This is a genomic window from Streptomyces tibetensis, from assembly GCF_007655005.1.
In the GTDB taxonomy this organism is placed as follows: Bacteria; Actinomycetota; Actinomycetes; order Streptomycetales; family Streptomycetaceae; genus Streptomyces; species Streptomyces tibetensis.
The window spans coordinates 512,927-570,597 of sequence record NZ_SZVW01000001.1; the positions used below are offsets into that span (position 1 = coordinate 512,927).

General features: G+C 72.3%; 48 protein-coding genes (2 of these 48 running past the window's edge). 13 read left to right on the top strand and 35 right to left on the bottom strand.

Annotated features, from left to right (window positions below; genetic code table 11):
• The 7 genes from FDO69_RS02160 to FDO69_RS02190 all read right to left on the bottom strand — a co-directional run.
• On the bottom strand, window positions 1-1,167 hold the 5' portion of the coding sequence (locus FDO69_RS02160) for a GMC family oxidoreductase N-terminal domain-containing protein (RefSeq protein ID WP_104777841.1). It extends 621 nt beyond the left edge of the window; 1,167 of the gene's 1,788 nt are visible here — the first part of the coding sequence; its start codon is at window positions 1,165-1,167; its stop codon lies off the left edge, out of view.
• 106 nt (window positions 1,168-1,273) lie between these two features.
• On the bottom strand, window positions 1,274-2,911 hold the full coding sequence (locus FDO69_RS02165; protein ID WP_104777842.1) for a succinic semialdehyde dehydrogenase: 1,638 nt from the start codon (window positions 2,909-2,911) through the stop codon (window positions 1,274-1,276).
• Between the two features lie 137 nt (window positions 2,912-3,048).
• Window positions 3,049-4,815 carry a serine/threonine-protein kinase gene (locus FDO69_RS02170; protein ID WP_104777843.1) on the bottom strand — a complete coding sequence of 589 codons (1,767 nt, stop codon included), beginning with the start codon at window positions 4,813-4,815 and terminating at the stop codon, window positions 3,049-3,051.
• Window positions 4,816-4,999: 184 nt separating this feature from the next.
• Window positions 5,000-6,172: a serine/threonine-protein kinase gene (locus FDO69_RS02175; protein ID WP_104777928.1), complete on the bottom strand. Its 1,173-nt coding sequence runs from the start codon at window positions 6,170-6,172 to the stop codon at window positions 5,000-5,002.
• 69 nt (window positions 6,173-6,241) lie between these two features.
• Window positions 6,242-7,966 carry a serine/threonine-protein kinase gene (locus FDO69_RS02180; RefSeq protein ID WP_104777844.1) on the bottom strand — a complete coding sequence of 575 codons (1,725 nt, stop codon included), beginning with the start codon at window positions 7,964-7,966 and terminating at the stop codon, window positions 6,242-6,244.
• Between the two features lie 167 nt (window positions 7,967-8,133).
• On the bottom strand, window positions 8,134-10,647 hold the full coding sequence (locus FDO69_RS02185) for a protein kinase (protein WP_104777845.1): 2,514 nt from the start codon (window positions 10,645-10,647) through the stop codon (window positions 8,134-8,136).
• 153 nt (window positions 10,648-10,800) lie between these two features.
• Window positions 10,801-12,867: a serine/threonine-protein kinase gene (locus tag FDO69_RS02190; protein ID WP_104777846.1), complete on the bottom strand. Its 2,067-nt coding sequence runs from the start codon at window positions 12,865-12,867 to the stop codon at window positions 10,801-10,803.
• A 171-nt stretch (window positions 12,868-13,038) separates the two neighbouring features.
• Between FDO69_RS02190 and FDO69_RS02195 the strand changes: the two genes are divergently transcribed.
• Window positions 13,039-14,082 (top strand): serine hydrolase domain-containing protein, encoded by a 1,044-nt coding sequence (locus tag FDO69_RS02195; RefSeq protein ID WP_104777847.1) that lies wholly within the window; start codon window positions 13,039-13,041, stop codon window positions 14,080-14,082.
• Between the two features lie 357 nt (window positions 14,083-14,439).
• Here FDO69_RS02195 and FDO69_RS02200 read toward each other — a convergent pair whose 3' ends face one another.
• Entirely contained in the window at window positions 14,440-16,146 is a 1,707-nt protein-coding gene (locus tag FDO69_RS02200; protein WP_104777848.1) for a glycerol-3-phosphate dehydrogenase/oxidase, read from the bottom strand.
• A 269-nt stretch (window positions 16,147-16,415) separates the two neighbouring features.
• On the opposite strand from FDO69_RS02200, the gene FDO69_RS02205 reads away from it, so the two are divergent.
• Entirely contained in the window at window positions 16,416-17,624 is a 1,209-nt protein-coding gene (locus FDO69_RS02205) for a nucleotide sugar dehydrogenase (protein WP_104777849.1), read from the top strand.
• Between the two features lie 850 nt (window positions 17,625-18,474).
• Here FDO69_RS02205 and FDO69_RS02210 read toward each other — a convergent pair.
• From FDO69_RS02210 to FDO69_RS02225, 4 genes are all read right to left on the bottom strand, one after another.
• On the bottom strand, window positions 18,475-19,599 hold the full coding sequence (locus FDO69_RS02210) for a GuaB3 family IMP dehydrogenase-related protein (RefSeq protein WP_104777850.1): 1,125 nt from the start codon (window positions 19,597-19,599) through the stop codon (window positions 18,475-18,477).
• Between the two features lie 105 nt (window positions 19,600-19,704).
• A complete protein-coding gene (gene guaB, locus FDO69_RS02215; protein WP_104777851.1) occupies window positions 19,705-21,210 on the bottom strand; it encodes an IMP dehydrogenase in 1,506 nt (501 codons plus the stop codon).
• 152 nt (window positions 21,211-21,362) lie between these two features.
• Window positions 21,363-21,950, bottom strand: coding sequence for a sigma-70 family RNA polymerase sigma factor (locus tag FDO69_RS02220; protein WP_033311556.1), 588 nt, complete (start codon window positions 21,948-21,950; stop codon window positions 21,363-21,365).
• 484 nt (window positions 21,951-22,434) lie between these two features.
• The gene (locus FDO69_RS02225) at window positions 22,435-23,046 is read right to left on the bottom strand and encodes a response regulator transcription factor (protein WP_003948568.1); all 612 of its coding nucleotides are present in this window, start codon (window positions 23,044-23,046) and stop codon (window positions 22,435-22,437) included.
• Window positions 23,047-23,426: 380 nt separating this feature from the next.
• Between FDO69_RS02225 and FDO69_RS02230 the strand changes: the two genes are divergently transcribed.
• Entirely contained in the window at window positions 23,427-23,756 is a 330-nt protein-coding gene (locus FDO69_RS02230) for a WhiB family transcriptional regulator (RefSeq protein ID WP_104777852.1), read from the top strand.
• Between the two features lie 60 nt (window positions 23,757-23,816).
• On the opposite strand, the gene FDO69_RS02235 is transcribed toward FDO69_RS02230, so the two are convergent.
• Window positions 23,817-24,716, bottom strand: coding sequence for a LysR family transcriptional regulator (locus FDO69_RS02235; protein ID WP_104777853.1), 900 nt, complete (start codon window positions 24,714-24,716; stop codon window positions 23,817-23,819).
• An 80-nt stretch (window positions 24,717-24,796) separates the two neighbouring features.
• Here FDO69_RS02235 and FDO69_RS02240 point away from each other — a divergent pair, with 80 nt between their 5' ends.
• The 3 genes from FDO69_RS02240 (at window position 24,797) to FDO69_RS02250 (ending at window position 27,126) form a co-directional block, all read left to right on the top strand.
• Window positions 24,797-25,465 (top strand): MOSC domain-containing protein, encoded by a 669-nt coding sequence (locus FDO69_RS02240; RefSeq protein ID WP_104777854.1) that lies wholly within the window; start codon window positions 24,797-24,799, stop codon window positions 25,463-25,465.
• Window positions 25,466-25,559: 94 nt separating this feature from the next.
• Window positions 25,560-26,333, top strand: a complete 774-nt coding sequence (locus FDO69_RS02245; RefSeq protein WP_104777855.1) for an SDR family NAD(P)-dependent oxidoreductase — start codon at window positions 25,560-25,562, stop codon at window positions 26,331-26,333.
• Window positions 26,334-26,418: 85 nt separating this feature from the next.
• A complete protein-coding gene (locus tag FDO69_RS02250; protein ID WP_104777856.1) occupies window positions 26,419-27,126 on the top strand; it encodes an ester cyclase in 708 nt (235 codons plus the stop codon).
• A 72-nt stretch (window positions 27,127-27,198) separates the two neighbouring features.
• Here the strand turns inward: FDO69_RS02250 and groL are convergent, their stop codons facing one another.
• The 4 genes from groL to FDO69_RS02270 form a co-directional block, all read right to left on the bottom strand.
• On the bottom strand, window positions 27,199-28,824 hold the full coding sequence (gene groL, locus FDO69_RS02255) for a chaperonin GroEL (protein ID WP_104777857.1): 1,626 nt from the start codon (window positions 28,822-28,824) through the stop codon (window positions 27,199-27,201).
• 114 nt (window positions 28,825-28,938) lie between these two features.
• Window positions 28,939-29,247 carry a co-chaperone GroES gene (groES, locus tag FDO69_RS02260; RefSeq protein WP_003974211.1) on the bottom strand — a complete coding sequence of 103 codons (309 nt, stop codon included), beginning with the start codon at window positions 29,245-29,247 and terminating at the stop codon, window positions 28,939-28,941.
• 169 nt (window positions 29,248-29,416) lie between these two features.
• Complete coding sequence (locus tag FDO69_RS02265; RefSeq protein ID WP_104777858.1) at window positions 29,417-30,166, bottom strand: polysaccharide deacetylase family protein; 750 nt, start codon at window positions 30,164-30,166, stop codon at window positions 29,417-29,419.
• A complete protein-coding gene (locus tag FDO69_RS02270) occupies window positions 30,163-31,098 on the bottom strand; it encodes a polysaccharide deacetylase family protein (RefSeq protein WP_104777859.1) in 936 nt (311 codons plus the stop codon). The genes FDO69_RS02265 and FDO69_RS02270 overlap by 4 nt, the downstream gene beginning before the upstream one ends.
• Window positions 31,099-31,497: 399 nt before the next feature.
• On the opposite strand from FDO69_RS02270, the gene FDO69_RS02275 reads away from it, so the two are divergent.
• The gene (locus tag FDO69_RS02275) at window positions 31,498-32,667 is read left to right on the top strand and encodes a THUMP-like domain-containing protein (protein ID WP_104777860.1); all 1,170 of its coding nucleotides are present in this window, start codon (window positions 31,498-31,500) and stop codon (window positions 32,665-32,667) included.
• Between the two features lie 139 nt (window positions 32,668-32,806).
• Here the strand turns inward: FDO69_RS02275 and FDO69_RS02280 are convergent, their stop codons facing one another.
• The 4 genes from FDO69_RS02280 to FDO69_RS02295 form a co-directional block, all read right to left on the bottom strand.
• Window positions 32,807-34,060: an RNA polymerase sigma factor gene (locus FDO69_RS02280; protein WP_104777861.1), complete on the bottom strand. Its 1,254-nt coding sequence runs from the start codon at window positions 34,058-34,060 to the stop codon at window positions 32,807-32,809.
• 194 nt (window positions 34,061-34,254) lie between these two features.
• A complete protein-coding gene (locus FDO69_RS02285; protein ID WP_104777862.1) occupies window positions 34,255-34,611 on the bottom strand; it encodes a YciI family protein in 357 nt (118 codons plus the stop codon).
• A gap of 128 nt (window positions 34,612-34,739) precedes the next feature.
• Window positions 34,740-35,789, bottom strand: coding sequence for an LCP family protein (locus tag FDO69_RS02290; RefSeq protein ID WP_170320821.1), 1,050 nt, complete (start codon window positions 35,787-35,789; stop codon window positions 34,740-34,742).
• A gap of 264 nt (window positions 35,790-36,053) precedes the next feature.
• Window positions 36,054-37,118 (bottom strand): LacI family DNA-binding transcriptional regulator, encoded by a 1,065-nt coding sequence (locus FDO69_RS02295; protein ID WP_104777930.1) that lies wholly within the window; start codon window positions 37,116-37,118, stop codon window positions 36,054-36,056.
• 137 nt (window positions 37,119-37,255) lie between these two features.
• Between FDO69_RS02295 and FDO69_RS02300 the strand changes: the two genes are divergently transcribed.
• On the top strand, window positions 37,256-39,577 hold the full coding sequence (locus FDO69_RS02300; RefSeq protein ID WP_104777863.1) for a beta-xylosidase/alpha-l-arabinosidase: 2,322 nt from the start codon (window positions 37,256-37,258) through the stop codon (window positions 39,575-39,577).
• Between the two features lie 9 nt (window positions 39,578-39,586).
• On the opposite strand, the gene FDO69_RS02305 is transcribed toward FDO69_RS02300, so the two are convergent.
• Genes FDO69_RS02305 through tsaB form a run of 4 tightly spaced genes read right to left on the bottom strand, consistent with a single transcriptional unit; the run spans window position 39,587 to window position 42,078 of the window.
• Complete coding sequence (locus tag FDO69_RS02305; RefSeq protein WP_104777864.1) at window positions 39,587-39,844, bottom strand: hypothetical protein; 258 nt, start codon at window positions 39,842-39,844, stop codon at window positions 39,587-39,589.
• Window positions 39,841-40,929: a tRNA (adenosine(37)-N6)-threonylcarbamoyltransferase complex transferase subunit TsaD gene (gene tsaD / locus FDO69_RS02310; RefSeq protein WP_104777865.1), complete on the bottom strand. Its 1,089-nt coding sequence runs from the start codon at window positions 40,927-40,929 to the stop codon at window positions 39,841-39,843. The genes FDO69_RS02305 and tsaD overlap by 4 nt, the downstream gene beginning before the upstream one ends.
• Entirely contained in the window at window positions 40,922-41,428 is a 507-nt protein-coding gene (gene rimI / locus FDO69_RS02315; protein ID WP_167526504.1) for a ribosomal protein S18-alanine N-acetyltransferase, read from the bottom strand. The genes tsaD and rimI overlap by 8 nt, the downstream gene beginning before the upstream one ends.
• A complete protein-coding gene (gene tsaB / locus FDO69_RS02320; protein WP_104777866.1) occupies window positions 41,425-42,078 on the bottom strand; it encodes a tRNA (adenosine(37)-N6)-threonylcarbamoyltransferase complex dimerization subunit type 1 TsaB in 654 nt (217 codons plus the stop codon). Before tsaB ends, rimI begins: the two co-directional genes overlap by 4 nt.
• A gap of 111 nt (window positions 42,079-42,189) precedes the next feature.
• Here tsaB and FDO69_RS02325 point away from each other — a divergent pair, with 111 nt between their 5' ends.
• Window positions 42,190-42,756 (top strand): hypothetical protein, encoded by a 567-nt coding sequence (locus FDO69_RS02325; RefSeq protein ID WP_104777867.1) that lies wholly within the window; start codon window positions 42,190-42,192, stop codon window positions 42,754-42,756.
• Between the two features lie 86 nt (window positions 42,757-42,842).
• Here FDO69_RS02325 and FDO69_RS41045 read toward each other — a convergent pair whose 3' ends face one another.
• From FDO69_RS41045 to FDO69_RS02345, 5 genes are all read right to left on the bottom strand, one after another.
• On the bottom strand, window positions 42,843-43,010 hold the full coding sequence (locus FDO69_RS41045) for a hypothetical protein (protein ID WP_167526505.1): 168 nt from the start codon (window positions 43,008-43,010) through the stop codon (window positions 42,843-42,845).
• 143 nt (window positions 43,011-43,153) lie between these two features.
• Window positions 43,154-43,672 carry a tRNA (adenosine(37)-N6)-threonylcarbamoyltransferase complex ATPase subunit type 1 TsaE gene (tsaE, locus tag FDO69_RS02330; protein ID WP_104777868.1) on the bottom strand — a complete coding sequence of 173 codons (519 nt, stop codon included), beginning with the start codon at window positions 43,670-43,672 and terminating at the stop codon, window positions 43,154-43,156.
• A complete protein-coding gene (locus tag FDO69_RS02335) occupies window positions 43,641-44,900 on the bottom strand; it encodes an alpha/beta fold hydrolase (RefSeq protein ID WP_104777869.1) in 1,260 nt (419 codons plus the stop codon). The genes tsaE and FDO69_RS02335 overlap by 32 nt, the downstream gene beginning before the upstream one ends.
• Window positions 44,901-45,008: 108 nt before the next feature.
• Entirely contained in the window at window positions 45,009-46,175 is a 1,167-nt protein-coding gene (gene alr, locus FDO69_RS02340) for an alanine racemase (protein ID WP_104777870.1), read from the bottom strand.
• Window positions 46,176-46,846: 671 nt separating this feature from the next.
• On the bottom strand, window positions 46,847-48,277 hold the full coding sequence (locus FDO69_RS02345) for an NAD(P)H-hydrate dehydratase (protein WP_104777871.1): 1,431 nt from the start codon (window positions 48,275-48,277) through the stop codon (window positions 46,847-46,849).
• A 184-nt stretch (window positions 48,278-48,461) separates the two neighbouring features.
• On the opposite strand from FDO69_RS02345, the gene FDO69_RS02350 reads away from it, so the two are divergent.
• Window positions 48,462-49,619 (top strand): right-handed parallel beta-helix repeat-containing protein, encoded by a 1,158-nt coding sequence (locus FDO69_RS02350; protein ID WP_104777872.1) that lies wholly within the window; start codon window positions 48,462-48,464, stop codon window positions 49,617-49,619.
• Window positions 49,620-50,029: 410 nt separating this feature from the next.
• Here FDO69_RS02350 and FDO69_RS02360 read toward each other — a convergent pair whose 3' ends face one another.
• Complete coding sequence (locus FDO69_RS02360) at window positions 50,030-50,401, bottom strand: holo-ACP synthase (RefSeq protein WP_104777873.1); 372 nt, start codon at window positions 50,399-50,401, stop codon at window positions 50,030-50,032.
• A gap of 157 nt (window positions 50,402-50,558) precedes the next feature.
• Here FDO69_RS02360 and FDO69_RS02365 point away from each other — a divergent pair, with 157 nt between their 5' ends.
• Complete coding sequence (locus FDO69_RS02365) at window positions 50,559-50,918, top strand: hypothetical protein (protein WP_138430027.1); 360 nt, start codon at window positions 50,559-50,561, stop codon at window positions 50,916-50,918.
• An 87-nt stretch (window positions 50,919-51,005) separates the two neighbouring features.
• Here FDO69_RS02365 and glmS read toward each other — a convergent pair whose 3' ends face one another.
• The 3 genes from glmS to FDO69_RS02380 form a co-directional block, all read right to left on the bottom strand.
• Entirely contained in the window at window positions 51,006-52,853 is a 1,848-nt protein-coding gene (gene glmS / locus FDO69_RS02370) for a glutamine--fructose-6-phosphate transaminase (isomerizing) (RefSeq protein ID WP_104777875.1), read from the bottom strand.
• Window positions 52,854-53,035: 182 nt separating this feature from the next.
• Window positions 53,036-53,851 carry an ABC transporter permease gene (locus tag FDO69_RS02375; protein ID WP_104777876.1) on the bottom strand — a complete coding sequence of 272 codons (816 nt, stop codon included), beginning with the start codon at window positions 53,849-53,851 and terminating at the stop codon, window positions 53,036-53,038.
• The gene (locus FDO69_RS02380; protein ID WP_234387814.1) at window positions 53,848-54,996 is read right to left on the bottom strand and encodes an ATP-binding cassette domain-containing protein; all 1,149 of its coding nucleotides are present in this window, start codon (window positions 54,994-54,996) and stop codon (window positions 53,848-53,850) included. The genes FDO69_RS02375 and FDO69_RS02380 overlap by 4 nt, the downstream gene beginning before the upstream one ends.
• Before the next feature lie 210 nt (window positions 54,997-55,206).
• Between FDO69_RS02380 and coaA the strand changes: the two genes are divergently transcribed.
• Together coaA and FDO69_RS02390 are read left to right on the top strand one after the other, a co-directional pair.
• Window positions 55,207-56,175, top strand: coding sequence for a type I pantothenate kinase (coaA, locus tag FDO69_RS02385; protein ID WP_167526506.1), 969 nt, complete (start codon window positions 55,207-55,209; stop codon window positions 56,173-56,175).
• A 32-nt stretch (window positions 56,176-56,207) separates the two neighbouring features.
• Entirely contained in the window at window positions 56,208-57,137 is a 930-nt protein-coding gene (locus tag FDO69_RS02390) for a DUF389 domain-containing protein (RefSeq protein WP_104777932.1), read from the top strand.
• A gap of 105 nt (window positions 57,138-57,242) precedes the next feature.
• On the opposite strand, the gene glmM is transcribed toward FDO69_RS02390, so the two are convergent.
• Window positions 57,243-57,671, bottom strand: the 3' portion of a protein-coding gene (gene glmM, locus FDO69_RS02395; protein WP_104777878.1) for a phosphoglucosamine mutase. 930 nt of this gene lie beyond the right edge of the window; the window shows 429 of its 1,359 coding nt (coding positions 931-1,359); its start codon lies beyond the right edge, outside the window; it ends in the stop codon at window positions 57,243-57,245.

Genomic DNA, 57,671 nt, shown 5'->3' on the forward strand with positions numbered 1-57,671 from the left:
GGCGAGGAAGCCCAGGACCCGTGACGGGCCGGAGTCCGTCCCGGCGTAGGGGACCTGCAGGATGGACAGGCCGCCCATCGCGTTGGAGCCCTTGCCGTAGCGGACCGGCTCGATGTGGGTGTCGGCGTCGGGGTGGATCGAGGACGTGATGGCCACACCCCGCGTGAAGTCGGCCTTCGGCGCGCCGTGCGCCTTGCGGTAGCGCCGGTCGTCGGTCTGGGCGCCGACCAGTGCCTCGGAGTTGGTGCGGGTCAGCTCGCCCAGCCGCTCCGAGAGGTACGGCAGTTGGCCGCCCGCCCTCATGCGGTGCAGCAGGGTCTGGGTGCCGTAGGTGCCGGCGGCGAGGACGACCCGGCGGGCCGTGAAGGTGCGGCCCTTCTTCCTGCCGCGGTCGTCGGTGGGCAGGGTGGCCACCGCGTAGCCGCCGCGCGAGTCATCGGTGACCGAGACGACCGTCGTCATGGGGTGGACGACCGCGCCGGCCTTCTCGGCGAGATGCAGGTAGTTCTCGTTGAGGGTGTTCTTCGCCCCGTGCCGGCAGCCGGTCATGCACTCGCCGCACTCGGCGCAGGCTCTTCGAGCCGGTCCCGCCCCGCCGAAGTACGGGTCGGGCACCTCCTGGCCCGGCCGCGCCTTCACCGTGCCGTCGGCGTCCTGGCCGTCGCCGAAGAAGACACCGACCGGCGCCATGTGGAAGGTGCCGCCCACGCCCATCCGCTCGGCCGCCGCCTTCAGATGCACGTCGGACGGGGTCATGGTCGGGTTGAGCCGTACGCCGAGCATGCGCCGGGCCTGGTCGTAGTACGGCGCCAGCTCGTCCTGCCAGTCGGTGATGTCACGCCACTGGGGGTCCTCGAAGAACGGCTTCGGCGGGACGTACAGGGTGTTGGCGTAGTTGAGCGAGCCGCCGCCGACACCCGCGCCGGCCAGCACCATGACGTTGCCCAGCAGATGGATGCGCTGGATGCCGTACATGCCGAGTTTCGGGGCCCAGAGGTAGTTCTTCAGGTCCCAGGAGTTCCTGGGCAGGCTCTCACGGGTGAAGCGGCGGCCGGCCTCCAGGACGCCTACGCGGTAGCCCTTCTCCGTGAGGCGCAGGGCGGTCACGGAGCCGCCGAAGCCGGAACCCACGACGATGACGTCGTAGTCGTAAGCGTCCTCGGGCACGTGCCATCTCCTCTTCGAGTGTCCGTGCGGGCCGTGTGTGGTGGGGCGCGCCCGCGCGGCGGAGCCGCACATCGATACGGCCCCGCGCCCCTTGAAAGAAGGGCGTCTACCGGAACCTGAACGCCTTCATCAGGCGCAGGCTCCTGCTCATGAACTGGGCGTACTTCTCGTCGTCCATGCCCAGGGACGGGGCCATGGGAAGCACCCGCTGGTGGGCGACCGTCTGGGCCTCGGTGTACTTGAGGATGCCCTCGGAGCCGTGGCGGCGGCCGAGGCCCGAGTCCTTCATCCCGCCCATGGGCGACTGCACGCTGCCGTACGCGGGTGCGTAGCCCTCGTTGATGTTGACCGTGCCGGTGCGCAGACGGGCGGCGACCTCCTGGCCGCGGCGGCCGTTCTTCGTCCAGACCGAGGCGTTCAGGCCGTAGGCGGTGGCATTGGCGCGCTCGATGACCTCGTCCTCGTCGGTGAAGCGGTAGACCGACACCACCGGCCCGAACGTCTCCTCGCCGCAGACGGACATGTCCGTGACGACCCCGTCGAGGATCGTCGGCTCGAAGAAGTACGGGCCGATGTCGGGGCGGGCCACACCGCCCGCGACGACCTTCGCGCCCTTGGCCACGGCCTCCTCCACGTGCCGCGTCACCGTCTCCAGCTGGCGCTCGCCGACCAGGGAGCCCATGTCGGCGCCGTACGCCAGGGACGTGCCGAGGCGCATCGCCTTCGTCCGGGCGGCGAAGCGCTCCAGGAAGGCGTCCGCGATCGACGCGTGGACGTAGAGCCGCTCGATGGAGATGCAGAGCTGGCCGGCGGAGGAGAAGCAGGCACGGACGGCGCCGGCGGCGGCCTTCTCGATGTCGGCGTCCTCCAGGACCAGCATGGGGTTCTTGCCGCCGAGTTCGAGGGAGACGCCGATCAGCCGGGTGGCGGCGCCCTGGGCGACCTCGCGGCCGGTGCGGGTGGAGCCGGTGAAGGAGACGTAGTCGGCGTGCCGGACGATCTCGGGGCCGACGACGGGGCCGTCACCGAGGACGACCTGGAAGACATCGGCGGGCAGACCGGCCTCGATGAGCAGGTCACGGGCCCACAGCGCGGTGAGGCAGGTCTCCGTGTCCGGCTTCATGACGACCGCGTTGCCCGCGGCGAAGGCCGGGAGCGCGTCGCCGACCGACAGTTCCAGCGGGTAGTTCCAGGGGGCGATCTGGCCGACGACACCGCGTGGGTGGCGCAGCTCGGTGACCTTGGTGAGGGTCGGCATGGCGCCGGCGTGCCGCTTGGGGCGGAGGTAGGCGGGGGCCTTGCGGCCGTAGTGCCGGGCGGCGACCGCGACGGCCTGGACCTCCTCGTGGGCGTGCAGGCGGGCCTTGCCGGTCTCCAGCTGGATCAGGTCGAGCACCTCGGCCTGGCGCTCCAGCACCAGGTCGTGGAAGCGGAGCAGGACGGCGGCGCGCTGCCGTACGGGGGTCTGCGCCCACACGGCCTGGGCGGCGCGGGCCAGCTCGAAGGCCGTCGCCACGTCCTCGGGCGTCGACTCGGGCAGGTCGGCCAGCTTCTCGCCGGTGAGCGGCGTGTGGTTGGCGGTCCGGCCGGAGCCGAGCACCCCCTTCGTGAGCTGGGCGACCAGCTCGGGCGTGACCACGTCCGCGGCGGTGCGGGCGCCCTCCGGGGCGGGGGCGAGGGGGTTCGTACCGGCCTGTGCCGTGCCGGTCTCTGCCGTCTTCTCGGCGGCCTGCGCGTCCGTCATGAGGCGCAGGGTATGCCGCTCCGCAGGCTTTGGGTACCCGTCGGTAATACGGCTTCACCGACTGCACACACGACGCCAGTGACTGCTGGCAACAAACGCGCTGATCAGGACGTTGTGCGGTGCCGGGTGTGGGTGATTCAGCCTTTTACGATCCCGAGCCGCTCCCGGGCCTCCTCGAACACCGAGATGCCCTCCTTCTCCTCCGGTGTGCCCCTGGGCATGTCGACACGCAGCTCGTACATGCGGTCGTCGTCGGTCCGGACGACCGCCCGCATGAGCCGCCTGGAGGTCTCGCCCCGACGGTAGGCGGTGTCGGCGAGGGCGGCTTCGTGCCCCTGGACGCTGGTGCGGGCGTACCGGGTTTCTCCCCCGGTGTCGTGCGCTCTGGCCTGCTCCATCGGCGCGGCCGGGGCCTTGTCCCAGGCGATCAGGCGGACCTCGATCGTGCCGGTCCGCGTGTCGCCGTAGAGAGTCGTGCGGGGCTGGTCGGCCGCGTTGCCGGTCCGGCCGAGGGGGCGGTAGTGGCCGGGGAGGTGGAGGACGGCTGCCATGTCCGGCTCGGCATGCGGGGTCCAGGCGTCGGTCACGTCGGCGGCCTGTCCGGCGCTCTCCGCGCTGCTGGTGTCGGCGAGTTGGGTGACGGCCCCTATGCCACCGGCGAGCAATGCGGAGAGCAGGGCGAGGGGGCCGGGGCGGAGGAGGCTCTGGCGCTTGGGGGGCAGCGGTTCTTCCTGCGCCCGGGGGTGGAGGTGCTGCTGCGCGAGGGGTATGGCGTCGTGCTGCTGCGCGGCGTCCGGTCCGGTGCCCGCGGTCTCGTCCGCCCCCGTCACCACCCCCGCGGGCACGGCGCCGGAATCCGCAGCAGGCACCGGGGCGAGCGGGCCGGAGCCTGCGGCAGGCACCGGGGTCGGCGGGGCGGCACGCACCGGCGCGGGCTGTCGTACGGCCCGGTCGGCGGGGTGCACCGTGTGCTCTGCCGCCCGGGGTGTTTCGGTCCGTGCCGGTCCGGCCACCGCCTCCAGTTCCTTCGCGACCTCCTCCGCGTCCGGCCGCCGTTCGGGGTCCGGCACCAGCAGCCGGGCGATCAGCGGCCCGAGGGGCCCGGCCCGCGTCGGTTCGGGCGGTTCGGCGGCGAGGACCGCGGCGAGCGTGGCCTCCGGCGTGGTCCGCAGGAACGGGGACGAGCCCTCCACGGCCGCGTACAGCAGCGCGCCCAGGGACCACAGGTCGGAGGCGGGCCCCGCCATCCGGTCCGACATCCGCTCGGGCGCGACGAACTCCGGCGAGCCTGCGAACTCCCCGCTCCCCGTGCGGGGATCCTCGCCCTGCCCGTGGCCGATACCGAAGTCGGTGACGACGACGCGCCGGTCCGAACCGAGCAGTACGTTGGCGGGCTTCACGTCCCGGTGCACGATGCCGACGGAGTGCGCCGCGCGCAGGGCACCGAGGACGGCGAGGCCGATCCGGGCGGCTTCGGGCACGTCGACCGGGCCGCGCCGGAGTCTGTCGCGCAGGGACTCGCCGTGGACCAGCTCCATGACGATCCACGGCATTCCGTCGAGCGCCTCGGCCGCGTCGAGCTCGTCGGGGCCGACCGGGCCCGGGCGTTCGTCGCGCTGCTCCGGCTCGACGACCACGTCGTGGATGGTGACGGCGGCGGGATGGCCGACGCGGGCGGCGGCCCGGGCCTCGCGGTGGAGCCGGTGGGCTGCCCGCCGGTGGCTCTCGTCCTCCGGCCCGCCCGGCAACCGGGGTTGTCTGACGGCTACTTCACGCTGCGCGAGTTCGTCGAGGGCCCGCCAGACGGTGCCCGTGCCGCCGGTACCGATGCGCTCGATCAGCCGGTACCGCCCGCCGACCGTCCGGCCCCGGGCGTCGTCGGTCCCGCCCCCGTCGTTGCTCATGCCCCATCAGTACCCCGCGGGACGCTTTCTTGTCGACGCGGGTCGTTTCCGGGGGTGTTGGGCGGGTGGGATCAGGTCTTTCCGATGTCCGGGTGCGCGATCGCCGCGCGCGCCACCTCACGTCCCCGGCCGGTACTCCGGGGCGGGTTCTTCTCCAGCCAGGGGGCGGTACGAGCCCCGGCGGTCACGGGGTGGGCGCGGACGTGCTCGGGGAGGCCTGCCGGGTCACCGGGGTCTTCGGCGTGGGCGGTGCGGTACTCGTCGGCGTGGGGCCGACGCCCCCGTCGCTCCCGTCCCTGAGCAGCGCCGCCGCGGACACCCCGGCTCCCGCCATCGCCGCGACCAGCAGCGCCGCGATGAGGGCGCGCCGCGCGGGCTGCCGGAGGAAGGGTTCCTCCGGCCGGTGCGGACCAGTCGGGTTCACCGGCGGTCCGGGCGGTTGCCGGACGGCGGGATCCTGCGGTCGTTTCCGTGGTGCTGCCCCCACCGTCGGCGCGTACCCGGGCGGCGGCATCGGCGGCATACGGCCCGTGTCACGGAAGGCCCGGAGCATCCGTTCCGCCCGGCCCGCGTCCAGCCGCCGGTCCGGATCACGCTCCAGCAGACCGCGTACGACGGGCAGGAGCGGTCCGGCCTGGGCGGGCGGCTGGATGTCGCCCACGACGACGGCGTGCAGGACGCCGCCCAGCGAGTCACGGTGGAACGGCGACTCCCCGCTGAGGGCCGCGCACAGCAGCGCGCCCAGCGACCACAGGTCGGACTCGGGCCCGGTCCTGACCCCGGACATCCGCTCCGGCGCGGTGTACTCGGGCGAGCCGACGAAGGCTCCGTTCTCGGTGAGCGTGGGGGTGCCCGCGACCTGGGCGATGCCGAAGTCGGTGAGGACGACGCGGTCGGTGCCGGTCTCCAGCAGCACGTTGTCCGGCTTGAGGTCCCGGTGCAGCACCCCGGCCGCGTGCGCGGCGCCCAGCGCGCCGAGCAGGGCGATGCCGATGCGGGCCGCTTCGGCGGCGTCGACCGGGCCCTGGTGGGCGAGCCGGTCGGCGAGCGAGCCGCCCTCGATGAACTCCATGACGATGTAGGGGCGTTCGCCGTCCTCGACGACATCGTGGACGACGATGATGTGCGGGTGGCTCAGCTGGGCGACGGCCCGGGCCTCGCGCAGCGTGCGGTCCCGCTGCCGGCGCGCCTGCGCCGCGGAGAGCGTCTCGTCGTAGGGGAGCTCCTTGACGGCCACGCTCCGGCCGAGGAGCTGGTCGGTCGCCCGCCAGACCACTCCCATGCCGCCACGACCGAGCCTTGCCTCCAGGCGATAACGCCCCGCGACCACACGGAAGTCGGCTCCCTCGGTCCCCATGCGCCCCATCATGCCGCAGACGGCGACGACGCCCACCAAATCCGGTCGCCGCCCGGCACCGCGGTGTGCCTACCGGGGCTGTTGCCACCCTTGCAGTACCCACTTGAACTGCTTGCTCGTCGTCGCCCAGTCCTTCTCCGGTGAGGAGATGTAGATCGCGTACTCGACGCCGTCCCGCGAGAAGTACGTCTCCTCGACGGCGTGGCGCGGCCCGGCGACGTAGGGGGGATCCTTGGCCAGCGCCGTCCAGGTGTACTCCCACAGCGAGCCCCTGCGGTCCCGGTAGGTGTTGTCCTCCATGGTCACCCGCTTGTAGTTCACCAGCCTCTGGACCTGCTGCTCGAGGTCCTCCTGGTGGGACCGGGCGTCGGCGAAGTCCGGTGACGGGTCGATGGCGATGCGGACGAAGTGCCGGCCGCCGTCCGGCGAGTAGTCGATCTGCTTGAGCTCGCCCTGCGGGCCGAAGGGCTTGCGCTTCCAGCCCTTGGGCAGGTAGAGGCTGAATCCCACGGGATCCTCGTAGCGAATCCAGCTGTCCGGAACCGATCCGCCGGTCGCCCGCGTGCTCGTGGACGTCGTCGAGCCGGACCCGTCGCTCTGCGACGGTCCGTTCCACTGCTGGAGCACCACGGCCGTGCCCCCGCCGATGATGGCCGCGAGCGCGACCACCAGGGCCAGGGTGCGCAGCCGGCGGCGCCTGCCCGAACCGGTCGGCTGCGGGCCCCCCGCAGCCGGGCCGACCACGCTGGGGCCGTAGGGCGGAGTGCCCGCCGTGGACGTTCCGGTGGCCGGGTGGCCGGCCAGGGGCGGGAGCGGCGTCCCGGTGTGCGACCCCGAGCCGGTGCCGAGCCGGCCGGTGCCGGAGGTTCCGGTGGCCGTACCGCTGGTGGCCGTCCCCGTGTCCGTTCCGCTGTGGTGGTCGCGGTACGGCGTCGTCCCCGCGTACTGCGTCGGCACGTACGCCTGCGCCCCGTTCGGCCGCCGGCCCTCCGCCGCCTCGGCGAGCATCTGTTCGGCCTCGGACACGTCGGGCCGGGTGGCCGGATCCTTGCGCAGCAGGGCGGTGATGACGGGGGCGAGCGGTCCGGCGTGCCGGAGCTCGGCGGCCTCTTCCTCGACCACGGCCTGCATGGTGGTGAGCGGTGTGGTGCGGCGGAACGGCGACCGGCCCTCCACGGCCGTGTAGAGCGTCGCGCCGAGTGCCCAGAGGTCGGAGGAGGGGCCGGGGTCGTGGCCGCGCACCCGCTCGGGCGCCAGGTAGTCGACCGAGCCGACGACCTCTCCGGTGCGGGTGATGGTCGTGTCGCCTTCGATCTGGGCGATGCCGAAGTCCGTGAGCAGCACGCGCCGGTCGCTGCCGAGCAGGACGTTGCCCGGCTTGATGTCGCGGTGCAGGACGCCCGCGGTGTGCGCGGCGCGCAGGGCCCGCAGCACCCACAGGCCGATGCGCGCCGCCTCGCGCGGCTCGACGCGCCCCTCCTCCTTGACCGCGTCGGCCAGGGAACGGCCCTCGACCAGTTCCATCACGATCCAGGGGCGGCCGTCGTGCTCCAGTACGTCGTGCACCGTGACGACCGCGGAGTGGTTGATCCGCGCGGCTGCCCTGGCCTCGGCCCGGGTGCGCGCCAGCAGGATCGCCTGCTCGCTCTCGGAGACGTAAAGGGCGGCGGTCAACTCCTTGATGGCGACCGATCGGTGCAGCACCTCGTCATGCGCACGCCAGACCCGGCCCATGCCGCCACTGCCGATGGATTCGGCCAGCCGGTAGCGGCCCGCGACGAGCAGGCCCTGCATCTGATTCACGTTGCCCCGCAATGGTCTTGACAGGGTCAGCGTAAGGACCCGCCCTCACCCAGGGAACAAGCGGGGTACCACGGTGACCGCACTGTGACGGTTGTCGCCTGCCGGGACGGGAGGCAACCAGAGTGTGAACGGCGGCGTACAGGCGGCGCGCCGGACGCTCACTTCGTCGCCTTGTACGTCGCCGCCGCCTGCTCGTAGAGCCGGGTCACCTCGTCCCGTTCGGACTCCGGGCCGCGCACCTGCACCACGTGGTAACGCCCCTCGACCAGCATCGCGAGGTTGCGGACGTACAACTCGCCCCCGTCGCCGCCGGTCCAGGTGAACTGCCCCTCGGCCATGGTCCGTCCGCCCACCTCGATCGTCTTCAGCCCGGTGGAGGTGGCCCAGCTGGAGTCCCGGTACGGCTGCAGCTCCGGCTCCTTCTCCCGCTGGTAGGCCATCGGATCACGTCCGTGCTCCGACGCGCTGTCCCGGCCCGGTACGACGATGAGCTCGAAATCGCCCTTGGAGTAGACGACCTGGCCGCTGCCGCCCCGCGCGGCGCGGCTCCAGCCCTTGGCGACGGCCACCTGGAAGCCCGCCGGGTCCTTGCGCAGGGTGAATCCGTCGGCGGCACCGGGGCCGGTGGTCTGCGTCTCGGTGGTGCCGGCCGACGACGAGGGGCTCTTCTCCGGCTCGGGCGAGGTCTGCTCGGGCCGGGGCTCGCTGCTGGCGTCCGGCTCGGGCGCCTGACTCACCTCACCGGCGGCACCGGTGCGGTCCGTGCCGCCAGCGCCCTCGCTGTCCGACTTGGGCATGAAGAGCATGGCGTAGGCGATCGCCGCGGCCATCGCGAGCAGGACCAGCAGGAGCAGGGTGCGGCCGAGGCGGCGCGGCGAACCGGACTCCTTCTTGGCCCGCTTGTGCCGCCCGTGATGCGCGGGCAGCCCTGCCTTCCGCCGCCGCACCAGCTCGCCCCTGCGCCGTACGACGGGCAGCCGGCTGGCGTCCACGGGCGGCGCCGCGACGACGTGCACCCCGGCCTCCGGCTCGGGCGCCGAGCGCACCAGCGAGCGCAGCCAGCCCCGCACTTCCTCGAAGTCGAGGCGCTCGGTGGGGTCCTGGCGCAGCAGCGACTCCACGACCGGCCGCAGCGGCCCGCACTCCTCGGCGTAGGCGGGCGGTTCCGCGCACACCATCTGCACCAGCTCGGCCGTCGACTCCTCCGGGTAGGGCGCATGCCCCTGTACGGCCCTGAAGAGCAGCGCGCCGAGCGCCCACAGGTCGGTCGCGGGACCGATCGGCGCCGCCAACTGCCAGTTCTCGTGCACGGGTCCGGCCTGCTCCGGCGCCCAGCGCTCGGTCACCGGCCCGACCACGGCCATCCGCGCCTGCCGCGCCCGTTCGGCGGCCAGCGCCGTGGCCGGGCCGCGCCGGGGGGCGGGGGTGTCGGCGACCAGGTCGTCCCACCGGGTGGACTCGCCCTGGGCCTCGGTCTCGGGGGCCGGCGGGAGCGCCGCCTGCTCTCCACCGCGCGGCGTCGGCGCGCCACCGGTCGTGCCGCGAGGCGTGGCGCCATGCCAAGCGGTCGACCGTGGACCGCCGTCCACCCCGTAGGGGTCCGCGATCCGCCCCGGCGGTACGGCGCCGGGGGCCGTGCCCTGCCCGGGGATGTACGGCGACTGGGACGATCCGCTGCCGTAGGGTGCCGCGTCGCCGTCCGGGGCGGGCCGGACTCCGGGCAGGGCCGCCCGCCCACCCTGCTGAACCTCCTGCACCCGTGCTGCGGCCCGGGCACCCGCCCGGTAGGCCGCGATCGCCCCGGCACGCGCCGCCCGCGGGTCCCCGCTGTCCTCCACCGGCCCGCGCGCGGGCACCACCCGTGCACCGCCCGCGGTGTCACCTCCTGCCGAGGGCAGCCCTCTGGCCTCCCGGGCCTCTATGGCAGCGCGCCGCGCGGCCTCGGGATCACCGGAGCCACCGGCCGGCCCCGAACCTCCCGGAGCGCTGACGCCGCGGACCGGCCCGGCACCGCCACCCTCCTGCCCCGACGGCTGCCCGGACTCCTCGAAGGCCGGTTCCGGAACCGGGTCGTACCCGCACAGGGCCTCCTCGGCGGCACCCACCGCGAGCCCGGTCAGCATCACCCGGCCGTCGTCGCAGACGAGCACCGTGCGCGCGGTGATGTTCCGGTGCACCCAGCCGTGCGCATGCAGCACCCGAAGGGCCATCAGCACGTCGGAGGCCACCTCGGCCGCCCGGTACGGCGTCAACGGCTTCTCGGCGAGCAGCGCCGCCAGCGGGCGCGCGGCCACCAGTTCACTGACGATCCACAGCGAGCCGCCCTCGGCGAACACGTCGAAGACCTGGTCGAGCCGGGGATGGTCGGGAATGGCCGCGGCGGCCTGCGCCGCCTCCACCGCGCGTCGCACCACCGGGTCCGTGGGCCGCCTCGGGCCACCACGTCCGCCGGGCCGCCGCGCGCCGCCGTGTCTGGCGGTGAAACCGTCGGGCAGCCCCTCCGCGTCGAGCACCTCGGCCTCGACCACCTCGGGCAACGGGATCTGCCGGACCAGGACTTCCTGTCCGCTGTAGGTGTCGAAGGCCCGGGTCTCGGTGAGTTCGTACTCGTCGGACGGAGGCAGCGGCAGGCGGTAGCGGTCGGCCAGCACCCGACCCGCGTAGTCGTCCACGTTGCCTCCCCCGGCAGCCCGGTCGGTCCCATCCGTTCGCCCCACGGTCCGCTCCGACTGCGCACGGTCCGCAAATATTTACGATACGTGCCGCAGGCAACCCGCAACGGAGGGATGCCAGATCTCACTCCCCAAACCCCGGGGGCCTCATGCTCAGGACTTGGGTTCGAAGGTCTTCGTCAGGGTCCGCCACGTCTCCTTGCGCAGCGCGCCGTCCCAGTCGGACGCCTTCGCCGTGTACATCAGCGCGTACCCCTGCCGGTCGTCCACCACGAAACCCCGGTCGATCGTCCGGTACTTGGTGCCGCCGTCGGTGTAGGTGAACTCCCAGTCGGCCGTGTTCCAGTCGCGGTAGTCCACCTTCTCTATGCGGATCTTCTTGTACTGCGCGCGCACCATGTAGCGTTCCTGGCTCTTCCAGTCCGCCACCGGGTCGCCCTTGGGCGTGGACGTCCAGGCGATGAGCAGCTTCTGCCCGTCGGGCCCGGTGAAGCGGTCGCCCGCCGCACCCGTCGACTGGTACTTCCAGCCCTTCGGCAGACCGATCGAGTACCCCTGGCTTCCCTGGTGAGTGGACTGCGCGGCGGTGCCCTTCCCGCCGGAGCCGCCCTCGTCCGACGAGCCGCTCGCCTGGCCGTCAGGCTTGCTGTTCGAGGCGGCTCCGGACGGCGTCGCCTGGGTCTTCGTGCCGTCCGTGCGCGTGCCGTCGCTCTCGTCGCCCTTGGTGTCCGCGCTGCTCGACGCAGTGGCGACGGTCTTCCCGCCGCCCTTGCCGGAGGCCCCCTCCGAGCCCTTGTCGTCACCGCTGAGCGCGATGGCGAGCACGGTGCCGATCACGGCGAGCACCACGACCACCGCGATGATCATCAGGGTCCGTCGCGGCACCACGTCGGTGAGCGGCGCCCGGGGCACCGGCCTCTGCGGCAGGTCCGGCGGCGGCATCACGGGCCACCCCGAACTCCGCCCTCCGGAGGCCGTCTTCGACTCCGGCGCGCTCCGCTCACCGGCGCCCGTGGACGCGGCCGAGCCCGACTGCGCCACGGACGCACCCGCGGCGCCGGCCCGCCCCGCGCCGCTGTCCGACGCGGAGGAGGTCGTACCCGCCGCCCCGGAGGCGGCCTCGTCGGCACCGGACGGGGCCGAAGCGGATTTGGCGGAAGCCGCCGCCGATCCCACGGCTGCGGATCCCGCCGCGGCCTTGCGCACGGAACGCAGTGCTCCGCGCAGCCGCTCCCCGGCCTCCTCGCCGCGCTTGCTCCCGGCGCCCGCCGAACTCCCCTTGCGCGAGGACCTGTCCGGCTGCGCGGGCAGCGGCACGACCTTCGTGGCGTCCATCGGCTCCGGCTCGGCCGTTGCCGGCGCGTGCAGCACCGAGTTCAGCATCGCCCGGGCGCCCGCGTCGTCGAGTCGCTGCGCGGGGTCCTTGGTGAGCAGCCCGTGGATGACGTCCGCCAGCGGACCGGCGTTCTTCGGTTCCTCCAGCGGCTCGGTCATCACGGCCGTGAGAGTCGCTATGGCCGACCCCTTGTCGTACGGCGGCGCGCCCTCCACCGCCGCGTACAGCAGGCCCCCGAGCGACCACAGGTCGGCCGCCGGACCCGGCTTGTGCCCACGCGCCCGCTCCGGGGAGATGTAGGAGGGCGCGCCGACGAGCATGCCGGTCGAGGTGATGGACGGGTCGCCCTCGACCTGGGCGATGCCGAAGTCGGTGAGCACGACCCGGCCGTCCTCGGCGATCAGCACGTTCGACGGCTTCACGTCGCGGTGCAGGATGCCCTCGCGGTGGGCGGACCGCAGCACGTCGAGGACGGCGAGCCCGACCTCCGCGGCACGCTTCGGGTCGAGGAGGCCGTCCTCCCGGATGACCTCGGCGAGCGACTTGCCCTCGACGAGTTCCATGACGATCCAGGGCCGGTCGTCCTCCTGGACCACGTCGAAGACCGTCACGGCGCTGTTGTTACGGATCCGCGCGATCGCCTTGGCCTCGCGCAGCGTCCGCGTGATCAGCCGCCGCTTCTCCTCCTCGTCGATGTTCGACGGGAACCGCAGCTCCTTGACGGCGACCGTCCGCCCGAGGGTCTCGTCCTGGGCCCGCCACACGGTGCCCATGCCGCCGCGGCCGAGCACCTTGCCCAGCCGGTAACGCCCCGCGAGGAGACGCTCCCTGTTGTCCTGACGAGTGTCCTGACGAGATGTGCCCGCCCGCTCCGCCTCCGACATGCGTCCCCTCATGCAACCCGCCCTGACAGAGCCTCCATTGTCTCTCACCCGACAAGTGCCCGGCGCCCAGGGGCCCCCTGGCGGACACCGGCGGCCCCGCCGGGCGCGAACCCGGGTGCGGCGGGCCCCACGCCGCCTTGCATGATGGGCTCTGACCTGGGAGGAGCCCGTATGCCACCGATTCGGACCTTGCTGGCCCTGCCGGTGGTCGCCGCCCTGTTCGGTCTGCCCCCGGCCGACTCGTCGGCCCTGTCGATGCCGCCCACGGACGCGGTGCTGCCCCTGCTGGTGACCCAGGGCAGGGCCCCGGCCGCGGCCCTGCTGGCCCAGGAGGGCACCACCTCCCGCTATGCCGCCGCCGGTTCGTCGATCGCCCGGTCGGACCACTTCCGCGCCGGCAGCATCACGAAGACGTTCATCGCGACGGTCGTGCTGCAACTGGCCGCCGAACACCGGCTGTCACTGTCCGACACGGTGGAGCAGCACCTGCCCGGCCTGGTGCGGGGAGCCGGCAACGACGGCCGCGCGCTGACCCTGCGCTCCCTGCTCACCCACACCAGCGGCCTGCGCGACTACACCAAGGACACCGACGGGACCGCGCCCGTCACACCCCGTCAGGCCCTGAACCTCGCTCTCACCCACCCTCCGGCCGAACGCGGCCGCTTCTCGTACTCGAACACCAACTACGTCCTGCTCGGCCTGGTCATCCAGCAGGTCACCGGCCACTCGTACGCCGCCGAGGCCGAGCGCCGCATCCTCACTCCCCTGCGTCTGACGGGCACCTCCTTCCCCGGATCCCGCTCCTCGCTGCCCTCCCCGCACGGCCGCGCCTACACCGCCGACGGCACCGACGTCACCGAACTCGACCCGCGGGTGGCCGGGGCCGCGGGTGAGTTGGTGACCACGCTCGCCGACCTCGACCGCTTCTACGGGGCGCTGCTCGGCGGCCGGCTGCTGCCCCCGCACTGGCTGCGCGAGATGCTCGACACCCGTGCCGCACACGGCGCGTACGGCATGGGGCTCTTCCCCGAGAGGCTTCCGTGCGGCACGACGGTGTGGGGACACAACGGGCACATATCCGGCAGCTACGCGCGCACCGCAGCCACCGTCGACGGCCGACGTGTCCTCACCTTCCGCGTGAACACGGACGCGATAGCCGATCCCGGTCTCGAACCCGCGGTGCTCGCGGCCGAGTTCTGCCCCCGCACCTCGTAGAACGACCGGGTTCCGAACGAAGATCCCGCTTCCCGACACTCGTTCGGGTGATGTCCGGCAGGCCAGGGAGGGCAGACAGGGCCTGACAGACCTGGCAGCCCCGGCAGACCTGGCAGGGCCGGCAAAACCTGGCAGCCCCGGCCACACCCGGCACAGCCCCACCGTGCCCGGCGCACCCTGGCCGTAACCGGCACAGCCCAACCCCGCCCGGCGCACCCTGGCCGTAACCGGCACAGCCCGGCCGTAACCGGCACATCCGCACCGTGCCCGGCACAGCCCCACCGTGCCCGGCACAGCCCCACCATGCCCGGCACAGCCCAGCCGCACCCGGCACACCCCGGCCGCACCCCCGCAGGGTCACAACGGCACGATGTCCGGCGCCCCCAGCCGTGCCGCGTCCGCCGTCAGGTCGTCCGGCTGCCGCTGCGACTCCCGCTCGGCCTCCACCCGCTTCTGGTAGTGCTCGACCTCGCGCTCGATCTGGCCCTTGTCCCAGCCGAGCACGGGCGCCATCAGCTCGGCGGCGTCACGTGCGCTGCGGGCGCCCCGGTCGAAGGTCTCGATCGAGATGCGCGTCCGCCGGGTCAGCACGTCGTCCAGGTGCCGCGCCCCCTCGTGGGAGGCCGCGTACACGATCTCGGCGCGCAGATAGTCGTCGGCCGCGGCCAGTGGCTCGCCCAGCGACGGGTCCTCGGCGATGAGCTGGAGAAGCTCCTCGGTCAACGTCCCGTAGCGGTTCAGCAGGTGCTCGACCCGCACCACATGCAGTCCGGTCCGGGCGGCGATCCGCGCCCGCGCGTTCCACAGCGCCCGGTAGCCCTCGGCGCCCAGCAGCGGCACGTCCTCGGTGACGCAGTCGGCGACGCGCATGTCGAGCCCGTGCACCGCCGCGTCCACCGCGTCCTTGGCCATGACCCGGTACGTCGTGTACTTGCCGCCCGCCACGACGACCAGCCCGGGCACCGGGTGCGCCACGGTGTGCTCGCGCGACAGCTTGCTGGTGGCGTCCGACTCGCCGGCGAGCAGCGGTCGCAGGCCCGCGTACACGCCCTGGACGTCGTCCCTGGTGAGCGGCACCGCCAGCACCGAGTTCACATGATCCAGCAGGTAGTCGATGTCCGCGCTGGACGCGGCCGGGTGCGCCTTGTCGAGGTCCCAGTCGGTGTCCGTGGTGCCGACGATCCAGTGCCGGCCCCAGGGGATCACGAACAGCACGGACTTCTCCGTGCGCAGGATCAGCCCGGTCGTGGAGTGGATCCGGTCGCGCGGCACGACCAGGTGGATGCCCTTGGACGCCCGGACGTGGAACTGTCCGCGCTCCCCGACCATCGCCTGGGTGTCGTCCGTCCACACGCCGGTGGCGTTGACGACCTGCTTGGCCCGGATCTCGTACTCGCCGCCGCCTTCGACGTCCTGCACCCTCGCTCCGACGACCCGCTCGCCCTCGCGCAGGAAGCCCGTCACCCGCGCGCGGTTCGCGGCCTTGGCGCCGTAGGCCACCGCCGTACGCACCAGGTTCGTCACGTACCGGGCGTCGTCCATCTGGGCGTCGTAGTACTGCAGTGCCCCGACCAGCGCGTCTTTCTTCAAGCACGGGGCCACGCGCAGGGCGTGAGAACGCGTCAGATGGCGGTGCATCGGCAGGCCCCGGCCGTGCCCCCGGGCCATGGACATGGCGTCGTACATGGCGACGCCCGAACCCGCGTACAGCCGCTCCCAGCCCTTGTGCTGCAACGGGTACAGGAACGGCACGGGCTTCACCAGATGCGGGGCGAGCCGCTCCAGCAGCAGGCCGCGCTCCTTCAGTGCCTCGCGGACGAGTGCGAAGTCGAGCATCTCCAGATAGCGCAGGCCTCCGTGGATGAGCTTGCTGGACCGGCTGGAGGTGCCGGACGCCCAGTCACGCGCCTCGACCAGACCTGTGGACAAGCCCCGGGTCACCGCATCGAGCGCGGTACCCGCACCCACCACGCCTGCACCCACGACCAGCACGTCCAGCTCGCGCTCGGCCATGGATGCGAGTGACTCGGCGCGCTGCGCCGGTCCGAGTGTCGCTGTCCTCACCGCTGCCTCCCGCTCATCGGTCGCGCCGGCCGCACCCGTCGGGTGCGGCCCCGTCCGTATCCCCCTGCCCAGATTCTGACCGGGTTGCCCGACTTCAGCCACCACGGGCCCGCAGCCTGTGGACAACGCTCACGGAACACTCACCGAAACTCGGCCGAGCAATCCCGCATATCGGTCATATTTACTCCTAGTCTGACATTGCGCTCGCCCGTCCTGTCCACAGGGCTTGCGTACCTGTCCCACTTCGGCTATCGGGAAGGACGGCCGCCATGCCCGCAGATCTCGCCGTCATCGGACTCGGCCCGTACGGCCTGCCCCTGGCCCAGGGCGCCGTCGCCGCCGGCATCCCCACCCTCGGCTACCGGACCGGCCCCGAGACGGGCTCGCTGAGCCCCGCCGAGCTGCGCCGGATGCTCTCGGGGGGCTTCCGGCCGGCCACCGACCCCGCCGAGCTCGGCAGGGTACGCACCGCGGTCATCTGCGCGCCGACTCCGCCCGGAGCCGACGGCGGGCTGGACCTGAGCCAGCTGGAAACGGCCGCCCGCACCCTGGCCGGCCATCTGCGCCCGCACACCACGGTGATCCTGGAGTCACCGGTGCACCCGGGGACGACAGAGGGATTCCTGCGTCCGCTCCTCGAAGAGGGCTCCGGGCTGCGTGCGGGCCGCGACTTCCACCTCGCCTACTCCCCCAGCCGTGTCGACCCCGGCAATCGCGACGTCACGCCGGCCACCACTCCCAAGGTCATCGGCGGTCTCACCCCGGCCTGCACCGAGTCGGCCGCCGCCTTCTACGGGCGGCTGACCGACAAGGTGGTACGCGCGCGTGGACTGCGCGAGGCGGAGACGGTGCACCTGCTGGAGACCAACTACCGGCACGTGAACATCGCCCTCGTGAACGAGATGGCCGTCCTCTGCAACGACCTCGGCGTCGACCTCTGGGACGTCGTCCGCTGCGCGGAGACCAAGCCGTTCGGCTTCCAGGCGTTCCGCCCGGGCCCCGGCGTGGGCGGCCACTCCGTCCCGCAGGACCTGACCGCCGGCGGCGGCCGCGGACTGCGCATGGTGGAACTGGCCCAAGAGGTGAACAACCGCATGCCGGGCTACGTCGTCCAGCGCGCCGCCACGCTCCTCAACGAACACGGCAAGTCGGCCCGGGGCGCGCGCGTGCTCCTCCTCGGTGTCACCTACAAGCCCGACCTCGCCGACCTCGAGGGCACCCCGGCCCGCGAGATCGCCCTGCGCCTGCGGGAACTGGGCGCGGCGGTCAGCTACCACGACCCCTACGTCCCGGCCTGGAGCGTCCTCGACCACCCCGTCCCCCGCGCGGACTCCCTCTACGAGGCAGCGGCCGACGCGGACCTGACCATCCTCCTCCAGCAGCACCGCACGTACGACCTCCAGGGCCTGTCGGTGAAGGCCCAGCTCCTGCTGGACACGCGAGGGGCAGCGCCCATGGGGGCGGCGCATCGGTTGTGAAGGGGGGCGCGTGGGGTGCGTGAGCCCAGGCGACCGGTGGCATGAGGCACGCGGCGCGGGTACCTTACGGACCACAGGTGGAGCCCACCGCAGCGGTCATTGCGGCAGGCTCCTGGATGGTTCACGGAGTGTCCGCCCCTAGTTCCTATGGGGGCGGCCGCTCACCATCCGAACAAGGTGGAGCCCACCGCAGCGGTCATTGCGGCAGGCTCCTGGATGGATCACGGAGTGTCCGCCCCTAGGTTCTGTGGGGGCGGCCGCTCACCATCCGAACAAGGTGGAGCCCACCGCAGTGGTCCCTGCGGCAGGCTCCTGGATGGTTCACGGAGTGTCCGCCCCTAGTTCCTATGGGGGCGGCCGCTCACCATCCGAACAAGGTGGAGCCCACCGCAGTGGTCCCTGCGGCAGGCTCCTGGATGGTTCACGGAGTGTCCGCCCCTAGTTCCTATGGGGGCGGCCGCTCACCATCCGAAAATCCGCAAGATCCACCTCCTCCGGCACTGCACCGTCCGAAGACGGAGTCGGTCCCAGCGGGTGGGCTTGCGGTGGCGTCCCATGGGCGCCCCCTTCCACGACGCCGCCCATTGACCCGGTGGGACGGCACGTCGGAATTCGGGCCGGGCCCCGAGGGCGGGGTCCGGACCGTGTCCTTGGAAGGGGGCACCCAGAAGAACCTGGGGCGCCGATCAAGGACACTAGCGCCTCGAAACCGCCTTCCACGGGGCTGAACGGCCCGAAGGCACCCATGCGCCCCCCATCGGCAACACGCGCCCCGTCACACCCACTTGGGCATGCAAAAGGGCCCGGCCACTCCCCTGAGCGACCAGGCCCTACTCAGCGTCGGAACGGACTACCGCCGGTGCTGCGAGTCCGCCACCGTCACCTCGACGCGCTGGAACTCCTTGAGCTCGCTGTAGCCGGTCGTGGACATGGCGCGGCGCAGGGCGCCGAAGAGGTTCATCGAGCCGTCGGGGGTGTGGGACGGGCCCGTGAGGATCTCCTCCAGGGTGCCGACCGTGCCGAGGGCGACCTTCTTGCCGCGCGGCAGCTCCTCGTTCACCGCCTCCATGCCCCAGTGGTGGCCCTTGCCCGGGCCGTCGGTCGCGCGGGCCAGGGGGGAGCCCATCATGACCGAGTCCGCGCCGCAGGCGATCGCCTTGGGCAGGTCACCGGACCAGCCGACGCCGCCGTCCGCGATCACGTGCACGTACCGGCCGCCCGACTCGTCCATGTAGTCACGGCGCGCCGCGGCCACGTCGGCGACCGCCGTCGCCATGGGGACCTGGATGCCGAGCACGTTGCGCGTGGTGTGCGCGGCGCCGCCGCCGAAGCCGACCAGCACACCGGCCGCGCCGGTGCGCATCAGGTGCAGGGCCGCCGTGTACGTGGCGCAACCGCCGACGATCACCGGGACGTCCAGCTCGTAGATGAACTGCTTCAGGTTCAGCGGCTCGTGCGCGCCGGAGACGTGCTCGGCGGAGACCGTCGTACCGCGGATGACGAAGATGTCCACGCCCGCGTCCACGACGGCCTTGGAGAACTGGGCGGTGCGCTGCGGGGAGAGCGCGGCGGCGGTGACGACGCCGGAGTCGCGCACCTCCTTGATGCGCTGCCCGATCAGCTCCTCCTTGATGGGAGCGGCGTAGATCTCCTGCAGACGGCGGGTCGCGGTCTCCGAATCCAGCTCGGCGATCTCGTCGAGCAGCGGCTGCGGGTCCTCGTAGCGCGTCCACAGGCCTTCGAGGTTCAGCACGCCGAGGCCGCCGAGCTCGCCGATGCGGATCGCGGTGGCCGGGGAGACGACCGAGTCCATGGGGGCGGCCAGGAAGGGCAGCTCGAAGCGGTAGGCGTCGATCTGCCAGGCGATCGAGACCTCCTTCGGGTCCCGGGTACGGCGGCTGGGGACGACGGCGATGTCGTCGAAGGCGTACGCCCGGCGGCCGCGCTTGCCGCGCCCGATCTCGATCTCAGTCACGTCTGTGGCCTTTCCCTGATGCGTTGCAGCGTCTTCCAGTATCGCCGACGGGCACGACGAGGGCGGCCCCGGATGCCCCGGGGCCGCCCTCGGAAGGCCGGGCCGCTACTTGCTGCGGCTGTAGTTCGGTGCCTCGACCGTCATCTGGATGTCGTGCGGGTGGCTCTCCTTGAGGCCCGCGGAGGTGATCCGGACGAAGCGGCCCTTGGTCTCCATCTCGTCGATGGAGGCGGCGCCCACGTAGCCCATCGTCTGGCGCAGGCCGCCGACGAGCTGGTGCAGGACGTTGGCCAGCGGGCCGCGGTAGGGCACCTGGCCCTCGATGCCCTCGGGCACGAGCTTGTCGTCGGAGCCGACCTCGGCCTGGAAGTAGCGGTCCTTCGAGTACGACCTGGCCTGGCCGCGGGACTGCATCGCGCCGAGCGAGCCCATGCCGCGGTACGACTTGAACTGCTTGCCGTTGATGAACTGCAGCTCGCCCGGGGACTCCTCACACCCGGCGAGGAGGCTGCCCAGCATCACGGTGTCGGCACCGGCGGCCAGCGCCTTGCCGATGTCGCCGGAGTACTGCAGGCCGCCGTCGCCGATCAGCGGGATGCCCGCCGGACGGGCCGCGAGGGACGCCTCGTAGATGGCCGTGACCTGCGGGACGCCGATGCCGGCGACCACGCGGGTGGTGCAGATGGAGCCGGGGCCGACGCCGACCTTGATGCCGTCGACACCGGCGTCGATCAGGGCCTGGGCGCCGTCACGCGTGGCGACGTTGCCGCCGATCACGTCGACGCCGACGCTCGACTTGATCTTCGCCATCCAGCTGAGGGCGTTGCTGTTGTGGCCGTGCGAGGTGTCGACGACCAGGAAGTCCACACCGGCACCGGCGAGCGCCTGGGCGCGCTCCAGGGCCTCGGGGCTGGCGCCCACGGCCGCGCCGACGAGCAGCCGGCCCTCGGAGTCCTTCGCCGCGTTGGGGTACTGCTCGGCCTTGACGAAGTCCTTGACCGTGATGAGGCCCTTGAGGACACCCGCGTCGTCGACCAGGGGAAGCTTCTCGATCTTGTGGCGGCGCAGCAGCTCCATGGCGTCCGCGCCGGAGATGCCGACCTTTCCGGTGACCAGCGGCATCGGGGTCATGACCTCACGCACCTGACGCGTGCGGTCCGACTCGAAGGCCATGTCGCGGTTGGTGACGATGCCGAGCAGCTTCTTGTTGCCGTCGGTGACGGGGACGCCGCTGATGCGGAACTTGGCGCACAGGGCGTCGGCCTCGGCCAGCGTCGCGTCGGGGTGCACCGTGATCGGGTCGGTGACCATGCCGGACTCCGAGCGCTTGACCAGGTCGACCTGATTGACCTGGTCCTCGATCGAGAGGTTGCGGTGCAGCACGCCGACGCCGCCCTGGCGGGCCATCGCGATCGCCATGCGTGACTCGGTCACCTTGTCCATCGCCGCGGAGAGCAGCGGGATGTTCACCCGGACGTTGCGGGAGATGCGGGACGAGGTGTCGACCGCGTTGGGGAGCACCTCGGATGCGCCCGGCAGCAGCAGCACGTCGTCGTAGGTCAGCCCGAGTGTCGCGAATTTTCCGGGCACTCCGTCGACGTTGGCAGTCATGACACCTTCCCCAAATGGCCTTGATCGGTGCGGATGTCCATGCTAACGGGAAGCGCGGCTGTCTCATTCCACGGTTCCGGTCGGCTCCGGGCTTCGTATGTTCGTACGGAAGCGGCGCACCGCCTGTTCAACTGAGGTCTGTTCCAGCAGGGCTACTGCTCGGCCAGCGCCCGCAGCCGGCTCAGCGCCCTGTGCTGAGCCACCCGGACCGCGCCGGGTGACATTCCCAACATCTGGCCGGTCTCCTCGGCCGTGAGCCCCACCGCGATGCGCAGCAGCAGCAGTTCCCGCTGGTTCTCGGGGAGGTTGGCGAGGAGTTTCTTGGCCCATTCCGCGTCGCTGCTGAGCAGGGCGCGCTCCTCCGGGCCCAGGGAGTCGTCCGGGCGCTCGGGCATCTCGTCGGAGGGGACGGCCGTCGAGCCGGGGTGGCGCATCGCCGCGCGCTGCAGGTCGGCGACCTTGTGGGCGGCGATGGCGAAGACGAACGCCTCGAAGGGGCGCCCGGTGTCCCGGTAGCGGGGCAGCGCGAGGAGCACCGCCACGCAGACCTCCTGCGCGAGGTCCTCCACGAAGTGCCGGGCGTCGCCCGGGAGACGGGACAGACGGGTGCGGCAGTAGCGCAGGGCCAGCGGGTGGACATGGGCGAGCAGGTCGTGCGTGGCCTGCTCGTCCCCGTCGACGGCGCGGTGGACGAGCGCACCGATCGCGCCCTGGGCATGGGCCGCCTCGTCGTCGCGCATCGGTCCATGGTGCCTTGCGGCCGCCGGGTCCGCGGCACCGCGCCCGTTGTTGTGCACCGAAGCGTTATGAGCAGGTGCGCCGGCACTCATCCCCTGCGCCCTCCCCTTCCGCTCGACCGACTCGTCCCCGAGGAACTCCACACCCTCAAGGATGCGGCATCCGCGGCGAAACGAGCAGCGGGCACCCTGCGGACCCCCGGCCCACCCGCGCCCACCTGGCTTTTCGTGCCCTCACGACGACCGCCGGGACCTGCCGTTCGAATCAGCCCGGGGACGTGGGTCCCCGACTGCGCCCTCCTGGGCTCCCGACCTCGCCCGGGCAGGGACGGACCCCCGACGGCGCCGTCGCCGGCCGCCGCCTCCGGCATACGCGGTCGCGGCTTCCGCGGGGGCATCCACATGCCCCCGCTCACCGGCCGGGGCCGGAGCCCCCGCCTCGGAGCCGGCCCGACCCGAAGGACGGGCGTGATCCGAACAACAGGCCCTAGCGCACCAGACCCCACCGGAAGCCGAGCGCCACGGCGTGGGCCCGGTCCGAGGCGCCGAGCTTCTTGAACAGGCGCCTGGCGTGGGTCTTCACGGTGTCCTCGGAGAGGAACAGCTCGCGGCCGATCTCGGCGTTCGAGCGGCCGTGGCTCATGCCTTCGAGGACCTGGATCTCACGTGCCGTGAGGGTGGGCGCCGCGCCCATCTCGGCCGAGCGCAGCCGGCGCGGGGCGAGCCGCCAGGTCGGGTCGGCCAGGGCCTGGGTCACCGTCGCGCGCAGTTCCGCGCGGGAGGCGTCCTTGTGCAGGTAGCCGCGGGCACCGGCGGCGACCGCGAGGGCCACGCCGTCCAGGTCCTCGGCGACGGTGAGCATGATGATGCGCGCACCGGGGTCGGCGGACAGCAGCCGCCGGACCGTCTCGACGCCGCCCAGTCCGGGCATGCGTACGTCCATCAGAATCAAGTCCGAGCGGTCGGCCCCCCAGCGGCGGAGGACTTCCTCGCCGTTGGCCGCCGTCGTCACGCGCTCTACGCCGGGCACGGTCGCCACCGCACGACGGAGCGCCTCTCGGGCAAGCGGGGAGTCGTCGCAGACGAGGACGGAAGTCATGACCGCCCTCCGCAGCTGATGCACGTCACCTTGAGCCTCCAGGCTGGTACGAAATCGTCACCTGTGCGGTCGACCGTCTCGGACGCAGGTCCGAGCACTTGTTCCTTCAACCGCCTCGCACTCTCAACGACGGTCACCCGAAAGAGTTACGGGGGCGGCTGCCCTCTTCGGCACTCTACGTGAGGGGACGGACACGGTGCAGACATGCACAGCAGACCTGCGAACTTTCATCACAAGCTATGCCCCATTCAGACCCATTTCTTCCGCTTTGCCAGTGTCTGGAGCTAGATTCGCAATGAGTCATATTTTCATCTCCTTAGATCGTAGTTGTACGGTCGTAGACACCGGATCCGCCCAAAACGGCTACAAGGGGTCACGTAATGGCAGATTTCTCCCGCCTTCCCGGACCGAACGCGGACCTGTGGGACTGGCAGCTGCTGGCTGCCTGTCGCGGGGTGGACAGCTCGCTCTTCTTCCATCCGGAGGGTGAGCGCGGTGCGGCGAGGAGCGCTCGTGAGAACTCGGCCAAAGAGGTCTGCATGAGGTGCCCCGTACGCGCGGAGTGCGCAGCCCACGCCCTGGCGGTGCGTGAGCCGTACGGCGTGTGGGGCGGGCTGACCGAGGACGAGCGCGAAGAGCTGATGGGGCGGGCGCGCAACCGGCTGGTGTCGGCGTCGGCATCGGGCGGGCACACCGCCTCGAACACCTGAAGGAACGTTTCTGCACAGGCACGCGCACGCGTGCCGTTGGTTTTTGACGCGAGTGGGCCGCTACTGGCGGCGGGCGGCCCGGGCCAGCTGGTCGAGTGTCGCCGCCACGGCCGGGACCTGTGCGAGGTCGGGCAGGGTGAGCGCGACGATCTCCCGCCGCACCGCCGGTTCCAGCCGCACGGCGCGCACTCCCCGGGGCCGGACCGACTCGACGGCCAGCTGGGGAAGGACGGCCACGCCCAGGCCGGCCCCGACGAGGCCGACGACCGCGGGGTAGTCGTCGGTCGCGAAGTCGATGCGCGGGGCGAAGCCGGCCGCCGCGCACACCTCGACCAACTGTCCGCGGCAGCGCGGGCAGCCCGCGATCCACGGCTCCTCGGCGAGCTCGCCGATCGCGACGGACTGCGCGCCCGCGAGCCGGTGGCGCTCCGGCACGAGCGCGACGAGCCGGTCCGACAGCAGCGGTCGCACGACGAGGTCGTCCCACTCCTCCGCACCGACCGCGCCCTCGTAGCGGAAGGCGAGCGCCACGTCGCAGTCGCCCTCGCGCAGCAGGCCCACGGAGGCGGGCGGCTCGGCCTCCTCCAGGGAGACACGGGTGCCGGGGTGCGCCTCGCGCAGTGCGGCGAGGGCCGTGGGGACGAGGGTGGAGCTGCCGCTGGGGAAGGAGACGAGCCGGACCCGTCCGGCGCGCAGCCCGGCGATGGCGGCGACCTCCTCCTCCGCCGCCGTGAGCCCGGCGAGGATCCCGGCGGCGTGCCGCACCAGGGCCTCACCGGCCTGGGTCAGGCGCATCTCGCGTCCGGTGCGGATCAGCAGCGGCGTGCCGACGGAGGTTTCCAGGGCCTTCATCTGCTGGCTGACGGCGGGCTGGGTGCAGCCCAGCTCGCGGCCCGCGGCGGAGAAGGAGCCGGTGGTCGCGACGGCGCGCAGGACACGGAGATGACGAGCTTCGATCACCCCTAGAGGATAAGTCACTCTTTGATGTCGCGACCGATAATGCGTCGACGCTTTGGGGTCCGGTCGCCTACCGTGCGGGCATGAGGCTTCTGTCAGTGAATCTGGGTCGTGCCGAGGCCGTGCCGTACACGGACAACCCGGAGGGGGTGACCGGGATCGACAAGCGGCCGGTGGACGGGCCGGTGCGGGTGTCCGCGCCCGGTCCCAAGGGCATCGGCGGGAGCGGGCTGGCCGGGGACGCGGTGTGCAAGCTGGAGCACCACGGCGGCGACGACCAGGCGGTGTACGCCATGGCTCGCGAGGACATGGACGCGTGGGAGCGCGAGCTGGGCCGGACGCTGCCCGACGGCGCGTTCGGCGAGAACCTCACGACCCGCGGGCTGGACGTGTCCGGCGCCCTGATCGGCGAGCGCTGGCGCATCGGCCCCGAGGTGATACTGGAGATCACCTCCGGGCGGATCCCGTGCCGTACGTTCCAGGGCCATCTGGACGAGAAGGGCTGGGTGAAGCGGTTCACGCGGCGGGGGGCGCCGGGGGCGTATCTGCGAGTGATCGAGCCCGGGGAGATCCGCGCGGGCGATGCCGTCGAGATCGTGCACCGGCCCGGCCACGACGTGACCGTGGCCCTGCAGTTCCGGGCGGTGACGACCGAGCGGGCGCTGCTGCCGCGGCTGGTGGCCGCGGGCGAGGCCCTGCACCCGGAGGTGCTGAGGACGGCCCGTGAATATCAGGAGAAGTACGGGGCCTGACGGCCGCTCGCCACGCCTGTCTCCACCGACCCTTCACCACGGACGGCCCCCGGGGGAAGCGGATGCACTCGGTCCGGGTCACTAACCTTCTGCCATGACAACGGCTCTGATTACGGGATCGACGGCAGGCATCGGGGCCGCGTTCGCGCGGCGACTGGCGGCGGACGGGCACAACCTGGTGCTGGTGGCCCGCGACACCAAGCGGCTTCGGGAGCAGGCGACCGAGCTGCACGACCGGCACGGCATCGAGGCGGAGGTGCTGACGGCCGACCTGGCCGAGGACAAGGGCATCGAGGCGGTGGCCGGACGGCTCGGCGACCGCAAGAGCCCCGTCGACCTGCTGATCAACAACGCCGGGTTCGGCAACAAGGGCCGCTATCTCGACGTCTCCATGGCGGACGAACTGCGGATGCTGAAGGTGCACTGCGAGGCGGTGCTGCGGTTGACGTCGGCGGCGACCGGAGCGATGCGCGAGCGGGGCCGCGGCGGCGTCGTCAATGTCGCGTCGGTGGCCGCCTTCGTCCCCCGGGGCACCTACGGCGCGTCCAAGGCCTGGGTCGTGCAGTTCACGCAGGGCGCGGCGCGCGACCTGGCCGGCAGCGGCGTGCGGCTGATGGCGCTCTGCCCGGGGTTCGTGCGCACCGAGTTCCACGACCGGGCCGGGATGGGCACCGACAACATCCCGGGCTGGATGTGGCTCGACGCGGACAAGCTGGTGGCGGCGGCGCTGCACGATCTGGCGCGCGGCAAGACGCTGTCCGTTCCGGACCCGCGCTACAAGGCGCTGATGGGCGCGGCGAAGCTGGTGCCGCGGGGGATGCTCGGGGCCGTTTCCTCCAGGACGGGTCGGAAGTACGGGCCGCAGTAGCAGCCTTGGGCCAAGAGGCGACGGACGGCTCCGGTTGGGACAATGAAGCTGTTCAGCCGGACCCAGGGGGGCCGGAGGCGAGGCCATGACCTTCGTACAGCTCATCGAATGCAGGACCAGCCGGCTCGACGAGATGAACCGGCTGATGGACCGGTGGGTCGAGCAGACCAAGGGGAAGCGGACCGCGTCACACAGTGTCGTGGCGACGGATCGGGCCGATGCCTCGCACATCGTGGAGATCGTGGAGTTCCCGTCGTACGAGGAGGCGATGCGCAACTCCGGGCTGCCGGAGACCGACCGGATCTTCCAGGACATGGTGGCGCTCTGCGAGGAGACGCCGACCTTCACGGACCTGGACGTGGTGCGGGACGAGCAGCTGTACGCGGCCACCGCGCGCAGGTTCTTCGAGCTCGCGCCGGGCCGGGGGGCCGCGCCGCCGTTCAACGACGTGTTCATCGAGGACTACCACGACCACGATCCCGCCAACGTGCAGGACGCCATCGGGCTGGACGCGTTCCGGCGCGAGGTGGAGGTGTGGCGGGGCGGGTTCGACTTCTCGTTCACCATCGACGACCAGATGGCGCAGGGCGACCGGGTGTGCACCCGGTGGTCCTGGAAGGGGCACCACAAGGGCGACTTCCTCGGGATTCCGCCGACCGGGAAGGACGTCACCATGACCGGGACGACCGTCCACCGCTGCACTCCGGACGGGAAGATCGCCGAGGGCTGGTGGCAGTACGACCGGCTGGGGCTGATGCAGCAGCTGGGGGTGCTCGATCCGCTGGAGCTGTGACCGGCAGGACCTACGGGAGAAGCCCCCGTTCCGCCTGGGCGGAACGGGGGCTTCTGCTACGAGGTCGGTGCCTCAGTGGGCGTGGCCGTGGCCGTGGCCCGCGGCGGCCGGCTCCTCCTCTTCCTTCTTCTCGACGACCAGGGTCTCGGTCGTGAGGAGGAGGGAGGCGATGGAGGCGGCGTTCTCCAGGGCGGAGCGGGTGACCTTGACCGGGTCGATGACGCCGGCCTTGACCAGGTCGCCGTACTCGCCGGTGGCGGCGTTGAAGCCCTGGCCCTTCTCGAGCTCGGCGACCTTGGAGGTGATGACGTAGCCCTCCAGGCCGGCGTTCTCGGCGATCCAGCGCAGGGGCTCGACGGCGGCCTTGCGGACGACCGCGACACCCGTGGCCTCGTCGCCGGTCTTGCCGAGGTTGCCCTCGAGGACCTTCACGGCGTGGACGAGCGCGGAGCCACCACCGGAGACGATGCCCTCCTCGACCGCGGCGCGGGTCGCGGAGATGGCGTCCTCCAGACGGTGCTTGCGCTCCTTGAGCTCGACCTCGGTGGCGGCACCCACGCGGATGACGCACACGCCGCCGGCCAGCTTCGCGAGGCGCTCCTGGAGCTTCTCGCGGTCCCAGTCGGAGTCGGTGGACTCGATCTCGGCCTTGATCTGGGCGACGCGGCCCTGCACGTCGTCCTTGTTGCCGGCGCCGTCGACGACCGTGGTGTCGTCCTTGGTGACGGTGATGCGGCGGGCGGAACCGAGGACGTCCAGACCGACCTGGTCGAGCTTGAGGCCGACCTCCTCGGAGACGACCGTGGCGCCGGTGAGGACCGCGAGGTCCTGCAGCATCGCCTTGCGGCGGTCGCCGAAGCCGGGGGCCTTCACCGCGACGGCGTTGAAGGTGCCGCGGATCTTGTTCACGACGAGGGTGGACAGCGCCTCGCCGTCGACGTCCTCGGCGATGATCAGCAGCGGCTTGGAGGCGTTGGACTGGATGACCTTCTCCAGCAGCGGCAGGAGGTCCGCGATGGCGGAGATCTTGCCCTGCGTGATGAGGATGTACGGGTCGTCCAGGACGGCTTCCATGCGCTCCTGGTCCGTCACGAAGTACGGCGACAGGTAGCCCTTGTCGAAGGCCATGCCCTCGGTGAAGTCCAGCTCCAGGCCGAAGGTGTTCGACTCCTCGACGGTGATGACGCCGTCCTTGCCGACCTTGTCCATCGCCTCGGCGATGAGCTCGCCGACCTGCTGGTCCTGGGCGGACAGCGCGGCGACGGCGGCGATGTCGGACTTCTCGTCGATCGGGCGGGCCGTGGCGAGCAGGTCCTCGGAGACGGCGGCGACGGCGGCGTCGATGCCCTTCTTCAGGGCGGCCGGGGAGGCACCGGCGGCGACGTTCTTCAGGCCCTCGCGCACGAGCGCCTGGGCGAGCACGGTCGCGGTGGTCGTACCGTCACCCGCGATGTCGTTGGTCTTGGTCGCCACCTCCTTGACCAGCTGGGCACCGAGGTTCTCGTACGGGTCCTCGACCTCGACCTCGCGGGCGATGGTCACACCGTCGTTGGTGATGGTGGGGGCGCCGAACTTCTTGTCGATGACGACGTTGCGGCCCTTGGGGCCGATCGTCACCTTGACCGTGTCGGCAAGCTTGTTGACGCCGCGCTCGAGGGCGCGACGGGCGTCCTCGTCGAACTTCAGGATCTTCGCCATGGGAGCGTGAGCCCTCTTCCGGAATCAGGGGTTACGGCACTGCGCCCCGGGCGCCCGGCTCAATAGCGATCGCGGGGGCCAGGGGCGCAGTTCAAAGCAAGGTGCTGGGGTGAATTACTTCTCGACGATCGCGAGCACGTCGCGGGCCGAGAGGACGAGGTACTCCTCGCCGTTGTACTTCACCTCGGTACCGCCGTACTTGCTGTAGAGCACGACGTCGCCGACGGAGACGTCGAGCGGAAGACGGTTGCCGTCCTCGAAGCGGCCCGGGCCCACGGCCAGGACGACGCCCTCCTGGGGCTTCTCCTTGGCGGTGTCCGGGATGACCAGGCCAGAGGCGGTGGTCTGCTCGGCGTCGAGCGGCTGGACCACAATGCGGTCCTCGAGCGGCTTGATGGCAACCTTGGAGCTGGTGGTCGTCACGATCCGACCTCCCCCTTCGGAGATCTCACGGGGTTAACTGTCTGAGGTGGCGACCAGGTGGATCCGTCGTCGCGGGTGCCGGACCTGCCCGTCGCTGTGTTGGCACTCTCCAGTGGGGAGTGCCAGAGCCGAGACTATGACTGCGATTAGCACTCGGTCAAGCGGACTGCTAATTGGCTGCGGCGCGTCGGGCCGGTGTTTTCTCCAGGTGGTCCTCGAGCCGCCCCACCCGCAGCCCCCTCGCCTCGATCTCGCGCAGCAGTCGCGCCGTCCGTTCGGCCAGGGTCGGCGGCCCCGTCTCGGCCGACGGCACCGAGACGATGTCGCCGGGCCGCAGGCCGGGCTCGCCGCGGGCGTAGGCCAGTTCGCCGTCGGCGTTCAGGGACGCGCGCCACAGGACGACCGCGGTGATGCCGCAGTCGGCGGCGGCGCGCAGGGTCGTCGTGTCGTAGGTGCCGTAGGGCGGGCGGAAGAGGCGGGGGACGATGCCGAAGCGGGAGCGGAGTTTGTGCTGCTGGCCGCAGATCTCCGCGCGCTGGCCGGCGTAGGGCAGGCCGCGCAGGGCGGGGTGGTCGAGGGTGTGGTTCTGGATGGACGCGCCGACCGCACGCAGCCGGGCGAAGTGGCCGTAGCCGGGTCCCACGACGCTGTCCGTGAGGAACATGCTGACCGGGAGCCGCCGTTCGCGGACGAGGCCGACGAAGCGGGGGTCGCGTTCGGCGCCGTCGTCGTAGGTGAGGAAGACGACGGGTTCGCGGGTGGCGACGCGGTCCACGACGGGCGGCAGCCGGCGCGTGTCGTGCACCCCGCGCGCCGGGTCCCGGGCCCGGTCGTCGCCGGTGCCCGGCCGCTCGGCCGCCACCCCGGAGCAGCCGGCCAGCAGGGCCGCGCACAGCAGTACGGCGGCCTGGCGCCTCACAGGTAGTCCTCCAGCCGCCCGACCGCGTACCCCTGAGCCGTGACCTTGTTCAGGAAGCGGCGGATCATGTCCGCCATGGTGCCCTTCCACTGGTCACGACCCCGGAAGTGCGTGAGGACGATGTCGCCCGGGTGCAGCTTCCGGCCTCCGTCGCGGTACTCCCAGTGGTCGGCGAAGACCTCCTCGTTCCACAGGGGCACGTAGGCGATGCCGCATTTCTTGGCGGCCCTGAGGGTCGACCGGTCGTAGCTGCCGTAGGGCGGGCGGAAGAGGGTGGGGCGTTCGCCGAACCGCCCCTCCATGTAGCGCTGCATGCCGCAGATCTCGCGCTTCTGCTTCCGGTAGGACAGGCCCCGCAGGTTGGGGTGGTTGAGGGTGTGGTTGTGCAGGACCACACCCCGGGACTGCATCTTCCGGAAGTAGGGGGTGTCGTTCCTGACCAGGTAGCCGGTGAGGAAGGCGCTGTAGGGGACGTCCAGGTCGCTCATCATCCGCAGGAACGCCGGGTCCTTCTCGGCGCCGTCGTCGATGGTGAGGAAGACGACCTTGTCCTGGGTGGGGACCCTGGTGAAGACGGGCGGCAGGTCCAGCTCCCGGTGGCCGTCCACCTCGAAGCCCTTGCGGGTCCTCATCCTGGGCTTCTTCGCGGGGGCGGGCGGGGCGGCCGACGGGGTCCTGCGCAGACCCCAGCGGTGCGCGGCGGCGACCCGGGCGGCGTGCGCGGCGCGCAGCTTGGTGGCGTAGGAGTCGAGCGCGCGGGCCGGGGGCGCGTCGAGGGGCTGCTGGCCGCCGGCCGGGGTGACCTCGTCGCCGCCGTCCTGCGCGCAGCCGGAGGCGATGGCGGCGAGGACGAGCACGGCGAGGATGATCCGTACGCCGGCGGACGCCCGTCCCGACGCCCGACTTTTGTCATTTTGTACGACTGCTCGCATGGTGCCGGATCCTCGCAGCCCGCCCCGCTGAACCCGCCCCGACACCGCGACCGGGCAGCTCACCATCCACCGACTGGCCCACACGAGGCGGCACCCGCGAGCACCACGCGCGGGCGGCTCACCATCCGACGCGACCGGCCCACGCGACGGCGGGACCCACGAGCACCACGGACGGGCGCCTCACCATCCGACGACCGGCCCCCACGACAGCGGGACCCACGAGCACCACGGACGAGCGGCCCACCATCCGACGACCGGCCCCCACGACAGCGGGACCCACGAGCGGCCGGCCCTGGACAGCGCCCGCACCGGGCCGGCCGCCGCCGGACAGCGCCCGCACCGGGACGGCCGCTGCGGACCGGGCACCGCCGCCTGTTTCCCGTGGCCGACAATGATCCGGTGAACGACCTCGCCCTCCTCCTCACCCCCGAAGGCCGCGCTCTCCTCGACGAGGTGCGGGACACCGACCCGGCGCAGGAGCTGGCCGTCGCGACCCGGCTGCGCCGCGAGCACCCCGCCGAGCTGGTGTCGGCGGCCCTGGGCCAGGCACGGCTGCGGCAGCGGGCGGTGGTGAAGTTCGGGGCCGAGGACGCGGGCCGGATGTTCTTCACGCCGAACGGCGTCGAGCAGTCGACCCGGGCGAGCGTGGCGGCCTACCGGGCCCGGCGCATGGCCGAGTCGGGCATCACCTCGGTCGCCGACCTGTGCTGCGGCATCGGCGGTGACGCGATCGCGCTGGCCCGCGCCGGAATCCGGGTCCTGGCCGTGGACCGGGACCCGCAGACCGTCGCCGCGGCCCGGGCCAACGCCGACGCGCTGGACCTGGCCGGGCTCGTCGAGGTGCGCGAGGCCGACGTGACGGAGGCGGACACGGCCGGTTTTGAGGCCGTCTTCGTGGACCCCGCCCGGCGCGGCGGACGCGGCCGGATCTTCGACCCCGAGGCCTACTCACCTCCCCTGTCCTGGGCGGTCGCCGCCGCCCGCCGGGCCCCTCGCGCCGCCGCCCTGAAGATCGCCCCCGGCATCCCGCACGAGGCGGTCCCCGAGGACGCCGAGGCCGAGTGGATCTCCGACGGCGGGGACGTCAAGGAGGCCGTGCTGTGGTTCGGCACCGAGCCGGGGGCGGTTAGGGCGACCCTCCTGCCGGGCCCCCGCACCCTGCTCTCCCGCGACCTGCCCGACCCGGACGTCCGCACGCCCGGCCGCTACCTCTACGAGCCCGACGGCGCCGTCATCCGCGCCCACCTGGTCGCCGAGGTGGCCGACCAGGTCGACGGCGGCCTGCTCGACGCGACCATCGCGTACGTCACGGCCGACGCCCTGCGCCCGACCCCGTACGCCACGGCCTACGAGATCACCGACCACCTGCCCTTCAACGTCAAGAAGCTGAAGGCCCTCCTGCGGGAACGGCAGGTCGGCACGCTGACCGTGAAGAAGCGGGGCTCGGCGGTCGAGCCGGAGGAACTCCGCAGGAAGGTCAAGCCGCAGGGCCCACACGCGGCGACGGTGTTCCTGACCAGGGTCGCGGGGGCACCGGCGATGCTCATCGGGCACCCCGTGCGGGCGTGAGCGTCAGGACTGCCCGTCTCTCGTCGGGACGCCACCCTGGCGAGTCGCAGGACTGCTCGATGCCCGCCGCCGAACCCCACCCTGGTACAGCCGAGGACTGCCCGACGCCCGTGGGACCTCCCCCGGCCGGGCGCAGCCGTCACTGCTGCTCCGTCGCCCGCCTCAGCAGCAGTTCACGCTCCCGTTCGTTCCGGGTCAGGGACGCCGCCCGTTCGAACTCCGCCCGGGCCTCCTGCGTACGGCCGAGGCGGGCGAGGAGGTCGCCGCGGACACTGGGCAGCAGGTGGTAGTCCCGCAGGGCCGGGTCACCGGCCAGGGCGTCGACGAGGGCGAGGGCCGGGCCCGGGCCCTCGGACATCGAGACGGCCACCGCGCGGTTCAGCTCCACGACCGGCGACGGGGAGCGGGCGGCCAGGAGGCCGTAGAGGGTGGCGATGCGGGCCCAGTCGGTCTCCTCGTAGGTGTACGCGTGCGCGTGGCAGGCGGCGATGGCCGCTTGCAAGGTGTACGGGCCCGGGGCGCCGGAGGAGGTCGTCTCCGCCCGGCCCAGCGCGTCGATGCCGCGGGCGATGAGCATGCGGTTCCAGCGGGAGCGGTTCTGGTCCTTCAGGAGGACCGGCTCGCCGGAGGGGCCCGTGCGGGCCCACGTACGGGAGGCCTGAAGCTCCAGAAGCGCGGTGAGGCCGTGCACTTCGGGCTCCTTCGGCATCAGGGCCGAGAGCACCCGGGCCAGGCGCAGGGCGTCCTCGCACAGGGACGGGCGAAGCCAGTCGTCGCCGGCCGTCGCGGCGTACCCCTCGTTGAAGATCAGGTAGATGACGTCGAGGACCGAGCCGAGGCGGGCCTCGCGGTCGGCGCCGTGAGGCACCTCGAAGGCGATGTTCCGCGTGGCGAGAGTGCGTTTGGCGCGGACGACGCGCTGCGCGATCGTCGGCTCCGGGACCAGGAAGGCGCGGGCGATCTCGGCCGTGGTCAGGCCGCCGAGCAGACGCAGGGTGAGGGCGGTGCGTGCCTCGGTGGACAGGACCGGGTGGCAGGCGGTGAAGACCAGGCGCAGCAGGTCGTCGTCGATGTCGTCGGGATCGGCGGGCTCCGCCGGGGGCGACACGGCCGAGAGGTCCCGGCCGATCTCCGCCAGTTTGCGGGCGTAGTTCTCCCGGCGCCGGACCAGGTCGACGGCACGGCGGCGGGCGGTGGTCATGAGCCAGGCGCCCGGGTTGTCGGGCACCCCCTCCCGCGGCCACTGCTCCAGCGCCGTGACCAGCGCGTCCTGCGCGAGTTCCTCGGCGATTCCGATGTCCCGGACGATCCGGGTGACGCCGGCGATGATCCGGGGCGACTCCATACGGAAGACGGTCTCGATGGCCTCGGCGGCACGGTCGGGCCGGGGCACAAGGGACGAGGCCGACTGCGGGGCAGGGGTCGGCTCCGCATCCGGGGGGGGCCGCGTGGCCTTGGCCGGTCCCGAGACTGGGGTGGGCTGCGAGGCCTTGGCCGGTTCCGAGGCCGGGGTGGGCTGCGGGGTCACAGTCCACCATCAGACACCCGTGGTGCCGCCCGGCCAAGCGGAACCGGCGCGAGGGCCGGTCAGTCCTCGGCGATCTGCCGGACCTCGGCGGTGATCGTCCAGTAGTCCTCGTGCAGGGACAGGAACCGCTTGGTCCACTCGATCGCCTCGGCCTTGTCCTTGCACTGGCTGATCGAGTAGCCGCCGATGACCTCCTTGGACTCGGTGAACGGCCCGTCGGTGACGGACAGCGCTCCGCCCTCCCAGGTCACCCGGCTGCCGTCGGAGGTCGGCGTGAGCCCGGCCGTGTCGAGCATGACCCCGGCCTTGGTGATCTCCTCCAGCAGCTTGCCCATCCGCTCCATGAGCTCGGGGCTCGGGCCCTCGGCGGGGGCGTTCTTCTCGTCGATGCGGATCAGGGTGAGAAAGCGCGGCATGGTGACTCCTCGGGGTGTGCGGAGCGGGGCTCTTCCCCGCTCTCACCCCTGCGTCGATCGGGGGCCCGCCGGATCGACACGGTCGCCGGATTTCTTCGAAGATTTTTTCCGGGACGCCTTTTCCCGGGTCAGCGCAGCGACTCCCACAGCTTCCTTGCTTCCGGTTCCTCGGCCACCACCCGGTTGGGATCCGACGGCGCCTGCACCACGGGCATCATCACCGTCCGCGCCCCGCTCGCCGAGAGGCCCCGCAGGCTCTGTCCGAGGCGGGTCAGTTCGGCGAGGGAGTCCAGGCCGGTGTCGGTGGTGAGGCCGGCGGTGACCGTGTCGGCGACGCGGTACAGCTTGGCCGGGTCGGTGAGCAGGTCCTGGGAGGAGATCTGCTCCAGCAGGGCCTTCACCAGCTTCTGCTGAAGGCCGATGCGGCCCAGGTCGCTGCCGTCGCCTATGCCGTGCCGGGTGCGGGCGAGCGCGAGGGCCTGGACGCCGTCCAGGTGATGGGTGCCCGCCTTCAGCCGCAGATGGCTGTCCTCGTCGGCGATGTCCTCGTCCGTGGTGACGGTGACGCCGCCGAGCGCGTCGACCAGCCGGGCGAAGCCGGAGAAGTCGATCTCGAGGTAGTGGTCCATGCGGACGTTCGTCATCGCCTCGACCGTCTTCACCGCACAGACCGGGCCGCCCACCTCGTACGCGCTGTTGAACATGGAGTGGTGGGCGACTCGCGTCGAGCCCCCGGAGGGGCGTGGGCAGGACGGGCGGGTGACCAGGGTGTCGCGCGGGATGCTCACCACCGTCGCGCTGGTCCGCCCGGCGTCGAGATGGACGACCATCGCGGTGTCGGAACGGGCGCCCGAGCTGTCGCCGCCGCCGAGCCTGCGGTTCTCCTTGCCGCTGCGCGAGTCCGAGCCCAGGACCAGGATGTTGAGGGCCTCGCTCGGCACGGCCGGGGCCGAGGGCGAGGGTGTGGTCACCGGCTTCGGCGGCCGGTTGTCACCCAGCGCGCTGTCGATGTCGACGCCGGTGATGTTGTCGCTGAGATGCCAGTAGGCCCAGCCGGCCGCTCCGGCACCCAGCACCAGCGTCCCCGCCAAGGTGAGGCCGGCGATCCTCAACGCTCTCGACCGCCGGCCCGCTTCTGTGTCCTGGTCCCCGTGATGTCCCGTCACGAGCAGGAACATAAGTCCGAATTATTACGGGCAGGGAGCTCAGGGCGGCCTTTCTTCGGAAATTCTCAGATTTCTGGAGCCGGGCTCGCCCCAGAGCCACCACGGGCACCGGACGGCACGGAGGCGTAGCGGGTGCGCCCGCTCCCGCACACCGGCCGTACGCCTCGGCGAAGCCTCCGGACACCGACGAGCTGACCTATCCGAAAGTTTCGAAGGTACAGCCGATTGGCTTCGGCGCAGGGCGGAAGCGCCCTGAACAGCCCGCCGCCACGGCGCCTACCGCTCCGCCGGACCCGCCGTACTGCTGCGCACCACCAGGCTCGTCGCCAGCTCCACGCGGGTCGCCGCCAACGTCTCCTCGTCCCGCCCGAGATCGAGGAGCAGCTTGGCCGCCGCCTCGGCCATCTCGGTCAGGGGCTGCCGCACGGTCGTCAGCGGTGGTCCGACCAAGGGCGCCACGGGCAGATCGTCGAACCCGACCACGCTCAGGTCCTCGGGGATGCGCAGTCCCAGCTCACGCGCGGCCTCGTACAGCCCGAGCGCCTGCAGGTCGTTCCCGGCGAAGACCGCGGTCGGCCGGTCCGGGCGGCGCAGCAGCTCCAGGCCCAGCCGGTAGCCGGCCTCGTGGTGGAAGTCGCCGCTCGCGATCAGGGCGGGATCCACCGGCAGTCCGGCCGTCTCCAGCGCGGCCCGGTAGCCGTCGATCCGGGCCCGGCTGCACATCATCTGCGAGGGTCCGCTGATCGCGCCGATCCTGCGGTGCCCCAGCTCGACCAGATGCCGGGTGGCGGCGAGACCGCCCTGCCAGTTGGTCGCGCCGATGGACGGCACGTCGGCACCGGGGTCGCCGGCCGGGTCCATCACCACGAACGGGATGGACCGGCTGGTCAGCAGCGCCCGCTGTGACTCGTCGAGCCCGGACAGGACCAGGATCACGCCGTGCGGCCGGCGCGCGGCGACCTGGTCGGCCCAGGTCCGCCCGGGGGTGAGCCGCCCCGCGCTCTCGGACAGCACCACACTGAGGCCGGCGTCCCGGGCCACGTTCTCCACACCGCGGATGACCTCCATCGCCCAGGCGCTCTCCAGCTCGTGGAAGACCAGGTCGATCAGGGGCGAACGGGTCGCCTCGGCACGGCGTCGCCGGTAGCCGTGGACGCGCAGCAGGTCCTCGACGCGGGCCCGGGTGGCCGGGGCGACGTCGGCACGGCCGTTCAGGACCTTCGAAACAGTCGGCGCCGACACACCGGCCTCACGGGCGATCTCGGCGAGCGTCGCGGTCTGCGCGGTGCGCCCCTGCGTCCGGTTCTGCGTCCGGCTTTCAACGGGCTCCGGGGATGTCATGGCGGCGATCGTAACCCTGCGGGCCCCCTTGACGAAGTCCTCGCACCGCCATAGGTTCCCGGAACATTCGAAGTTCATAACGAAACATTCGTGAATTCGTTCGTGAGAGGGCCGTCCGTCCACCCGACAGGAGCTTCATGACCACCGCGCCCTGGCGTGACCCCGCGCTGCCCGCCGCCGCCCGCGTCGACGACCTGCTCTCCCGGATGACCCTGGAGGAGAAGACCGCCCAGCTGTACGGCGTGTGGGTGGGCGCCGCGACGGACGGCGACGGGGTGGCTCCGCATCAGCACGACATGACCGTCGAGTCCTCCGACGAGGAATGGGCCGAGCTGATCACCCACGGTCTGGGCCAGCTCACGCGCTCCTTCGGCACCGCCCCCGTCGACCCGGCGCTGGGCGCGCAGGCACTGGCCCGCGCCCAGCGCCGTATCGCCGAGGCCGGGCGCTTCGGCATCCCGGCGATCGCGCACGAGGAGTGCCTGGCCGGCTTCACCGCCTGGCAGGCCACGGCGTACCCGGTCCCGCTGGCGTGGGGCGCGACCTGGGATCCGCCGCTGGTCGAGGAGATGGCCCGGCGCATCGGCGACGACCTGCGCTCGGCCGGCGTCCACCAGGGTCTCGCGCCCGTGCTGGACGTCGTACGCGATCCGCGCTGGGGCCGGGTGGAGGAGACGATCGGCGAGGACCCGTACCTGGTCGGCACGGTCGGCGCGGCCTATGTGCGGGGCCTGGAAGCGGCGGGGATCGTCGCCACGCTCAAGCACTTCGCCGGGTACGCCTCCTCGGCCGGTGCCCGCAATCTCGCCCCGGTACGGGCCGGCGTCCGCGAGTTCGCCGACGTCACCCTGCCGCCCTTCGAGATGGCCCTGCGCGAGGGCGGCGCCCGCTCGGTGATGGCCGCCTACACCGAGACGGACGGGGTCCCGGCCTCCGCGGACCCCGGGCTGCTGACCCATCTCCTGCGCGAGGAGTGGGGCTTCACCGGCACGGTCGTCGCCGACTACTTCGGCATCGGTTTCCTCCAGACCCTGCACCGGGTCGCCGGGACCCCGGCCGGGGCGGCCCACGCGGCCCTCACCGCCGGCATCGACGTCGAACTGCCGACCGTCAAGTGCTACGGCCGGCCGCTGCTGGAGGCGGTCCGCTCGGGCGATGTCCCCGAGGAGCTCGTGGACCGGGCGGCCCGTCGCGTCCTGCTCCAGAAGTGCGAACTGGGCCTGCTGGACGAGGACTGGGCCCCGGAGCCGGCCACCGCGATCAACCTCGACTCGACGGGCAACCGCATCCTCGCCCGCCGCCTGGCGGAGGAGTCGGTGGTCCTGCTCGACAACCCCGGCGGACTGCTCCCGCTGGCCCCCGACACCCGCATCGCGGTGGTCGGTCCCCGGGCGGCCGACGCCCTGGCCATGCTGGGCTGCTACTCCTTCCCGTCCCACGTCCTCACCCACCACCCCGAGGTGCCGGCCGGCATCGAGATCCCGACCGTCCTGGACGCCCTGCGCACCGAACTCCCCGACGCCAAGGTGACGTTCGCGCAGGGCTGCGACGTGACGGACCCGGACACCGGGGGCTTCGAGGAGGCCATCGCCCGCACCGCCGAGGCCGACGTGTGCGTGGCGGTCCTCGGCGACCGGGCGGGCCTGTTCGGCCGCGGCACCTCGGGCGAGGGCTGCGACGCCACGGACCTCGGCCTGCCGGGCGCCCAGAGCGAACTGCTGGACGCGCTGGTCGCCACCGGCGTGCCCGTGGTGCTGGTGCTGCTGACCGGCCGTCCCTACGCCCTGGGCCGCTGGCACGACCGCCTCGGGGCGGTCGTCCAGGCGTTCTTCCCGGGAGAGGAGGGCGGCCCGGCGGTCGCGGGCGTCCTGTCGGGCCGCGTGAGCCCCTCGGGCCGCCTGCCCGTCAGCGTCCCGCGGGTCCCGGGCGGGCAGCCCTGGACCTATCTCCAGCCGCCGCTGGGTCTCGCGGGCGAGGTCAGCAACCTCGACCCGACCCCGCTGTACGCCTTCGGCCACGGCCGCTCGTACACGGCGTTCGCCTGGGAGGACTGCTCGGCGACGGCACCGGCCGAGGTCGGCACGGACGGCTCCCACGACGTGTCGGTGACCGTCCGGAACACCGGCGAGCGCGAGGGAGCCGAGGTCGTGCAGCTGTACCTGCACGACCCGGTGGCCTCGGTGACCCGCCCCGACGTCCGGCTGATCGGCTACCGGCGGGTGGAGCTGGCTCCGGGCGAGGCGGTCCGGGTCACGTTCCGCTTCCACGCGGACCTGTCGGCGTTCACCGACCGTTCGGGCCGGCGGGTGGTCGAACCGGGCGCCCTGGAACTACGGCTGGCCGCCTCCAGCGCGGACGTACGGCACACCGCGCACCTCACCCTCACGGGCCCGGTGCGGGCGCTCGGCACGCAGCGGCGGCTGCGCTGCGAGACGGAGGTGTCCCCGGTCCTCGGCTGACCGGCCCGGTCAGCCGACCGCCACCGACTCGAACCGCCAGCGATGCACGGCCCGGCCGACCAACTCACCCTCGGGCTCGGGCAGTTCGGGCAGCTCGGCGTCGAAGGGCGCGTCCCACCAGGTGAGGACGAGGACCCGGTCCTGGGGCGCCCGGAAGGTCTCCCGGCGCAGGGGCTCGCGGGGGAGCTCCTGGGCACGCGCCCAGGCCAGCAGGTCCTCGCCCCGTCCTTCGGACGCCCGGGCCTCCCACATCAAGGCGACCGTCACGAGTACAGGTTCTCCTTGCTGACCTCGTGCACGTGGTCGTGGTCGCCCGGGACGTGAGGCTCCGTCACCGGCAGCGAGGAGTCGGCCGACAGGTCCCAGCTCGACGACGCCCGGCCCCGGGCGACCATTTCGGCACCGAGGGCGGCGACCATCGCGCCGTTGTCCGTGCACAGCTTGGGCCGGGGCACGCGCAGCCGGATTCCGGCGGCCTCGCAGCGCTCCTGGGCGAGGACGCGCAGCCGGGAGTTGGCGGCCACACCGCCGCCGATCATCAGGTGGTCGACGCCCTCGTCCTTGCAGGCGCGGACGGCCTTGCGGGTCAGCACGTCCACGACCGCCTCCTGGAAGGACGCCGCCACGTCCCGCACCGGCACCTCCTCCCCCGCCGCCCGCTTGGCCTCGATCCAGCGCGCCACGGCGGTCTTCAGCCCCGAGAAGGAGAAGTCGTAGGCCGGATCGCGCGGGCCGGTCAGGCCGCGCGGGAAGGCGATCGCCGTCGGGTCGCCCTCCTTCGCGTACCGGTCGATGACCGGGCCGCCGGGAAAGCCGAGGTTCAGCACCCGGGCGATCTTGTCGAAGGCCTCGCCGGCCGCGTCGTCGATGGTGGCGCCCATCGGGCGGACGTCGGAGGTGATGTCCGAGGACAGCAGCAGCGAGGAGTGGCCGCCGGAGACCAGCAGGGCCATGGTCGGCTCGGGCAGCGCGCCGTGCTCCAGCTGGTCCACGCAGATGTGCGAGGCGAGGTGGTTCACGCCGTAGAGGGGCTTGCCGAGGGCGTAGGCGTAGGCCTTCGCCGCGGAGACACCCACCAGGAGGGCACCGGCGAGACCGGGGCCGGCGGTGACGGCGATGCCGTCGAGGTCGCGGGCGCTGACGCCCGCCTCCTTCAGGGCGCGGTCGATGGTGGGGACCATCGCCTCCAGGTGGGCGCGGCTCGCGACCTCCGGGACGACACCGCCGAAGCGGGCGTGCTCGTCGACGCTGGAGGCGACGGCGTCGGCCAGCAGGGTGGTGCCCCGGACGATGCCGACGCCGGTCTCGTCGCAGGAGGTCTCGATTCCCAGTACGAGGGGTTCGTCAGCCATTGATCTCGGTTCCTTGTACGGAGTTCTCGGGGGAGGTCAGGCGCATCACCAGGGCGTCCACGTTCCCGGGCTGGTAGTAGCCGCGCCGGAAACCGATGGGCTCGAAGCCGAAGCGCTCGTAGAGCTTCTGTGCGCGGACGTTGTCGACCCGGCACTCCAGCAGCACCTCGGCGCACTCGAAGGTGGTGGCCGCCCGCAGCAGTTCGGCCAGCAGCCGTCCGCCGAGGCCGGTGCCCCACAGGTCGCGGGCCACGGCGATGGTCTGGACGTCGGCCTGCTCGCCGGTGGCGACGAGACCGGCGTACCCGACGATCCCGGAGCCGGACTCGGCGACCACGTACCGCCGGTTGGCCTCGGGTCCGCGCGCGTGGGCGAGCTCGGACCAGAACATGCCCCGGGACCAGGCGTCCTCGGGGAACAGGTTCCGTTCCAGTTCCAGCACGGGGTCGATGTCCCACCAGCGCATCTCGCGCAGCGTGCACGTCACGGGTTCGGTCACTTGGGGGTGACCACCTTGTAGTTCTTGGGGACCTGGGCGTCGGGGCGGCGCAGGTACAGCGGCCGGGGCGCGGGGAGTTCCTCGCCGGCGGCCAGCTTCTCGGCGGCCAGCCGGGCGAGGGCGGCGGCGGAGACGTGCTCCGGTTCGTGCGCCTTGGGGAAGGTCTCCGGGTACAGCAGCGCGCCCGCGCCGACCGCGGGCAGCCCCGCGACCTGTTCGGCGATGTCGGCGGGCCGGTCCACGGCCGGGTCGGTCACCCGGGTGCGGGAGTCGGTGTAGCGGGCCCAGTACACCTCCTTGCGGCGGGCGTCGGTGGCGACGACGAACGGGCCCTGCAGGTCGGCGGCGTAGGCGAGGCCGTCCAGCGTGCACACACCGTGCACGGGGACGCCGAGCGCGAGCCCGAAGGTGTCGGCGGTCATCAGGCCGACGCGCAGCCCGGTGTACGGTCCCGGACCGATCCCGGCGACGATGCCGGTGACGGCGTCGAGCCGCAGACCGGCCTCGGCGAACACCCGGTCGATCGCCGGCAGCAGCAGTTCCCCGTGCCGCCGCGCGTCCACCTGACTCGACGAGGCGATGACATCGCGTCCGTCGTGCAGCGCGACGGTGACAGCGGGCGTGGCGGTATCCAGAGCGAGCAAGAGCACGCAAACAGCCTACGGCTCCCCGGGGCCCGGCACGGTCGCGCCTGTCGGGTCGTCACCTGCTGCTACCGTCACCTACCGTCACGACAGCGATACGACGTGAGGTGGACTCCGGTGTCAGCCAGCAGCTCGGGAATCGTGGCCGGGCTCACCGCCGCGGCCCTCGCGACGGTCGGCTACCTCGCCCACCAGGCCTCCGAGACCGTCCCGGCCGGTCTCGGCAGGGCGGCGAAGGCGAGTGTCGCCCCGGCGGCCGGTACGTCGAAGGCGCCCCAGGTCAAGAAGGATCCCAGCGCACTGCCCGGCGACTCCGGGAAGGGCGCCCGGGTCGTGTACTCGCTGCGCGGTGACCGGGTGTGGCTGGTCGCCGGTGACGAGGCGATCAGCCGTACGTTCGAGGTCGACCCGAGCACGGTGGACCCGGCCCCGGGCACCTACTCGGTGACGTCCCGCTCCAACTCGGTCACCGGCTCCGACGGCGTCCCGGTCGAGCACGTGGTGCGTTTCGCCAGTGTGGGCGGCGTGGTCATCGGCTTCAGCGCGGCCGTGAACGAGTCGGCGCCCCCGGCCCCCGCCCCCGACCCGAAGGTCCGCACGGGCGGAATCCGCGAGTCCCGCGCGGACGGCGACGCGATGTGGACGTTCGCGACGATCGGCCGCACGGTCGTGGTCGTCCGCTGAGCCGTGCCCGCGGGTGCGGGCCGGATTCCGGAGGCCCTGGGTCGTGCCGGGCGCGCGGCTCAGGCGGGACTCGGCGGACGCGCCCTCTAGGCCGCTTCGCGTCGCTCGGGGGTCTGCCGGGCGAGGTCCGGGTCGGGTGCGCGCGGCGGTGTCGAGAGCAGCGCCGCCGCCTCGCCGGCCGCCAGCAGGTCGCGCATGGACACCCCGGCGACCGCGAACCACTGCGGCTGCCCCTTGCTCTCTGTAGCCGACATGGACGCCTCCCGAAGGGCCGGGGCAACGTAGTTAGGTACACCTAACTACTGACTGGATACCATGTGACCACGCACAAGACGCCGGATGCAACATCTTGCCGACGTCTTGTCGGAACGTCCATCAAATGCCCGCACACCGGGACTCAGGCGGCGAGCACGCTCAGGTCCGCCGTGGCCCAGCGTTCCCCCACACCGGTGATCGTCATCTGCCGGACCTCGTCGGTCGTGTCGCCCACCGCCCGATGGATCACGACCTGGAGCCGGTCCTCGGTCAGCTCCTCGACCTTGCCCTCGCCCCATTCCACGACCACCACGGAGTCGGGCAGCGAGACGTCGAGGTCGAGGTCCTCCATCTCGTCGAGACCGCCGGAGAGCCGGTAGGCGTCGACGTGGACCAGCGGCGGCCCCTCGCCCAGCGAGGGGTGCACCCGGGCGATCACGAAGGTCGGCGAGGTGACGGCCCCGCGCACGCCGAGCCCCTCGCCCAGCCCACGGGTCAGCGTCGTCTTGCCCGCGCCGAGCTCCCCGCTGAGCATCACCAGGTCACCCGCGCGCAGCAGTTTCGCGAGCCGGCGGCCCAGCTCCCGCATCTGCTCGGGGGACGTGACGACGATCTGGACGGAACCGGGCTCAGCCGGGCTGTGCGGTGCTGGTGCTTCCATAGCCCTTCACGGTAGCCCCTGCGGGCACGGCACCCGTGCGGGTGAGCAGGTCGGCGAGGCGGTCGGTGACCACTTCCGGGTGTTCCAGCATCACCAGGTGCCCCGCGTCCGGCACCAGCACCAGCTCGGCGTCCGGCAGCAGATCGGCGATGGCCTCGCTGTGCTCACTCGGCGTCACCAGGTCCTGCACCCCGGCCAGCACGAGGACCGGCTGGTCGGCGAAGTGGGCGAGCGCCTCGGTCTTGTCGTGGTCGTTGAACGCCGGGTAGTACTCGGCGACCACGTCGATCGGGGTGCTCTCGATCATCCGCTCGGCGAACCGGGCGACGGCCGGGTCGACGTCCCGGGACGCGAAGGAGTACCGCTTGATGATCCCGGCGAACAGGTCCGCGGTCGCCCGGCGTCCCTTCTCCACCAGCTCGGCCCGCTGCCCCAGCACCTTCAGCACCCCGGGCAGCACTCGCCGCACCGCGTTGACCCCGGCGACGGGCAGGCCGTAGTTGACCTCGCCGAGCCGCCCCGACGACGTGCCCACGAAGGCGACCCCGACGACCCGCTCGCGGATCAGCTCCGGGTACTGGTCGGCCAGCGCCATCACCGTCATGCCGCCCATGGAGTGCCCGACGAGCACCAGCTGCCCCTCGGGCGCCGCCGCGTCGATGACGGCCTTCAGGTCCCGGCCCAGCTGCTCGATGGTGACCGGCTCGTCGCCCCGGGTCTGGGCCACGCCCCGCCCGGACCGTCCGTGGCTGCGCTGGTCCCAGTGCACGGTCCGTACGACGCCCCGCAGGGCCGCCCGCTGGAAGTGCCAGGAGTCCTGGTTGAGGCAGTAGCCATGGCTGAACACGACGGTGACGGGAGCGGGTGACTTGCGGCCGAACAGCCGGCGGCGGCGCGGGCCGAGGGCGGCGGGGGCGGCCTCCTCGTCGAGGTCGTCGACCTCGTAGTACAGCTCCGTGCCGTCGTCGGCGAACGCCTTGCCGGGCATGCCCCGCAGGGAGCCGTACGGCCCCGCCGAGTCCAGTGCGAGCCGGGCCTTCTGGCGCATGCCACGGCCGACCGTCATCCGCTCCAGGGCGACACCGGCGGCCGCGCCCGCGGCCACCACGCCTATCGCCACACCGGCGATACCGGTCGCCCGGCGCCAGCCTCCCGCCGCCCCCGCGGCGGAGGCCGCGACGGCCGCGGAGGCGACGTCCGCGACGACCTCCGCGCTGCTCTCGCTCACGTACCGCTCCTCTTCGCCAGGGTGCCGATCGGGTGACTCGCCGGGTCGGGTGATGCTGATGTTGCCTTTGTGACTGCCGTTTCTCGCGTGAACGGTTCTCTGTGCGAGTTACCCGTCCTGTCCCTCATTCACATAGACGCGAGGAACGCGCGTTCCGATCCGGGTCACGATTTCGTAGGCGATGGTTCCGGCCGCCTGGGCCCAGTCCTCCGCGGTGGGCTCACCGCGGTCGCCGGGCCCGAAGAGGACCGCCCGGGTCCCCGCCGCGGGTTCGTCGCCCCCCAGATCCACCACGAACTGGTCCATGGCGACCCGCCCGGCGATCGTGCGCCACTTGCCCTCGACCAGCACCGGCCCGGCCGAGGAGGCGTGCCTCGGGATGCCGTCCGCGTAGCCCAGCGGCACCAGGCCGAGGGTGGTCGGGCCGGGTGTCACGTACCGGTGGCCGTAGCTGACGCCGTGCCCGCCCGGTACGTGCTTGACCAGGGCAAGCGAGGCGGACAGCGTCATCACCGGGCGCAGCCCGAAGTCGGCCGGGGTGCCGAGCTCAGGGCTGGGCGAGATGCCGTAGGTGGCGATGCCGGTGCGGACCAGGTCCAAGTGGCTCTCGGGGAGCGTGAGGGTGGCCGGGGAGTTGGCGATGTGCCGGACCTCGGGCCGCACGCCCCGCCCCTCGGCGTGGGCGACCATGTCCCGGAACACGGCGAGCTGGGCGGCGATGGAGGGGTGCCCGGGCTCGTCGGCGCAGGCGAAGTGCGACCACAGCCCCGTGACGCGCAGCAGGCCCTCGCCCTCGGCCCGCAGCGCCGCATCGACGAGCGCGGCCCAGTCGTCCCCGGGCTGGCACCCGTTGCGTCCGAGGCCGGTGTCGGCCTTCAGCTGCACACGGGCGGGCCGGCCGGCTCCCCTGGCCGCCTCGACGACCTCCTCCAGGGCCCACATCCCGCTGACCGACACGTCCAGCTCGGCGTCGATCGCCTCTCGCCACGGCCCTCCGGGCGTCCACAGCCAGCACATGATGCGGCCCGGCAGCCCGGCGGCCCGCAGGGCGAGGGCCTCCTCGGGCGTGGCCGTGCCAAGCCAGCTCGCACCGGCGGCGAGCGCCGCGCGGGCGCACGGCACAGCCCCGTGGCCGTACGCCTCGGACTTCACCACGGCCATCACGGCCGCGCCCGGCGCATGGGCGCGCAGGGCCCGCACATTGGCCCGCAGGGCCGCCAGGTCGATCTCGGCGCGGGCCCGCAGGGGCGCGGTCGGGGCTGTTCTCTCGCTCATCGCGCCCAGTGTCTCAGAGGGCTCCGACGGCGGGTCGGCTACGTACCGTCTTGGGGACTGAGCAGGAGTGAGCCACTCAGCCGCACGCCCCGAACGGTCCTGGGCGCACTGGTCCCCGGCGTACTCGACCCCGGGGCGACGACACGGATCCTGTCCGTGGTCCGATCCCGAGAGGCCGGTTCCCGTGCGACCCGGCCACATCAGGTACGGCCAGAGGCGACGGGGAGGCCCCGAACCATCACTCCGGTGGAGCGGGGCCCCGCACGCCAAGGCCGTGCCCCGGCGTCCAGATCGCTCGATCACCGTGGCCTGAACGCCCGGACCGCCGCACGCCTGGAAGCCGACCATCACACGATCGAATCATCGCGGCCTTGCGCACACTCCCCAGCGAGCAGTTGGACCCCCCGAGGGTCCCCCTGTGAGTCCCCCTGTGGGTTGCCCCTATGAGACCGATCGCGGCATCGAGCCGGCGGCGGTGCGCGGCGATCCGCACGGGACGACGCCCTGGGCGGGTCGACCGGCGTCGGCCCGTGGTTCCCGTGCCGCCATCGCGCATCGAGCCGGCGGCGGTGCGCGGCGATCCGCACGGGACGACGCCCCGGGCGGATCGACCGGCGTCGGCCCGTGGTTCCCGTGCCGCCATCGGAGTGGTTTCCCTCGTGTTCGGGCCGTCACCCCAGCACGTTCCGCCAAGCCTCCGGCACCGCCTCGGCCACATCGTGCGCCCCCACCGGCGCCCCGTCCGCCGCCAGCCGACCGGCCAGCCCGTGCAGATACGCCCCGGCACTGCCCGCATCCACCGCGGACAGCCCCGCCGCCAGCAGCGATCCACCGAGTCCCGACAGCACGTCTCCGCTTCCGGCCGTGGCCAGCCACCCCGTCCCCGTCGGGTTCACCCGCACCGCGCCGCCTCCCGAGTCGGCCACCAGCGTCGTGGATCCCTTCAGCAGCACGGTCGCCCCGTACCGCCGGGCCAGCTCCCGGACCGCCGCCAGCCGGCCGCCCTCGACCTCCGCCCGGTCCACACCCAGCAGGGCCGCCGCCTCCCCCGCGTGCGGTGTCATGAGCGTCGGCGCCCGCCGCCCCCGCACGACCTCCGAGTCGGCCAGCCGCAGCCCGTCCGCGTCGATCAGCACCGGCACGTCCGCCGCCAGCACCTCCGCCACCGTCGCGGCGTCGTCCCCGGCCCCTGGTCCGACGACCCACGCCTGCACCCGCCCGGCGTGCTTCGGCCCCTGGTCCGACACGAGCGTCTCGGGAAACCGCGCGATGACCGCGTCCCCGGCCGGCCCGACGTACCGCACGGCCCCGGCCCCGCCCCGCAGCGCCCCAAAGACGGCGAGCACGGCGGCCCCCGGGTACCGCGCCGACCCGGCGGCGATGCCGACCACGCCCCGCCGGTACTTGTCGCTCTCCGCCCGCGGCACCGGCAGCAGCCGGGCCACGTCGTCGTGCTGCAACGCCTCCAGCTCCGGCTCGGCCGGCAGCTCCAGCCCGATGTCGACCAGCCGCACCGACCCCGCGTACTCCCGCGCGGGATCGATCAGGAGCCCGGGCTTGTGCGTCCCGAACGTCACGGTCAGATCGGCCCGCACGGCCTCCCCGTGCACCTCCCCGGTGTCGGCGTCGACACCGCTCGGCAGGTCGACGGCGACCACGGCTCCCCGCGATCGTGCGGCGGCAGCGGCCAACGGCACCGCGTCCGGCCGCAGCCCGCCCTTCCCCCCGATCCCGACGATCCCGTCGAGGACGACGTCCGCGCCCTCGACGAGCGCCTCGGCCCGACCGGTCCCCGCGACCCGCCCCCCGGCCCGCCGCAACGCCGCGAGCCCACCCGCGTGCGCCCGCTCCGGCGCGAGCAGCACCGCGGTGACCCCGGCCCCCCGGCGGGCCAGCCGGGCCCCCGCATACAGGGCGTCACCCCCGTTGTCGCCGCTGCCGACCAGCAGCACGACCCTGCTCCCGTACACCCGCCCCAGCAGGTCGGCGCAGGCCGCGGCGAGCCCCGCGGCGGCGCGTTGCATCAGCGCCCCCTCCGGCAGCCGTGCCATCAGCTCCCGTTCGGCGTTCCGGACCGTCTCCACGCTGTACGCAGTACGCATGCGGTCGAGTTTCCCGCAGGACCGCCGGGCCACTCCCCCTCACACGCACCTCCCGCATCTCCCCGCTTCGCGATCCGTGCCGCGCCCATTGACGCTTTGCCGTCCCTTTGCCAGACTCCCGGCCGCGCAGAAAGCGCTTGCAGAGCGTGCGCACTCCCCCACATCCGACGAAACCGAGGCCCCCATGGGACGCAGAGCCGCCGCCTTACTCGCCGCCGTCGCCGCCACCGCCCTCCTCACCACGGCCGCCACCCTGACCGAGCCCGCCACGGCCGCCCCCACACGCGCACTGGCCTGCGGAGACGGCTCCCACCAGGCCGAGGCCGTGCAGAGCGGCGGCAACTGGACCGCCCGGCGCGGCGCCGGCACGGTCTACACCGGCACCGACATGCGCGCGGCCGTCCAGGCCGCGGTCAACAGCCTCACGGCCGGGCGCACCTCGAAGGAACGGGTCGTGGTCCGCGGCTCGGGCTCGATCCCGGCCGGCTCCCGCATCTCCCTGCCGAGCTACACGGCCCTCGACGTCTGCGGCACCATCAACGTCACCGGCAGCGGTTCGGGCGACCAGGCACCGGTCTACTCCCGCGGCACCCGCGACATCGAGGTCCAGAACCTCAAGCTCACCGGCACCCCGCTCTACGGCATCTTCCTGCGCAACGTCCAGAACGTGGTGCTCGGCCAGATCGACATGCGCCTCTCACGCGGCCTGGGCGTCCGCATCGACAACCGCGGCGACACCAGCCAGTGGACGCGCAACGTCCGCATCGACAACGTCTACGTCTCCGGCGCCTCCAGCCACGCGGTCGAGACCTACGGCGTCGACGGCCTCACCATCGGCACGGTGACGGCCCGCAACGTCGGTGAGTCGGGCCTGCTGCTCAACCAGACCGTCAACGCCACCGTCACCAAGGTGGACGCCGAGAACGCCGGAACGGGCACCGGCTACGCCGCCTTCCGCATGGCCAACCGCAACGGCCGGATCGGCGGCGGCTACCCCACCAACATCCGCGTCGGCGAGGTCGTCGCCCGCGGCGGCGGACGCGGCGTGTTCTGCGTCTCGGAGAGCGGCGGGGCGGTCATCGACAAGGTGACGCTCTCGCAGACCGGCAACAACTCGGTCCTGATCGAGAACTGCTACAACGTCAGCCTCGCGGCGCGGAGCGGCACGATCACCGGCGGCGGCGAGCTGCGCCTGGCCGCCCGCTCGGAGTTCCCCAACAACAGGGACATCACCATCCAGAACCTGACGGTCACCAACTCGGCCATCAGGGAGAGCCCGTGCGGCGAGAACACGACGTTCCGCAACATCACCCGGGTGAACAGCAGCCAGTCGATCTGCTGACCCGCCCCTGCCCCGAAGCCCCCGCCTCCACACCGGCGGGGGCCTGGGGAGCGGAGCCGGCCGCCTTTGCGTGAGGTTCCCGTGGCAGGTCGCCGCCGTCGGCCCGAGCTGTGCCGAAGCGGGCGATCGCCGGCAGGGCTCGTCGGATTCTGCTCACCTACGATGACGCGGTGAAGTTCGTGATGGTGCCGGGCGGTTGGCAGGGCGGTTGGGCGTTCGACCCGGTATCCACCGAGTTGCGCCGAGACGGCCACCATGTCGAGGCGGTGACCCTGTCGGGGCTGGAAGGGGGATCGGCGAGACCCGACCAGCTCGACAGCGCCCGGCGGCACGGACAGCCCGGCCACCCTGGACGCGATCGGCTTCCTCGGCACGGCCACGCTGATCCGGACCCTGTCCCGGAGGCGCCCTCACCCCTCGGCGATGACCACCGCGGAGGCGACGCCCGCATCGTGACTCAGCGACACGTGCCAGCTCCGCACGCCGAGCTCGGCGGCCCGGGCCGCCACCGTCCCGGTCACCCGCAGCCAGGGCCGCCCGGTGTCCCCGACACACACCTCGGCGTCGGTCCACAGCAGCCCCGGTGGAGCACCGAGCGCCTTGGCCAACGCCTCCTTGGCCGCGAACCGCGCGGCGAGCGAGGCAACCCCCCGCCGCTCCCCGCTGGGCAGCAGCAACTCCCGCTCCACGAAGAGCCGTCCGGCCAGCGCGGGCGTACGCTCCAGTGAAGCCGCGAACCGCTCGATCTCGGCAACGTCGATGCCGACCCCGATGATGCTCATGGGCAGCACCCTACGGTGACGGGCCGGATCCGCCGGGAAAGGCACCCGAGGCGCCGCGCACGCAGCCCCGGATCTTCAACTTCCCCTCCCCGATGTAGAGTTCGCGCTGATCGCGATGAGCAAACGGCATCGCACCAAACGGGAGGACACCGATCCCATGAAGCTCAAGTCTCTGGGCACCGCACTGACCACCGCGGCCCTGATAGCCACCGCCCTCACCGGTACCGTCGCCACGGCCGGCACCGCCGCCGCGGCGACGCAGCCCGACTGCAGCAGCGCGCTGACCAACGTGAAGCCCAAGGCGACCGTCAACCTCCGCAGCCAGCCCAAGACGAGCTCGACCGCTCTCGGCACCTGGGGCAAGGGCCAGAACGGCGGCATCTGCTTCGGCGGCAGCAAGCCCGTCACCGGCGGCAGCTACACGGCCTGCGGCAAGTCGAGCAACAAGTGGTACTTCGGCGGCCCCAACAGCACCAGCGTGGAGGGCTGGGTCCCGGCGACCTGCCTGCCCATCTGAGTTGAGCACCTGACGGCCTGACCGGCTGATCCGAGGGGCGAAGGGCATCCGGCCCTTCGCCCCTCGGCGCTCACTCCGGCTTCCCGCTCACTCCACCGTCACCGACTTGGCCAGGTTCCGGGGCTGGTCCACCTCGTTGCCCCGGGCCGTCGCCAGCTCGCACGCGAACACCTGGAGCGGCACCGTCGCGACGAGCGGCTGCAGCAGGGTCGGCGTGGCGGGAATCCGGACCAGATGGTCCGCGTACGGCACGACCGCCTCGTCACCCTCCTCGGCGATCACGATGGTCCGCGCACCCCTGGCCCGGATCTCCTGGATGTTGGACACGATCTTGTCGTGCAGCACCGACCGGCCGCGCGGCGAGGGCACCACCACGACCACCGGCAGGTCCTCCTCGATCAGGGCGATCGGCCCGTGCTTCAGCTCCCCGGCCGCGAACCCCTCGGCGTGCATGTAGGCGAGTTCCTTGAGCTTCAGCGCCCCTTCGAGCGCCACCGGATACCCCACGTGCCGGCCGAGGAACAGCACCGTCTTCTTCGAGGCCAGCGTGCGCGCCAGCTCCCGCACCGGCTCCATCGTGCCCAGCACCTGATCCACCGCACCGGCGATCGAGGACAGGTCGCGGATCACCGCCCGGATCTCGTCGCCCCACTTCGTGCCGCGCACCTGGCCCAGGTACAGGGCGACCAGGTAGCACGCCACGAGCTGCGTCAGGAACGCCTTGGTCGAGGCGACGGCCACCTCCGGCCCGGCGTGCGTGTACAGCACCGCGTCCGACTCGCGCGGGATCGTCGAACCGTTGGTGTTGCAGATCGCCAGCACCTTGGAGCCCTGCTCGCGGGCGTGCCGCAGCGCCATCAGCGTGTCCATGGTCTCGCCCGACTGGGAGATGGCGATCACCAGCGTCTGCGCGTCCAGGATCGGGTCCCGGTAGCGGAACTCGCTCGCCAGCTCCACCTCGCAGGGCAGCCGCGTCCAGTGCTCGATCGCGTACTTGGCGATCATCCCGGCGTGGAAGGCCGTACCGCAGGCGACGATGACGACCTTGTCGATCTCCCGCAGCACTCCCTGCGGGATCCGCACCTCGTCCAGCGTCAGCGACCCGGAGCCGTCGATCCGGCCCAGCAGTGTGTCGGCGACCGCCTTGGGCTGCTCGGCGATCTCCTTGAGCATGAAGTAGTCGTAGCCGCCCTTCTCGGCGGCCGACGCGTCCCAGTCGACGTGGTACGACCGCACGTCGGCCGGGCGGCCGTCGAAGCCCGTCACCGTCACGCCGTCCCGGCGCAGCTCCACCACCTGGTCCTGGCCGAGCTCGATCGCCGAGCGCGTGTGGGCGATGAACGCGGCGACGTCCGACGCGAGGAAGGCCTCGCCCTCCCCGACACCGACCACCAGCGGTGAGTTGCGCCGCGCGCCCACGACCATGTCCGGCTCGTCGGCGTGCACGGCGACCAGGGTGAACGCGCCCTCCAGCCGCCGGCACACCAGCCGCATCGCCTCGGCGAGATCCGCGCAGGAGGAGAACTCCTCGGCGAGCAGATGGGCGACGACCTCGGTGTCCGTCTCGGAGGTCAGGTCGTGGCCGCGCTCCGCGAGCTCGGCGCGCAGCAGGGCGAAGTTCTCGATGATGCCGTTGTGCACCACCGCGACCCGTCCCGCGTTGTCGATGTGCGGGTGGGCGTTGGTGTCCGTCGGCCCGCCGTGCGTGGCCCAGCGGGTGTGCCCGATGCCCGTCGCGCCGGCCGGCAGCGGTCTGCCGCCCAGTTCCTTCTCCAGGTTGAGCAGCTTGCCGGCCTTCTTCGCCGTCGCCAGCCCCCCGTCGGCCAGGACGGCGACGCCTGCCGAGTCGTACCCCCGGTACTCCAGCCGCTTCAGCCCGGCCATCACGACCTCGAGCGCGGACTGCGGCCCCACGTAACCCACGATTCCACACATGAGGCGCAGCCTACGGGCCGACGCTCTCTCAAAACCCCTTCAGCGTGCCCGAAATCGGAAATGATCCCGCCCTTCGCGACCCCGCAACGGCGACTTTCCGCTCCGTCGCCTCGGTGGTCCCGCCTCATCCACCAGGGTCACCCGGCGGGCGACCAGCACGTGCGGGCGCGCGCCCGAGCGCCTCAGACCTTCGCCCGGTAGGCCCGCATGGCCAACGGATAGAACACCAGCGCGATGCCCGCCGCCCACACCAGCGACCACAGCACCGGCTCCGCCACCGCCCCGCCCAGCAGCAGTCCGCGGAACGCATCCGCCAGGTGCGTCACCGGATTGACGTCGCTCCACGCCTGGAGCCAGCCCGGCATCGTGTCGACGACGACGAATGCGCTGCTGGTGAAGGTGATCGGGAAGATGAGCGTGAAGGCGAACGCCTGGACCTTCTCGGCGTCGCCCGCCAGCATCCCGATCAGCACCGCGCCCCAGGACACGGCCGCGGCGAACACCACCACCAGCAGTGTGCCGAGCAGGAATCCGCCGAACCCACCGGTGATGCGGAACCCGAGGGCCAGGCCGAGGCCGATCATCAGCACCAGCGCCCACAGGTGCTTCGCGAGGTCGGCGGTGATCCGGCCGATGAGCGGGGCGGAGCGGGCGATGGGCAGGCTGCGCAGCCGGTCGAAGACGCCCTTGGTGAGGTCGGTGTTGAGCGCCATCGCCGTGTACATCGTCATGAACAGGGTGTTCTGCACGATGATCCCGGGCAGCGCGTATTTCAGATACGCCTCGGGCGAGCCGGCCATCTGCCCGCCCAGCACATAGGTGAACAGGAACACGAACATGATCGGCGTGATGCTGTAGTCGACCAGTTCGAGCGGATTGTGCTTGACGGCGACCAGACTCCGCCAGGCCATCGTGAAGGTCTGCCGCAGCCCGGCGAGGGGCGGCACCCGGCCCGACGCGGTGACCGGTGCGGTGAGAGTCGTGGCGGTGGCGGTCATGACCGGCTCACCGCCTTCTCCAGCCCGTCGCCGTCACGAACGGGGCCGTCACCGTCGCTGCCGTCACCGTCGGTGTCGCCGCGGACGGTGTCGCCAGGCTCGGTGTCACCACGGTCGGTGCCGTCGCGGTCGGTGCCGTCGCGGTCGGTGCCGTCGCGGTCGCTGCCGTCACCGTCGTGGCCGGCCGCGCCGCCGTCCTCCTCGGCCTGGCCCGGCTCGGCACGGTGGCCGGTCAGGGACAGGAACACCTCGTCGAGCGAGGAGCGGCGCAGGGCCAGCTCCCCGACCGCGATGCCCTCCCGGTCCAGCGCGCGCACCACGGCCGGCATCAACTCGGGGTCCTTCACCGGGGCAGTGACCGTCTCGCCCTCGATCCGCGCCGCCGGCCCGGCGGCCCCGGCCACCAGCGCGTGTGCCCGCGCCAGGTCCTGCCCGACGATCGGCCTGAGCTCCAGCACCTGGCCGCCGACCTGCGCCTTCAACTGGTCAGGGGTGCCCTCGGCGATCACCCGGCCCTTGTCGATCACCACGATGTCGTCGGCGAGGACATCGGCCTCGTTCAGGTACTGCGTGGTCAGCAGGGCGGTCGCACCGTCCGCGACCAGGCCGCGCAGCAGGTCCCACAGCTCACCACGGCTGTGCGGATCGAGGCCGGTCGTCGGCTCGTCGAGGAAGAGGATGCTGGGCCGGCCGACGAGGCTGGCCGCGAGGTCCAGGCGTCTGCGCATGCCGCCCGAGAAGGTCTTCGCGGCCCGCCCGGCCGCGTGGGTCAGCTGGAACCGCTCCAGCAGTTCACCGGCCCGCGCTTTCGCCTCTCGCCTCGGCAGCCCCAGCAGCCTCCCGATGAGCAGCAGGTTCTCCGTGCCGGTCAGGTTCTCGTCGACTGCCGCGTACTGTCCGGTCAGCCCGACGAGGGAGCGTACGACTCCGGCCTCCCCGACCACGTCGTGGCCGGCCACCCGGGCCCTCCCCCGGTCCGGGCGCAGCAGTGTCGCGAAGATCCGCACCGCGGTCGTCTTCCCCGCACCGTTGGGCCCCAGCAGCCCGAGCACCGTGCCCTTGCGGGCCGCCAGGTCGACGCCGGCCAGCGCCTCGGTCTCCTTGAATCGCTTGACCAGGCCTTCCGCCTCTATCGCGTACGTCATGGGTACTCCCAGGCGTTCGTGGTACTCCCAGGCGTTCGTGGACCCAGGACCGGGCCCACCCTTGCCACAACTGTGACGCACACCACTGACATTCCTCCTGGATCAGCTTTTCTCAGGCCGAAGCGGGGCGAAAGGTTCAGGTGACGGATCCCACCTCACCATCCGTTCGTACGCCCGTAACAATGGACTGTGATCTCTCCGGTCTCCCCGATGCCCCGGAGCGCCCACCGGCCCCGCCCGGAGGCGACTCCCTACGTCGACCTCACCCGAGCCGAGTGGAGCGCGCTGCGTGACAAGACGCCGCTTCCGCTCACGGCCGAGGAGGTCGAGAAGCTGCGCGGTCTCGGCGACGTGATCGACCTCGACGAGGTGCGGGACATCTATCTCCCGCTGTCCAGACTTCTCAACCTCTACGTCGGGGCCACCGACGGCCTCAGAGGCGCGCTGAACACGTTCCTGGGCGAGCAGGGCTCCCAGTCGGGCACCCCGTTCGTCATAGGGGTCGCCGGTTCGGTCGCCGTGGGCAAGTCGACGGTCGCCCGCCTCCTGCAGGCCCTGCTCTCGCGCTGGCCCGAGCACCCGCGCGTCGAGCTGGTCACCACCGACGGCTTCCTGCTGCCCACGAAGGAACTCCAGGCCCGCGGCCTGATGTCCCGCAAGGGCTTCCCGGAGTCCTACGACCGCCGGGCCCTGACCCGTTTCGTCGCCGACATCAAGGCCGGCAAGAACGAGGTCACCGCGCCCGTCTACTCCCACCTGATCTACGACATCGTCCCCGACAAGAGGCTCACGGTCCGCCGCCCGGACATCCTGATCGTCGAGGGCCTGAACGTCCTCCAGCCGGCCCTGCCCGGCAAGGACGGCCGGACCCGCGTCGGTCTCGCCGACTACTTCGACTTCAGCGTGTACGTCGACGCCCGCGTCGAGGACATCGAGACCTGGTACCTCAACCGCTTCCGCAAGCTGCGCGCGACCGCCTTCCAGAACCCGTCCTCGTACTTCCGCAAGTACACCCAGGTATCGGAGGAGGAGGCCCTGGACTACGCCCGGACGATGTGGCGCACGATCAACCGGCCCAACCTGGTGGAGAACATCGCGCCCACCCGCGGCCGCGCCACCCTCGTCGTGCGCAAGGGCCCGGACCACAAGGTGCAGCGGCTGAGCCTGCGCAAGCTGTGACGCCCGGGGGAAAGACCGGTTAGATGGGCGCCATGCTCCATCTGCGTCTGATCACACCGGCCGACAGCACCGACGAGGTGGTCCTGCTGATCGAGAAGACGGTCGGCACCACCCACCTCGTCGTACTGCCGGGCGCCGCCCGCGACCCCGCCGGGGACGTGGTGATGTGCGACGTGGCCCGCGAGGCGGGCGACGAACTCCTCGCCGGGCTGCGGGAACTGGGCATCGACACCACCGGCTCCATCGCCGTCGAGTCCATCGACCTGTCCCTGTCGGAGCGGGCGGACAAGGCCGAGGCGGACGCCCCGGGCGAGGGCGCGGACGCCGTCCTGTGGGAGCAGCTGAGCGACGCGACGCACGAGGAGTCCACCCTCTCCGTCACGTACCTCGCGTTCCTCACGCTGGCCACGATGATCGCGGCCTGTGGTGTGGTCCTGGACAACGCGATCCTGATCGTGGGCGCCATGGCGGTGGGCCCGGAGTTCGGCCCTCTCGCCGGCATCTGCACCGCGATCGTGCAGCGCGGGCCGCGTCTGGCCCTGCGCTCGCTGATCGCCCTCCTGGTGGGCTTCGCCGCGGCGATGGCGATCACGGTCGCCTTCAGCCTCTTCATGGACGCGGTCGGCCTGTTCACCGAGGCCCGGCTGGAGGGCGACCGCCCCAACACCGGGTTCATCTACGCCCCCGACTGGTTCTCCTTCGTCGTGGCGGTCCTGGCCGGCATCGCCGGCACCCTCTCCCTGACGTCGGCCAAGTCGGGCGCCCTGGTCGGCGTGGCCATCTCCGTCACCACGGTCCCGGCGGCGGCGAACGCGGCGGTCGCCCTGAGCTACGGCGACACGAGCCAGACCTGGGGATCCACCCAGCAGCTCCTGCTGAACCTGCTGGGCATCATCGTGGCGGGCACAGCCACCTTGCTGGCCCAGAAGTGGTTCTGGACGAAACAACGCCAACGGGTCTGAAGGGGGCTCGGGGACAACGCCTTCAGGGGCGCGGGGAACTGCGCGACGAGCCACGGACAACCGGCAGCCCGCAGACCACCGCAGCCCCCAACCCCTGCCCGTTCATCAACCGAGCGCCGACTTCACCACATCAGCCAACCGCCCCGCAACAGACCGAGCCTGCTCGATATCGGCCGCCTCGACCATCACCCGAACCAACGGCTCGGTCCCGGAAGGCCGCAGCAGCACCCGCCCGGTCTCCCCGAGCTCCCGCTCCGCATCCGAGACCGCCGCCGACAGCTCCGCGGACGTCCTCACCCGGGTCCTGTCGACATCCGGCACATTGATCAGCACCTGCGGCAGTCGCTCCATGACCCCGGCGAGATCCGCGAGCGTGCGCCCGCTCTGCGCCACCCGCGCCGCCAGCAGCAGCCCGGTCAGCGTCCCGTCGCCGGTCGTCGCGTGGTCGAGGATGATGACGTGCCCGGACTGCTCGCCCCCGAGAGCGAAACCGTGCTCCTTCATCTCCTCGAGCACGTACCGGTCACCGACGGC

Coding starts and splice junctions, on each gene's coding strand:
- FDO69_RS02165 (WP_104777842.1), bottom strand. CDS start 2,911: ATGACGGACGCGCAGGCCGCCGAGAAGACGGCAGAGACCGGCACGGCA.
- FDO69_RS02170 (WP_104777843.1), bottom strand. CDS start 4,815: ATGAGCAACGACGGGGGCGGGACCGACGACGCCCGGGGCCGGACGGTC.
- FDO69_RS02175 (WP_104777928.1), bottom strand. CDS start 6,172: ATGGGGACCGAGGGAGCCGACTTCCGTGTGGTCGCGGGGCGTTATCGC.
- FDO69_RS02180 (WP_104777844.1), bottom strand. CDS start 7,966: ATGCAGGGCCTGCTCGTCGCGGGCCGCTACCGGCTGGCCGAATCCATC.
- FDO69_RS02190 (WP_104777846.1), bottom strand. CDS start 12,867: ATGTCGGAGGCGGAGCGGGCGGGCACATCTCGTCAGGACACTCGTCAG.
- FDO69_RS02195 (WP_104777847.1), top strand. CDS start 13,039: ATGCCACCGATTCGGACCTTGCTGGCCCTGCCGGTGGTCGCCGCCCTG.
- FDO69_RS02205 (WP_104777849.1), top strand. CDS start 16,416: ATGCCCGCAGATCTCGCCGTCATCGGACTCGGCCCGTACGGCCTGCCC.
- guaB (WP_104777851.1), bottom strand. CDS start 21,210: ATGACTGCCAACGTCGACGGAGTGCCCGGAAAATTCGCGACACTCGGG.
- FDO69_RS02220 (WP_033311556.1), bottom strand. CDS start 21,950: ATGCGCGACGACGAGGCGGCCCATGCCCAGGGCGCGATCGGTGCGCTC.
- FDO69_RS02225 (WP_003948568.1), bottom strand. CDS start 23,046: ATGACTTCCGTCCTCGTCTGCGACGACTCCCCGCTTGCCCGAGAGGCG.
- FDO69_RS02230 (WP_104777852.1), top strand. CDS start 23,427: ATGGCAGATTTCTCCCGCCTTCCCGGACCGAACGCGGACCTGTGGGAC.
- FDO69_RS02240 (WP_104777854.1), top strand. CDS start 24,797: ATGAGGCTTCTGTCAGTGAATCTGGGTCGTGCCGAGGCCGTGCCGTAC.
- FDO69_RS02245 (WP_104777855.1), top strand. CDS start 25,560: ATGACAACGGCTCTGATTACGGGATCGACGGCAGGCATCGGGGCCGCG.
- FDO69_RS02250 (WP_104777856.1), top strand. CDS start 26,419: ATGACCTTCGTACAGCTCATCGAATGCAGGACCAGCCGGCTCGACGAG.
- groL (WP_104777857.1), bottom strand. CDS start 28,824: ATGGCGAAGATCCTGAAGTTCGACGAGGACGCCCGTCGCGCCCTCGAG.
- FDO69_RS02270 (WP_104777859.1), bottom strand. CDS start 31,098: ATGCGAGCAGTCGTACAAAATGACAAAAGTCGGGCGTCGGGACGGGCG.
- FDO69_RS02285 (WP_104777862.1), bottom strand. CDS start 34,611: ATGCCGCGCTTTCTCACCCTGATCCGCATCGACGAGAAGAACGCCCCC.
- FDO69_RS02290 (WP_170320821.1), bottom strand. CDS start 35,789: ATGTTCCTGCTCGTGACGGGACATCACGGGGACCAGGACACAGAAGCG.
- FDO69_RS02295 (WP_104777930.1), bottom strand. CDS start 37,118: ATGACATCCCCGGAGCCCGTTGAAAGCCGGACGCAGAACCGGACGCAG.
- FDO69_RS02300 (WP_104777863.1), top strand. CDS start 37,256: ATGACCACCGCGCCCTGGCGTGACCCCGCGCTGCCCGCCGCCGCCCGC.
- tsaD (WP_104777865.1), bottom strand. CDS start 40,929: ATGGCTGACGAACCCCTCGTACTGGGAATCGAGACCTCCTGCGACGAG.
- FDO69_RS41045 (WP_167526505.1), bottom strand. CDS start 43,010: ATGTCGGCTACAGAGAGCAAGGGGCAGCCGCAGTGGTTCGCGGTCGCC.
- tsaE (WP_104777868.1), bottom strand. CDS start 43,672: ATGGAAGCACCAGCACCGCACAGCCCGGCTGAGCCCGGTTCCGTCCAG.
- alr (WP_104777870.1), bottom strand. CDS start 46,175: ATGAGCGAGAGAACAGCCCCGACCGCGCCCCTGCGGGCCCGCGCCGAG.
- FDO69_RS02345 (WP_104777871.1), bottom strand. CDS start 48,277: ATGCGTACTGCGTACAGCGTGGAGACGGTCCGGAACGCCGAACGGGAG.
- FDO69_RS02350 (WP_104777872.1), top strand. CDS start 48,462: ATGGGACGCAGAGCCGCCGCCTTACTCGCCGCCGTCGCCGCCACCGCC.
- FDO69_RS02360 (WP_104777873.1), bottom strand. CDS start 50,401: ATGAGCATCATCGGGGTCGGCATCGACGTTGCCGAGATCGAGCGGTTC.
- FDO69_RS02365 (WP_138430027.1), top strand. CDS start 50,559: ATGAAGCTCAAGTCTCTGGGCACCGCACTGACCACCGCGGCCCTGATA.
- glmS (WP_104777875.1), bottom strand. CDS start 52,853: ATGTGTGGAATCGTGGGTTACGTGGGGCCGCAGTCCGCGCTCGAGGTC.
- FDO69_RS02375 (WP_104777876.1), bottom strand. CDS start 53,851: ATGACCGCCACCGCCACGACTCTCACCGCACCGGTCACCGCGTCGGGC.
- FDO69_RS02380 (WP_234387814.1), bottom strand. CDS start 54,996: ATGACGTACGCGATAGAGGCGGAAGGCCTGGTCAAGCGATTCAAGGAG.
- coaA (WP_167526506.1), top strand. CDS start 55,207: ATGCCCCGGAGCGCCCACCGGCCCCGCCCGGAGGCGACTCCCTACGTC.
- FDO69_RS02390 (WP_104777932.1), top strand. CDS start 56,208: ATGCTCCATCTGCGTCTGATCACACCGGCCGACAGCACCGACGAGGTG.